Raw genomic sequence first — 56,146 nt, forward strand, 5'->3', positions numbered from 1 at the left:
ACGCGTTGCCGGGTGGACTCGTCGACGTTGGACAGACCGTTGGACACGCGGGAGACGGTCTGCGACGACACCCCGGCGTGATGGGCCACATCGGCCATCGACGGAGGACGTCGTCGTCTCTCATCGCTTTGGAGCGTTTCGCTCACAGTTCTCCCTGGAGTGGTCAATGCCGCACGGGCACTTGCATGGTTACGCCAACATGTTATGCTCACTTCGTTCATGTTGACGTAAACATGATGAACTGTTTTTCAACGAAGAGGAGTGACGATGGCGTCTATCGCAGTCACCACGGCGCGGCCCAAGCGCCGCGCGAAGCGCGACTGGCGCGGATGGGGCTTCGTCGGCCCCTTCATGATCGTCTTCCTCGGCGTCCTGGTCGCTCCCGTCGTGTACGCGATCGTCCTCACCCTCTTCCGTCAGCAGCTCGTCGGCGGTTCGGGCTTCGTCGGCCTCAGCAACTACGTCACCCTGTTCCAGGACTCGAAGTTCTGGGAGTCGCTGTTCCGCGTGACCCTCTTCCTGCTGGTGCAGGTGCCCATCATGCTGGTGCTCTCGCTGGTGGCCGCGCTCGCCCTCGACAGCCTGCGCCTGCACGGCAGCGGCTTCTTCCGCATCGCGATCTTCCTCCCCTACGCGGTTCCCGGCGTCGTCGCCGCCCTGATCTGGGGATTCATCTACGGCAACCAGTTCGGCCTCACCGGCTCGCTCAACAAGTTCATCGGCTTCGACCTCTTCCAGCCCTTCTCCTCGGAGTGGATCCTGGCGTCGATCGGCAACATCGTCACCTGGGAGTTCATGGGCTACAACATGCTCATCTTCTACGCGGCGCTCAAGGTGGTCCCCACCGAGCTCTACGAGGCGGCCGAGATCGACGGAGCCGGCCAGTTCCGCATCATCTCGGGCATCAAGATCCCGGCCCTGCGCGGCTCGATCGTGATCGCCACCATCTTCTCGATCATCGGCAGCTTCCAGCTCTTCAACGAGCCGAACCTGCTGAAGAACCTCGCGCCGAACGTGATCTCGAGCTACTTCACCCCGAACATGTACGCCTACAACCTCTCGTTCGCCGGCCAGCAGTTCAACTACTCGGCCACCGTCGCGATCGTGATGGGCATCATCACGGCGGTCATCGCCTACATCGTGCAATTGCGCGGTTCCCGACAGGAGGTGCGCTGAGTTGAGCGCCGCAACATCCGTGCCCGCCAGCCCCGCAGACGCCCCTGTGCGCCGCAAGCCGCGCCGCCTGAACTACGTGCAGAGCTCCACCAACCCGAAGAAGCGCCAGCGCAAGTCGATCGTGCTCACGATCGTCATGGCCGTGTTCGTGATCTACTCGATCGTCCCGCTGCTCTGGCTCATCATCAACGCCACCAAGTCGCAGGACGACCTGTTCTCGAGCTTCGGCCTGTGGTTCGGAAAAGACTTCAACCTCTTCCAGAACATCTACGAGACCCTGACCTACCGCGACGGCATCTTCATCCAGTGGTTCGGCAACACGCTGATGTACGTGGTGGTCGGCGCCGGTGGCGCCACCCTGCTCGCCACCCTGGCGGGCTACGGCATGGCCAAGTTCAACTTCCCGGGCCGCAAGGCCGTGTTCGCGGTGGTGCTGGGCGCCGTCGCCATCCCGGGAACCGCGCTCGCGGTGCCGACGTTCCTCATGTTCAGCCAGCTCGGCCTCACGAACACGCCGTGGGCCGTCATCCTGCCGTCGCTGATCAGCCCCTTCGGCCTCTACCTGGTGTGGACCTACGCGGTGGATGCGGTTCCCACCGAGGTGCTCGAAGCGGCCCGGATGGACGGGGCCAGCGAATTCCGCACCTTCTTCACGATCTCGCTGCGGCTGCTGATGCCCGGCATCGTGACGGTGCTGCTGTTCGCGGTTGTCGCCACCTGGAACAACTACTTCCTGCCCCTGATCATGCTGTCGGAGCCCACCTGGTACCCCCTCACCGTGGGTCTGAGCCAGTGGAGCGCCCAGGCCACCGGCGTGGCCGCCCAGCCGATCTACAACCTCGTCATCACCGGCGCACTCCTCACGATCGTGCCGATCGTGGTGGCCTTCCTCTTCCTCCAGCGCTTCTGGCAGTCCGGCCTGAGCGCAGGAAGCGTCAAGGCGTGATCGCCCCCGCGATCGCGCACTGACACCCCGCTGTACCCACCCACCCGGGCGTCCTGCCCATTTACAACGAAGTGAAATCGAAAGGAAGACCACTGATGAGTTCCATCATCAAGCGGAAGGCACTGCGTCGTGTCGCCGTCGTCGCCGCATCGGCGCTGGCCGTGGGGCTGAGCCTCACCGCGTGCGCCTCCGGCAGCACCAGCACCTCGGGCGGAGCGGCCGGCAGCGCCGCCGACCTCGACGCCGCACTCAAGACCGGCGGCACCATCACCTACTGGAGCTGGACCCCCTCGGGCGAGGCCCAGGTCGCCGCCTTCGAGAAGGCCTACCCGAACGTCACGGTCAACCTCGTGAACGCCGGCACCAACAAGGACGAGTACACGAAGCTCCAGAACGCGATCACCGCGGGCTCGGGTGCTCCGGACGTCGCCCAGGTCGAGTACTACGCCATCCCGCAGTTCGCGCTCTCCGACTCGCTCGTCGACCTCACCGGCTACGGCTTCGGCGACCTGCAGAGCCAGTACAGCGCCGGCCCCTGGAGCTCGGTCGCCTTCGGCGGCAAGATCTACGGCCTGCCGCAGGACTCGGGCCCCATGGCCATGTTCTACAACAAGAAGGTCTTCGACCAGTACGGCCTCACCGTGCCCACCACCTACGACGAGTACATCGCCGCCGCGGAGAAGCTGCACGCCGCCGACCCCACCAAGTACATCACCAGCGACACCGGCGACGCCGGCTTCGCCACCTCGATGATCTGGCAGGCGGGCGGAAACCCGTTCACCGCATCCGGCACCGACGTCAGCGTCAACCTGCAGGACACCGGCTCGAAGAAGTGGGCCGACTCCTGGAACAAGCTCGTCGAGAGCAAGCTCCTCTCCACCACCCCCGGCTGGAGCGACGAGTGGTACAAGGGCCTCGGCGACGGCAGCATCGCGACGCTGCTCACCGGCGCCTGGATGCCCGGCGTGCTCGAGTCCTCGGTGGCCGCGGCCTCCGGTGACTGGCGTGTGGCCCCGATGCCCACCTACGACGGCACCCCGGTGACCGCCGAGAACGGTGGTGGCGGCCAGGTCGTGCTCAAGCAGAGCAAGAACCCGGCTCTCGCCGCGGCCTTCCTGCGCTGGCTGAACTCCGACCCGGAGTCGATCAAGGTCTTCCTCGCCTCGGGCGGCTTCCCCTCCACCACGGCCGAGCTCTCGTCGCCCGACTTCCTCGCCCAGGCTCCTGACTACTTCGGTGGCCAGAAGATCAACGAGGTCCTCGTCGACGCGTCGAAGAACGTGCCCACCGGATGGCAGTACCTGCCCTACCAGGTCTACGCCAACAGCATCTTCGGCGACACCGTCGGCCAGGCGTACGAGAACAACTCCGATCTGAACGTCGGTCTGCAGACCTGGCAGAAGCAGCTGGTCGACTACGGCAACCAGCAGGGCTTCACCGTCAAGTAGTCCCCTCGCAGTGCGAACGCGGCGGTTCCCCGGGACCGCCGCGTTCTCTCTGCTCTCCCCTCTTTTCTGAAAGGCTCCGGATGCTCCACGCACGACTCGAGGTCGACCCCGGCACCGCGATCGGGCCCGTTCCCCGTCGCATCTTCGGCACCTTCGTCGAGCACATGGGCCGGAGCGTCTACGAAGGCATCTACGAGCCCGGGCACCCCACCGCGGATGCGGCCGGGTTCCGCGGCGACGTGCTCGCCCTCGTGCAGGAGCTCGGTGCCACCACGGCGCGCTACCCGGGCGGCAACTTCGTCTCCGGCTACCGCTGGGAGGACGGCGTCGGCCCGGTCGCGTCGCGCCCCGTGCGGCTCGACGCCGCCTGGCACTCGGTCGAGACCAACGAGGTCGGGCTGCACGAGTTCGCCCGCTGGGCATCCGATGCCGGGCTCGAGCTGATGTACGCCGTGAACCTCGGCACCCGCGGCATCGCCGAGGCGGCCGACGTGCTCGAGTACGCCAACCACCCCGGCGGAACCGCGCTCTCCGAGCGCCGGGCGGCCGACGGCACGCCCGAGCCCTTCGGCATCCGTCTGTGGTGCCTCGGCAACGAGGTCGACGGCCCGTGGCAGATCGGTCACAAGACCGCCGAGGAGTACGGCCGCCTCGCCGCCGAGTCGGCGCGGCTGATGAAGTTCATCGACCCGACGGTCGAGCTCGTGGCCGCCGGCTCCTCCAACGCCGAGATGCCGAGCTTCGGCGAGTGGGAGCGCACCGTGCTGCGCCACACCGCGGGGCTCGTCGACCACATCTCGCTGCACGCGTACTACGAGGAATGGGACGGCGACGTCGACAGCTTCCTCGCCTCCGGCGCCGGCCTCGATCGCTACATCGCCACCGTCGCCGCCATCATCGACGAGGTCGCCGCCGAGACCGGCGCGGCCCCGGTGGGCATCAGCGTCGACGAGTGGAACGTCTGGTACCAGCGCCGCTGGAACGAGATCGACAAGCCGCGCGTGATGAACGGCGACTGGCCCGCGCATCCGCGGCTCATCGAGGACGAGTACTCGGTGACGGATGCGGTGGTCGTGGGTTCGCTGCTCATCTCGCTGCTGCGCAACGCCGACCGCGTCTCGATGGCCAACCTGGCTCAGCTCGTGAACGTGATCGCCCCCATCCGGAGCGAGCCGAACGGCCCCGCCTGGCGGCAGACCACCTTCTTCCCGTTCCAGCTGACGGCGGCGCTCGCCTCGGGGCAGGTGGTGCGGCCTTCGGTCGCGTCGCCGCGCTACGAGACGGCGAAGTACGGCGCTGTCGAGGTTCTCGACACCGTCGCGACGGTCGACGACTCCGGCACCGTCACGCTCTTCGCCGTGAACCGCTCGGCAACCGAGGAGCTCGCGCTCGAGGCCCTGCTGCCCGGCGCCGGCCTGCGGCTGCAGCGCGCGTCGACCCTCGGCGTGCCCGAGGGCGGCGACCGCCACACGAGCAACACGGCGACGGAGCAGCCCGTGGCGCCGCGCGAGCTCGCCGGCGTGACGATCACACCCTCACCCGACGGGGCGTCGAGCCTCGTCGGCGCAACCCTTCCCGCGCTCTCCTGGACGGTCTTCGTCTTCGGCGCGGCATCCGACCCTTCCCACTCCGACGAAACGGTGGCATCCCGTGGCTGACTTCGAGATCGGCGAGGAGCACTTCCTTCTCGACGGCGAACCCTTCCGCATCCTGGCTGGTGCACTGCACTACTTCCGGGTGCATCCCGACCAGTGGCGCGACCGCATCCGCAAGGCCAAGGAGATGGGGCTCAACACCATCGAGACCTACGTGGCCTGGAACGCGCACGCGCGCACCGAGGGCGAGTTCGACCTCAGCGGCGGTCTCGACCTCGGCCGCTTCCTCGACGACGTGGCCGCCGAGGGCATGTACGCCATCGTGCGCCCCGGCCCCTACATCTGCGCCGAGTGGGACAACGGCGGACTGCCGGCCTGGCTCTTCGCCCAGGAGGGAGTCGGCGTGCGGCGCGACGAGCCGAAGTACCTGGCCGCCGTCGACACCTTCTTCGAGCAGATCGCCCCCGTGATCGTGCCCCGGCAGATCGACCGCGGTGGGCCCATCATCCTCGTGCAGATCGAGAACGAGTACGGCGCCTACGGCTCCGACAAGGTCTACCTGCAGAAGCTCGTCGACCTCAACCGCCGCATCGGGCTCACGGTGCCGTTCACCACGGTCGACCAGCCCACCGACCAGATGCTGCAGGACGGCAGCCTGCCGAGCCTGCACAAGACCGGGTCGTTCGGCTCGCGCGCCACCGAGCGTCTCGCCACGCTGCGGGCCAACCAGCCCACCGGTCCGCTGATGTGCTCGGAGTTCTGGGACGGCTGGTTCGACTTCTGGGGTGCGCACCACCACACCACCTCGGTCGCGCAGGCCGCCGCGGACCTCGACGACCTGCTCTCGGCGGGCGCATCCGTGAACATCTACATGTTCCACGGCGGAACGAACTTCGGCTTCACCAACGGCGCCAACGACAAGGGCGTCTACCAGGCCACCATCACGAGCTACGACTACGACGCCCCGCTCGACGAGGCCGGCAACCCGAACGAGAAGTACTGGGCGTTCCGGTCGGTGCTCGAGAAGCACGGTGCGGTGGTGGGCTCGGCGCAGCCGACGCCCGCCCCGGCTTCGCCGTCGTTCAAGACGCCGCTGACCCGCTCGCTGGGGCTGGCATCCGCCGCCCCCCTCGTGGGCGCCTGGGACTGGTACGACCACCTGCCCACCATGGATGCGATCGGCCGGTGGGACGGGTTCGCCCTCTACCGCGCGGAGATCTCCCTCTCCGGGCCGGGCGTGCTGAGCTTCGGCGAGGTGCGCGACCGCGCCATCGTGACGCTCGACGGCCGGCCGCTCGGCGTGCTCGCGCGCGACCACCACGACGTGTCGATCGCGCTGCCCGACGACGCCCGGGGCGTGCTCGAGCTGCTCGTCGAAGACCAGGGCCGGGTCAACTACGGCCCGCGCATCGGCGAGGCCAAGGGACTCATCGGCGGCGCGCTGCTGAACGGCGAGCCGCTCCTGCGCTGGGAGGTGCTGGGGCTCGACCTCGGCGACATCACTCCGGTGGCGGATGCGCTGCGCGAGGGTTCGGCGGGGGTCACCGAGATCGTCGGTGCGGCCTTCGGTGGACCGGCGTTCGCCTTCGGGGAGTTCGACCTGCCGGCGGGTGCGGCGGACGCATCCGGCGCTCTGCCCGACCTCTACCTCGACACCACCTCGTGGGGCAAGGGCGTGGTCTGGGTCAACGGCTTCAACCTCGGTCGCTACTGGTCGCGCGGTCCGCAGGCGACGCTCTACGTTCCCGGGTCGGCGCTGCGCGCCACCGGCAACGAGATCGTGGTCTTCGAGCTTCACGCGGCCACGGCCTGCGTCGGCTTCGCGCCCCACCACGAACTCGGCCACACCGACTTCTAGGTGGAAGGCCCTGCCCTGGCCCCCGGGGTCAGGGCAGGGGCAGCGGGGAGAGGATGATCTTGCCGCGGTGGGTGCCGGAGAGGCTCGCGACCTGGGCGGCTGCGGCCTCTGCCAGGGGGTAGCGGGCACCGATCTCGACCTCGAAGTCGCCGAGCTCGATCAGTTCGGCGGTCACCCCGTAGGCCTCGGCGCGCAGGGCCTGCTCCTCCTCGGTGAGCGGAACCGGGCTCCCGCCCGCCCATGCCCGGATGCCGAGCTCGGCGGCGCGCGCGCCCACCACGATCGTGCCGATGTCCGAGCGGTCGGCGACGAGCTCGAACGACGTCTCGAGCGCCTCGTCGGTGCCGGCGGCGTCGAGTACACGGTCGATGCCCTCCAGCCCGGCGTGCTCCAGTGCTTCGAGGATGCGCTCCGTCAGCCCTTGCCCGTAGACGACGGGAATCGCGCCCAGCTCGCGCAGGCGCTCCTGGTTGGCCTCGCTCCCCGTGGCGACGACGGAGGCGCCCCAGTCGCGGGCGAACTGCACCGCCGCCTGCCCGACGGCTCCCGACCCGCCGTGCACGAGCAGCGTCGAACCCTGCTCGACGCCGAGCGACCGCAGCGCCTGGTAGGCGGTGCTGGCCGGGATGCCGATCGCCGCCGCCTCGTCCCACCCCACGGCGGCGGGCTTCTGCACCAACTGCCCGGCGGAGGCGACGACGTGGGTCGAGTAGGCGCCGTGCGCGCCGCGCAGGATCACCTCGTCGCCCACCGCCCAGTCGCTCACGCCGGCACCGACCTCGACCACGATGCCCGCCGCATCCGACCCCGGTACACGCGGTGCGGCGATCGGGCTGCTCTTGCGCAGCCCCGACCGCAGCTTGGAATCGATCGGGTTCACCCCGATGGCCCGGGTCTCCACGACCACACCGCCGGCCGGCGCGGCGGGCGTCGGCACCTCCACGAACTCGAGCACCTCGGGGCCGCCGAACTCCCGGTACTGCACCTGCCATGTCATGCTGCCCATGCTAATCAGGGCGGGGCCCCCGTCGCCCGAGTGTGACGCCCCGCGCGGGCCGGGTCGTACGGCGGGGGCCGGGGAGCATCAGCACCAGGCCGAGGGCGAGGCAGCCGCCGAGGGAGACGATGTTGCCCAGGGCGTCGAGGGGCGCCAGCGACTCGAGGTGGGCCAGGTGGTAGGCGAGGTGGGGGACGCCGAAGACGGTCCAGGCCACGCCCACCGCGCGGGCGGCATCCGGTGTGCGCGAGAAGATCGCCGCCACGCTGGCGCCGGCCAGGGCGAGGTAGAGCGCGCCGACGTCGCGGATGAGGTGCTCGTTGAAGGGGCCGTCGACGGCGATCCAGATGCGCCCGAGGCCCGGGAAGGCGTCGTAGAACTCCCGGGGCCAGAAGGCCGCCCAGGCTCCCACGAAGAGCCCGATGGCGGCGGTGACGGCGAGGATGATGCGGCGTGCGGTCATGGTCATGCTGCTGTGACGACGCAGCGCGCGCCGGTGTGAGGTGACCGCACGGTGCGGCGGCGCGGGCGGTGTGACGGGAGGCGCGGGGCCGCGGGATACTGGAGAAGTGACCACCGCGATCGGGCTCGACGACTTCCAGCGCGAGCGGCCGCGGCTCACCGGCATCGCGTTCCGGATGCTCGGCACGCTCGCCGACGCCGAGGACGCCGTGCAGGAGTCCTACCTGCGCTGGCACGGGCTCGGTGAGGCCGAGCGCGCCGGTATCGTCTCGCCCGCCGCCTGGCTCACGCGGGTCGTGAGCCGCATCTGCCTCGACCTGCTGGGGAGTGCGCGGGCGCGCCGCGAGCGGTACGTGGGCGAGTGGCTGCCGGAGCCGGTGCCCGTGGGGCCCGGCGGGGGAATGTTCGCTGCGGCAGGAGCATCCGTGGCCCTGGCCGACCCGCTCGAACGCGTGGCGCTCGACGAGTCGGTGAGCACGGCGTTGCTCGTGGTGCTCGAGTCGCTCACGCCCGCCGAGCGCGTGGTGTTCGTGCTGCACGAGGTGTTCGCGGTGCCGTTCGGCGAGATCGCCGAGGTGGTGGGGCGGTCATCGGATGCGTGCCGCCAGCTGGCGACGTCGGCCCGCCGCCACGTGCGCGAGGGTCGGGCCACAGCCGCCCCGGCCGCCCAGCACGATGAGGTGGTGCGAGCCTTCGTGGCGGCGGCCGGGGGAGGAGACCTCGCGGCGCTCCTGGCGTTGCTCGACCCGAGCGTCGAGCTGCGCTCGGACGGTGGCGGGTTCGTGTCCGCGGCGCGGAAGCCAGTGGTGGGCGCCCTCAACGTGGCGCGATTCCTGCTGGGCATCGCGGAGAAGAACCCGCACGCCGAGCTCGCCGAGCGGGTCACGGCCGACGGCGTCGTGCTCACCTTCGCCTACGGTGGAGTGGTGGCGGGCGTCATCACGCTCGGGGTCGCGGCGGGTGCGCCCAGCCAGCCCACCGCATCTGGTGCCGGCATCGCGGGCGAGCCCGCCGCACCCGGTGCCGGCGTGGTCGAGGCGCCCGCCGCATCCGGCCCTCGTATCTCCGAGGTCTGGATCATGATGAACCCCGAGAAGCTCACCCTCTGGCGGTGACGGCGTGCGCTGAGCTTCGTCACCCGATGTAGTCGTGCAGAGCCTCCTCCACGGTCGGCGACACCGAATTGGGGCCACCCAGCACGACGATGTGGCTCGGCTTGAGTCGCGACAACTCAGCAGCGACGGCAGCGGGAATGCCGTCCGAGGTCACGAGCAGAACCGGCGCACCATTGGCGATCGCCGCCGCGGAACCGGAGAGTGCGTCCGGGTACACCAAGCCGCATGCGACATAGACGACCTTTGGGTTTGATGCGAACCCCGCGGCGGAGACGGCCGCGGAGACCTCGAAGCGATCAGCCCCGGTGATGCGCGTGGTGTTGCTCTGGATGGTGGTGAGGGTGTCTATCACGGTCTGGCTGATGGAGTTGGGACCACCGAGCACGACGATCCTTGTCGGGTTGAGCCGTCGCAACTCTGCCTCCACTGAGGTTGGCAGGGCGTCCCTTCCGGTCAGGAGAACCGGGCCGCCGAGCTTGCCCGCCGCCGCAGAACCGGAAAGGGCATCGGGGAACGTCGCGCCGGCCGCAATATAGGCGATCGGGCGTGAGGTGCCGAAGACAGCGTGCGAGACCGCAGCCGACACGTCGAACCGGTCGGCACCTCCGATGCGGCTCACGTTAGCCGAGTAGTTCCCTAATGCGCTCTCGACTGAGGAATCGATCGTCGCCGTGCCGCCCAAGACGACGATACGCGCCGGCTTCAACCTCGTGAGCTCCGTGGCGATGGCATCAGGGATCCGGTCTTTCTGCACCAGTAGCACGGGTCCGCCCTCAGCGCCTGCTGCCGCAGAGGCGGACAGCGCGTCGCTGAACACACCGCCCGAAGCGACGTAGACCACGGGTGCCGGTGCTGTGAACTGCCCGCGCGACACGGCCGCGGACACCTCGTATCGGTCAGCCCCTTCGATCCTTGATACCGTCGGACTCGCCGCATACATTTCGATCTGAACACCCTCGCTGAAGAGGATCTTGTGGCTCGATGTGTCCGCTGCGATGAAATTGGGCTCTATCTGCGAGGGGAACGACGCGACGAGCGCAAGTGATTCGCTGTCGAACATGGAGATCCTGGATGTCCCGTTGGATGCATAGATTGCGCCCGCATCGGCAGCGATCGTCCTGGCAATATGGAAAGCCTGAGTTTGGCCCGTCGATGCCAGAGTCTGTGCGTCATAGCGACTTATGAAGTTCTCGGCACCGACGAGAAGACTGGCGCCGGTGACGGCAAGAACCTGTGGTTCGCCAGCTGTGAGCACCGACCGCTGAGAACCGTCCCTGCCATACGCGTGCACCGTCGTGTCCGCCCACGTGCCGAGAAACGCAGTGTGGGAGGCGCTGTCGACCACGATCGTTTTGAATCCGTACGCGACCGCAGTGTTCGTCCATGAACCATTTCGAAGGTCCACTCGCGAGAGGGTTTTCTGTTTGTCCGTCACGTAGGCGAAGTCTCCATCTATGGCGACGTACAAACTCGCATCCTCAGCGCCCGATCCGAGTACCTGGAGGACGGTATTGGCGGTGGCGGACTGCGGATCGACATCGACCAAGGCGATCGAAGGACCGTTGTTGCCACCGACGATCAAGCGGTGCGAGCTGACGTCGATGTCGACGGTAGTGAGCGAGGGAAACGGGATGTCGATCGACGCAATCGGCGAAAAAGTGGCGCCTGCAATGTTCAGAACCCGAACCTTCGTACCGTCGAGGACGTAGCCGCGGTGCGTCGTGGGGTCGATGACCATCGATGGTCTGAGGCCGGAACCGATCATCGTCGTGTCAAGGTAATCGACGCGGATGTTCCGGGAGCCTAATGCGACTGCTGCGGAACCCGGGGCAATCGCGGCCGTGGCGGCCAGAGCGATGCAGCCGACCAGTGTCACCAAGGCGCGAGAAAAACGAGTATGGGTCATAAAACAGTGAGTATAGATCGAATATGATAGATCATCAACTCAGGTGCAGGCTTCGATAGCGCACCGCCCAGCTGACCCGTCGTTGTCGAAGCGGCAGCACGGCGCGTTTGGCCCCGCGCCGGGCGTGAATGCTAGTCGGTGCCGGAGTCGAAGGCGGCGCCCTCGGAGGCCGCGTCGGTGGCGCGCTCGAGCGCGTCTTCGGCGGCGGAGACGGGAGCGCCGTCGACCGCGAAGATGCTGTCGGCTTCGCCCTCTTCGAGCTGCCCCACGAGCGCCGCGGTGGCGCCGCCCACGATGCCGGCCGCCGCGTACTGCTCGAGGCGGGCGCGGGAGTCGGCGATGTCGAGGTTGCGCATGGTGAGCTGGCCGATGCGGTCGTCGGGGCCGAAGGCGGCGTCGCCGACGCGCTCCATCGAGAGCTTGTCGGGGTGGTAGCTGAGGTGCGGGCCCGTGGTGTCGAGGATCGTGTAGTCGTCTCCGCGGCGGAGCTTGAGTGTGACCTCGCCGGTGACGGCCGAGCCGACCCAGCGCTGGATGGACTCGCGCAGCATGAGCGATTGCGGGTCGAGCCAGCGTCCCTCGTACATCAGGCGGCCGAGGCGGCGCCCCTCGGCGTGGTAGTTGGCCAGGGTGTCCTCGTTGTGGATGGCGTTCAGCAGGCGCTCGTAGGCGATGTGCAGCAGGGCCATGCCCGGGGCCTCGTAGATGCCGCGGCTCTTCGCCTCGATGATGCGGTTCTCGATCTGGTCGGAGACGCCCAGGCCGTGGCGGCCGCCGATCGCGTTGGCCTCGAGCACGAGGGCGACGGCATCCGGGAACTCCTGGCCGTTGAGGGCGACCGGGCGACCGGCCTCGAAGCGCACGGTCACGACCTCGGTCTCGACGACGACGTCGTCGCGCCAGGCGGCGACGCCCATGATGGGCTCCACGATCTCCAGGCCTGAGCTGAGCTCCTCGAGGCGCTTGGCCTCGTGGGTGGCGCCCCAGATGTTGGCGTCGGTGGAGTAGGCCTTCTCGGTGGCGTCGCGGTAGGGGAAGCCGCGGGCGACGAGCCACTCGCTCATCTCGGTGCGGCCGCCCAGCTCGTTCACGAAGGAGGAGTCGAGCCACGGCTTGTAGACGCGCAAGCGGGGGTTGGCCAGCAGGCCGTAGCGGTAGAACCGCTCGATGTCGTTGCCCTTGTAGGTGCTGCCGTCGCCCCAGATGTCGACGCCGTCTTCTTTCATGGCTCGCACGAGCAGGGTGCCGGTGACGGCGCGGCCGAGCGGGGTGGTGTTGAAGTAGGTCTTGCCGCCGGAGCGGATGTGGAACGCGCCGCAGGCGAGGGCGACGAGGCCCTCTTCGACGAGGGCGGCCTTCGCGTCGACGAGCCGCGCGATCTCGGCGCCGTACTCGCGGGCGCGGCCGGGGACGGCATCGATGTCGGGCTCGTCGTACTGGCCGATGTCGGCGGTGTAGGTGCAGGGCACCGCGCCCTTCTCGCGCATCCACGCCACCGCGCAGGAGGTGTCGAGACCTCCGGAGAAGGCGATGCCGACGCGCTCGCCGACGGGGAGGCTGCTGAGAACTTTGGACATGCCTTCGATCCTACGAGATGCCCGCCGTTCCCTCCGACGCGGGCCTCCCGTCGCGCGAGGGCTCATGCCAAGGAGGCCGCCTCGACGAGTCGATCCATCGCTCTCGTGGCCTTGGTGAGCTGCGCCTTCGTGACGGCGTCGTGCCCGTAGGCTGCGCGGGACTTCAGATTCAGCAGCTCGTGGAGCAGTCGCGCCGATTCCGGATCGACTCGACGCAGATGCGTCACGGCTTCGGCATGATTTCCGCTTCTCCAGTAGTGCCCGAGGCTTCGAAGGCAGATGACGTCGGATGCTGCGATACCCGCGTGAACGCAGAGAGTGACGACCACATCGATCAGTTCGTCATCGTCGTCGACCACCGTGCGGATGACGTTGACGGCCTCATGGAACTGGTGCAGTTTGGCTCGGCGGCCGGCCACGGATCGTGGATCGCGATCGATTCTGCCCACGTCACGCCGCTTCGCGCAGCAGTCTTCGGAAATCGCCCACGGTTCCCGTGATGGCGATGCCGTCCCGCATGATGTCGGTGAAGACGCGTTGGCTTCTCATGGCGCTGATCTCTTCTTCGCCGTAGATCAGCGCGCTCGCCGTGTTTCCGGTGAGCGCGGTGATCTCCCTCATGAACTCCTGGGCCTCGCCTTCGAAGACGTCGTCCGAGCTGCCACGGCGCCGGAGGAGGAACACGTCGATGTCGCTGTCCTCGCGCATCTCTCCCCGCGCGGCCGAGCCGAAGAGCGCGGAGTAGGCGGGCTCTTCGGTGAAGATCTGAGAGGACCGCGCCCGCAGGGTCTCGACGAACAGGCGTCGGGCGTTCACCATCTCGATGATCATCGGCGCCAGAAGGTGGCTCGTATTCATCGAGTAGATTCTCGTGCGCCCGATGGATTGCGAGAGGACGATACCCTGCCGGACCAGCCGCTCCAGCGTCTCTCGTGTGCCCGTATAGGACCTGCCGATCGAGCGGGCCAGCGCGGCGGCATCCAGCGGTTCACCGTTCGCTCGCGTCACCGTGTCGAGCACCAGAGCATCGAGGGTGGGAACCAGCACGGCCAGTGGATTCTGCAGTTGCATCGGGCGCCTCAGAGACAGTTAGTGATGAAATATCAGCATACGGCACTAAATACTCAAAGCAAACACTAAAAAGCGAGTTCCATCACGACACGGCGGTCAGGGCTTGAGGGGAGCAGGCGGCGTGAGCTCGTCGACCACGAGGAGGTCGCGGCGGAAGTGGCCGGTGCGGTAGGCCGCGCGCCCGATCATGTGCGCCGAGACCGGCGCCGTGAGGCTCTGGAAGAACACGATCGCCAGGGCGAGCGTCACGGTGCCCACCGAGGGGTTCGTCACGGCCACGTCGGCCACGATGGCGATGATGCCGAGGATCTGCGGCTTCGTCGCCGCGTGCAGCCGCGACAGCACGTCGGGAAAACGGATGAGGCCCACCCCGGCCGCGAAGCACATCAGCGCCGCGAGCAGCACGAGCACCGCGGTGATCACCCCGCGGGTGTCGAGGGCGAAGCCGAGGTTCGCGACGGCGTCGGCGGGGGTCATGTGTCGTCCCTCGAGGACATGAAGCGGGCGACGCTGACCGAGCCCACGATGCCGAACAGGGCCAGCCCGAGCAGCACCGGCAGGGTGTCGGTGTGCCGGTTGATGGCCATCTCGGCGCCGATCGCGCACATCGCGGTGGCCACGAGCACGTCGGAGGCGATGATGCGGTCGAGGGCCGACGGCCCGCGGATGATGCGGTACAGCGCTCCGACCGCCCCGGCGGCGAACAGGGCGCCGGCGATGATGATGACGACGATCACGGCTCGCTCCTCTCGGTGGAATCGGCGGGGCCGGCCGGCTCGGCGGCGCCGGCCGCCGTCGGCACCTCCGGCACGACCGGCGCCGAGGCCCGCGCCCCCTCCGGGTCGTCCCGCAGCCGCGCCAGGTCGTCGGCCGAGCCCCCGGCCAGGATGAGCCGCCGCTCCACCGCCAGCACCCCGCGCTTGAGCGCCGGGACATCCGCGGCCGATCGCACGTTCAGCGCGTGCAGGTACAGGGTCGCGTTCTCGCGGTCGAGGTCGAGCACGATCGACCCGGGCACGAGCGACACCGCCTCGGCGGTGAAGGTCATCACGAGGTCGGACCGCGTGCGCAGCGCCACCGCGATGATCGCGTTCGACGGCCGGTACCAGGGGCTCACGGCGGTCCACGCGATCTGCAGCGACGCCACCACGATGTCGCCGAGCAGCCGCACCGCGAACACGAGCGCGAACCACGGGTTCAGCCGCCCCGACAGCCGCACGGCCGGCAGGTAGAACGTCACCGACACGAGCAGCCCGAGCACCACGCCGGTGACGAGCGCGAGCCAGGTGAACTGCCCCCAGAGCAGCATCCACAGCAGCACGAGCCCGAGAAACGGCACGAGCCCGCTCGCGATCAGAGCCCGGATGCGCCGCGGCGCCCGTCCGGGCCCGCCTGCTCCCGCGGCCTGGCCCGTCGCATCCGGACCGCCCATCGGCTCCTCCCCGCTCACGGCGCACCTCCCGGGAACACCGAGTCGACGTACTGCTCCGGCGTCGACACGTTCACGGCCGCCCGCTGTGCGAGCTCGAACAGCGGCCCCGCGAACACCGTGAGGCACAGCGTCAGCGCGATCAGCCCCGTGGTCGCCCCCACCATGAGCTTGGAGGTGCCCGTCGCGGTGGCGACGCCCGTCGCGGTGCCGTTCACCGCATCCGGGCTCTCCTGCAGCGACTCGATCATGGGCGAGCTGTAGCCCTCCACGTCGGCGGCGGGCCGCCAGAACGCCATGTTCCACACCCGCATGAGCGCGTAGAGCGTGAGCAGAGAGGTGACCGCTCCGGCCGCCAGCAGGGCGTACACGAGCGGCGAGGGGCTCTCGGCCCCGGCCTCGAACAGCCCGACCTTGCCGAGGAAGCCCGAGAACGGCGGGATGCCGCCGAGGTTGAGTGCCCCGATGAAGAACAGCACCGCGACGTAGGGAGCCTTCTTGAGCAGCCCCCCGAGCCGCGTGATCGACGTCGCGCGCCCCACCCGCTCGATCAGCCCCACCACCAGGAACAGCGCCGTCTGCACCATGATGTGGTGCACGATGTAGTAGATCGTGGCCCCGGTGGCGAGCTCGGTGCCGATCGCGACGCCGAAGATCATGTAGCCGATGTGGCTCACGAGCGTGAACGAGAGCAGCCTCTTCACGTCGGCCTGCGCGAGGGCGCCCAGGATGCCGATCAGCATCGTGAGCCCGCCCACGATCAGCAGCGGGACGGTCAGCGGAACGTCGAAGAACAGCAGCTTGTCGGTGCGGATGATGGCGTACACGCCGACCTTCGTCAGCAAGCCGGCGAAGACGGCGGTGACGGGCGCCGGCGCCGTCGGGTACGAATCCGGCAACCAGAACGACAGCGGGAACACGGCCGCCTTCACGGCGAAGCCGATCAGCAGCGCCGCGCACAGGATCACCTGCACGTCGAGGGGCAGGGCCCGGATGCGGTCCGACAGCAGCGCCATGGTCACGGTTCCGGTGGCCCCGTAGATGAGCGCGATCGCCCCGAGGAACAGCAGCGACGACACCAGGCTCACCACGATGTAGGTCACGCCGGCCCGGATGCGCGCGCCGGTTCCGCCGAGGGTCAGCAGCACGTAGCTGGCCGCGAGCAGCATCTCGAAGCCCACGTACATGTTGAAGAGGTCGCCTGCGATGAAGGCGTCGAACAGTCCGGCCGAGAGGATGAGGTAGGTGGGGTGGAAGATCGACACCGGGGTGTCGCGGTCGCGGTCGGCGATGCCCTGGCCGACGGCGAAGATGAGAACGCCCAGCAGCATCAGCGCCGAGACCACCACCATGATCGCCGAGAGCCGGTCGACCACGAGCACGATGCCGAACGGCGGCTCCCAGCCGCCCACCTTCACCACGAACGGGGTGTCGCTGTGGTCGACGAGTACGAGCAGCACGGCGGCCGCCGCGGTCACGAGGGTGAGCGCCGAGACGCTGATCACGATCTGCACCCGCGGGTAGCGGCCGAGGATGAGGGTGACGGCCGCTCCGACGAGCGGGATGATCACGAGCAGGGGCACGAGGGCGTTCATCGCATCACGTCCCTGTCGTGCTCGGAGGGCTCGCCGCCGGGCGGCGGGGCATCCTCGTCGGCGCCGTCCCCGGCCTCTTCGAGCACGTGCCGCACTGCCTCGTCGTCGTCTTCGAGCCCGGCGTGGAAGGCCAGCGCGGCGTCGGCTTCGGCGGCATCCTGCTCCTCTTCGTCGCTCATCACGTCGTCGCCCTCGTCGCCGAGGTTCGACAGCCACCAGGAGCGGTAGATGAGGGCGAGGATGAACGCGGTCACCCCGAAATTGATCACGATCGCCGTGAGCATGAGCACCTGCGGCACCGGGTCGACCATGCCGGACCCGCCCGGCCCGCTCGAGCCGTCGACGATGGGCGAGTCGCCCGAGCGCCCCGACATGAGGAAGATGAGCAGGTTCGTGGCGTTGCCGACGAGCAGGAAGCCGATCAGGATGCGCGTCAGGCTGCGCTCGAGCATCACGTAGACGCCGGTGCCGTAGAGCACCGCCATCAGCACGACCAGGGTGAGGGAGGCGCTCACGGGGCACCCCCGCTCGCCACGCGGGTGCTGGGCCCGCTCGTGTCGCTGCCGGCCACGCGCCCGCGGGTGGCGGCCTCGTCGGCCGTGACGGAGTGGTCGTCGGGGGCTGCGTCGACGTCGTCCTCCGCCTGCTGCCGGTCGACCTCGCCGCCGAGGGCGCGGAGGATGTCGAGCACCACGCCGATCACCACGAGGTAGACGCCGATGTCGAAGATGGTGGAGGTGCCGAACGAGACGTATCCGAGCAGCGGCACGTCGGCGGAGAAATAGGCCGACTGGAGGATCTCGCCGCCGAAGAAGAGCGAGCCGAGCGCCGTTCCCGTGGCCAGCAGCATGCCGGCCCCGAGCAGCACACCGGGGCCGATCGGCAGGGTCTCGCCGAGCTCGTAGCGGCCGCCGGCCAGGTAGCGGGCGATGAGCGCGAGACCGGCCAGGATGCCTGCGGCGAAGCCGCCTCCGGGCGCGTTGTGCCCTGCGAACAGCAGGAAGATCGACACGACGATCGCGGGGTGGAACACGAGCCGCACCAGCACCTCGAGGATGAGCGAGCGGTTCTCGGGCGAGAGCGTGCGGCCGCCGAGGAGCCAGGAGTGCTGCCGCTCGTCGGGCGTCTCCACCGAGGTGTGCGGGTCGTCGACCAGCCGGGCGCGGGCCCGGCCCTGGCGGCGTCCGCGGGACTCGCGCAGCCGCGGCACGGTGAAGTTGCGCCCGGTCACGAAGATGAGGCTCGCGACGCCGGTGGCCACGACCACGAGCACCGAGAGCTCGTTCATGGTGTCCCAGGCGCGGATGTCGACGAGCATCACGTTCACGACATTGGCGCCGTGGCCCTGCTCCACGGCGAGCCGCGCGAGCTCTTCGCCGAGGCCGCCGGCCTGCCGGGCGCCGAGCGCGATGAAGCCCACGAGCCCCATCGTCACGCCCACGAGGGTGCCGATGAGGATGCGCCAGCCCTTGCGCACGGGCTTGTTGTGCTGCGCGATCTTCACCGGCAGGCGGCGCAGCACGAGCACGAACACGACGATGGTGACGCTCTCGACGAGCGCCTGGGTGAGCGCGAGGTCGGGGGCGCCGTGGAAGGCGAAGAGCACGACGAGCCCGAAGCCGGTGGCGCCCACGAGCAGCACCGCGGCGAGGCGGTGGGCGGCGCGGGCCGCCATCACGGCGGCCACCGCCATCGCGAGGGCCACGAACACCTGCGCCGGGTAGTCCCAGGCCACGAGCTCGGTGGGCCAGGTGCGGTTGAGCGCGGTCGCGGCGCCCAGGCACAGCACGAAGACGAGCAGGATGGTGCCGATGTACTGCGGCAGGCCGCCCTTCTGCGCGAACACCGTGACTTCGGCGGCGAGGCGGTCGACCGCGCGCACGATCGACCAGTAGCCGCGCGAGGCGTCGATGAGCGGGGGCACGGCCTTCTGCAGCCGCGCGACGGTCTTGCGGAGGGCGAAGAGGCCGAGGCCGGCTGCGATCACGAGGGCCGAGATGCCGAGTGCCGGCTCGAAGCCGTGCCAGAGTGCGAGGTGGTAGTCGCCGCCGCCGGCGACGGTGTCGGCGTAGCTCTCGAGCGCGTGCCCGAGCGGCGTCGCGAGCAGGCCGCCCGCGATGGTGGCCACGGTGAGCAGCACCGGGGCCACCAGGATGCCGCGGGTGGGCGTGTGGGGCGGATGCGCGGCTGCGAACTCGCGCGCCGCATCCGTCGTCTTGGTGGCGAAAGCGCCCCAGATGAAGCGCGCCGAGTAGGCCACCGTGAGCACCGAGCCGAGCACGACGCCCGCCAGGGCCACCCAGCCCCAGGGATTCGCCGGCGCCTCCGCCGTACCGGCGCCCGCCTCGAGGAAGGCGCTGAGCACGCCCTCCTTGGCCACGAAGCCGAGCAGGGGCGGGATGCCCGCCATCGAGGCGGCCGCGATGACCGCGACCGTGGCGAGCAGCGGTCGGCGGCGGCCGAGGCCGGAGATCTCGCGCAGGTCGCGGGTTCCCTCGTCGTGGTCGACGATGCCCACCACGAGGAAGAGCGTGGACTTGAACAGGGCGTGCGCGAGCAGCAGGGCGGCCCCGGCCAGGGCGGCATCCCGCGAACCGAAGCCCACGACCACGGTGAGGAAGCCGAGCTGGCTCACGGTGCCGTAGGCGAGCAGCAGCTTGAGGTCGTTCTGGCGGAGCGAGCGCCAGGCGCCGAGCAGCATGGTCCAGACGCCGAGGCTTACGAGCAGCGGCGTCCAGCCGGGTGTGTCGGCGAAGCCGGGGGCGAGGCGGGCGATGAGGTAGATGCCGGCCTTCACCATGGCGGCGGCGTGCAGGTAGGCGCTCACCGGGGTGGGGGCGGCCATGGCGGCCGGCAGCCAGAAGTGGAACGGCACGAGCGCCGACTTCGAGAGGGCGCCCACGAGCACGAGCAGCACCGCGGTGGTCACCACCGGCCCGCCGGGCGGGGGATGCTCCACCAGGGCGGCGATCGAGGTGGTGCCCGCCTGCACGGTGAGCAGCACCACGCCCACGAGCATCGCGAGCCCGCCGAAGGTCGTCACGAGCAAGGCCTGCAGGGCGGCACCGCGGCTCTCGCGCCGGTCGGTGTAGTGGCCGATCAGCAGGTAGGAGAGCACGCTCGTGATCTCCCAGAACATGAACATGATGTAGATGTCGTCGGCGGTGACGAGGCCGTACATCGTGCCGGCGAAAGCGAGCAGCAGGGCGGCGAAGCGCCCGAGCTGCGGTTCGCGCGGCGAGAAGTAGCGGGCGCAGTAGATCAGCACGAGGGCGCCGACCCCCGTCACCACGAGGGCCAGCAGCCAGGCGAGCGCGTCGACCCGGAAGCTCAGCGCGATGCCGAGCTGCGGGATCCACGGCACCCGCTCGGTGACGGCATCCCCGTGCAGCACGGCGTCGCTCTGCGTGAGCGTGTAGAAGAACGCGCCGGCCGGCAGCGCCGCGATGAGGTAGAACACCCGGGTCGACAGGATGCGTGTGAGCAGCGGAGTGAGCGCTGAAAGTCCCGCGAACAGCAGCAGGACCAGGATCACGCGGATCTCCTCGTGTCGGGGAGAGAGGGTGGAGGTCCAGTCTACCCGGTGGCCTCCGGCGACACGTGTCGTTCTGCCGTCGTTCACGCCCCGGACGCCCGGCGCCCCTAGCCTCACGCCATGTCACGAACGCGCCGGGGAGCGCTCCTCGCCCGCTTCTCGGCCGCCGCCGTCCTCGGGGCGGCACTGCTCGCGGGGTCGCCCCTCGCGGCGGCGCCGGCGCAGGCGGAGAGCTACGTCCCCATCTCGGGAACCGGCTCGACCTGGGCGCAGAGCGCGCTCGACGAGTGGCGCAAGCAAGTGTCCTCCGACTACGGGATGACGATCAATTACTCCGGCACCGGCTCCTCGTCGGGCCGCCGCGACTTCATCGCGCAGACCGCCGACTTCGCCGTCTCCGAGCTGCCGTTCCAGGCTGCGCCCGAAGACGGCTCGGCGCCCGAGGTGCCGACCACGGCCTACACCTACCTGCCGATCGTGGCCGGCGGAACGTCGTTCCTGTACAACCTGCGCGTCGGAGGCCAGCAGGTGACGAACCTGCGGCTGAGCGGCCAGGTCATCACGAAGATCTTCACCGGTGCCATCACGAACTGGAACGACCCGGCCATCCGCGCCGACAACCCCGGTCTCGGACTCCCCGACAAGCCGATCGTGCCCGTGGTGCGCTCGGACGGCTCCGGGTCGACTGCGCAGTTCACACGCTGGATGTCGACACAGCACCCCGATCTGTGGGAGCCCTACTTCGGGCGTTCGGGGTTCACCTCGCAGTACCCGGTCAGCGGCACGATGAAGGCCCAGAACGGCTCCCTCGGTGTGGCGGGCTACGTGTCGCAGAGCTACGGCGAGGGTGCCATCACCTACGTCGAGTACTCCTACGCCCAGAACGCGGGGTTCCCCGTGGCCAAGGTGCTCAACGCGGCCGGCTACTACGTGGCTCCGACGGCGTCAGCCGTGGCGATCGGCATCTCCGGCGCTCAGCCCGAGACCGACCCGTCCTCCGTCGATCACGCTCTGCTCCAGCTCGACGGCGTCTACTCGAATCCCGATCCCCGGGCCTACCCGCTCTCCTCCGTCAGCTACATGATCCTGCCCACCGAGACGAACGCCATCGTCACGCAGCAGAAGGGCGCCACCCTCGGTGCCTTCGGTGCGTACGCCCTCTGCCTGGGGCAGCAGAAGGCCGAGGTGCTCGGGTACGCTCCCCTGCCGATGAACCTCGTGCAGCAGGGCCTCGGCCAGCTCGCCCGAGTTCCGGGCGCGACTCCCGCGTCGATCGACGGATGCGCGAACCCCACCTTCGTCGCCGGCGACACCGTCGCCGATTCGCTCCTCACCCGCACCGCGCCGATGCCGCCCGAGAGCGATCGCACCGACGCCCCCGGGGAGGGATGCGCAGCTGGCGTCGGAGCTGCGGGCGAGGTGTCGCTCTGCGTGCAGACCACGACGGCCGTCGACGCTCCGCTCTCGCTCCAGGTGCCCGCGAACGCCGCTGCCGACTTCGCGCCCCCGCAGCGCGTGAACGGCCTCTCCTTCACCGTCGGCGAGCTGCCCGAGTTCACGGTGGACGACGGGCGCGTGGTGTCGCATCCGGGCTGGGATCTCCTCGCCACCATCGCCGACTACCGCAACGCGGCCGATGCCTCGATCGTCATTCCGAGCCTGAACGCCGGGCTCGCGCCCGCCGTGACGGGCAGCCTCGACGCGGGCGTGACGGCCGGCCCCGGCGAGCGGGCCGGCAGTGCGCACTACCCGACCGTGTTCGCCACGGCCGCCGAAGGCTCGGGGGTGGGCGACACCGTGCTCGCCGGCCAGGTGAGCCTGCTCTCCCCGCCCGACCGCCCCGCGGGCACCTACCACTCCACCATGACCCTCACGCTCGTCTCGCGCTGAGCCGGCCCCGCGCATCCGCTGCCGGCCGCGAGGTCGCGCAAAGCGCTCGAACGAAGGCGCGCGAGGACCGTTCGCGCGACCTCACGCGTGCCGCGGCGCCTCGCTTTGCGCGGGTTTTGCGGGGCGGATGCTCGGGAGGCGTCACCTGCGCGATACGGCGGCGAAACTCCCGGGAAACGCGACGCGAGCAGAGTGAGGGGAGGGGCGCGGCGGTTCCGCGCGCCTCGCACCGGCAGCGAGATCAGGACACCCCATGAAAGCCCGCGAACACGTCGACCACGACCTCCGCCGCCGCGCCATCGCGGCGGCCCTCGGAAACGAGCCCTTCGACACCCTGCTCGCCGGCGGAACCGTGCTGGACGTCTCGACCGGGCAGCTGCGCGCATCCGATGTCGGCATCGTGGGCCCGCTGATCGCCTCGGTGCACCCGCGCGGCACCCGCACGGATGCGGTCGAGACCGTCGACTGCACCGGCCAGACCATCACGCCCGGCCTCATCGACGCCCACCTGCACTTCGAGACCTCGATGCTCACCCCCTCGGGATTCTCGGAGGTGCTGCTGCCGCACGGCACCACCACCGTCGCCTGCGACCCGCACGAGCTGGCGAACGTGAGCGGCCTGGCGGGCATCCGCTATGCCCTCGACGCGGTTCAGGGGCAGCCGCTGCGCTACATCGTGCAGGCCTCCTCGTGCGTGCCGGCCGTGCCGGGCGTGGAGCTGAGCGGCGCCGAGCTGACCGCAGCCGACCTCGTCGAGGTGCTGAGCTGGGAGGGCGTCAGCGGCGTGGGCGAGCTGATGGACTACCAGGGCATCCTCGAGGGTTCGGAGCGCATGACGCCGCTGATGGAGGCCGTGCTCGACTCCGGCCACACCCTCAACGGCCACGCCGCCGGCCTCTCAGGGGCGAGCCTGCAGGCCTACCTGGCCGCCGGGGTGACCTCCGACCACACCATGTTCTCGGTGGAGGAGTTCGACGACCGCCTGTTCTCGGGCATGACCGTGGAGCTCGTGGGGCTGTTCGTGGGCGGCGCGCTCGAGGCGATCGCGCAGCGGCTCGAGGAGCTGCCCGTCTTCCCCACCAACGTCGTGCTGGCCACTGACGACCTGCTCGCGGTGCAGTACCTCGAAGACGGCGGGGTCGACACGGTCGTGCGCCTGCTCATCGGGTACGGCCTGTCGCCCGCGAAGGCCTTCCGTGCCGCCACCCTCAATTCGGCCCTGCGGCTGCGCCGCGAGGACCTCGGCCTCGTCGCCCCCGGGCGCCTCGCCGATCTGCTGCTGCTCGACGACCTCGAGACCGTCGCCATCGACCGCGTGATGGCCTCGGGCCGCTTCGTGGCCGAGCAGGGCCGGATGCTCGTCACCCCGCCGCGCGAGACCGTGGAGCCCGACCGCGCCTCGGTCAAGCTCGGCGCCTTCACGCCGGCGGACTTCTCGCTCGTGCTCCCGACGGAGGCCAGGACCGCCCGCGTCGCGACCATCACGGGGCTGATGTTCTCGGCCTGGAGCGAGGCCGAGGTCGAGCTGCGTGAGGGCGTCGCCGTGGTGCCCGACGGCCACCTGCTGATGGCGATCGTGCACCGGCACGGCCGCCGCGGCGGCCACGAGGCGGCGCCCACCTTCGCCCTCATCGCCGGCCGCGGCGAGTGGAGCGGCGCCATGGCCACCACCGTGTCGCACGACTCGCACAACCTCGTGGTGTTCGGCACCGACGCGGCCGAGATGGCTCTCGCGGCCAACACCGTCGTGGGTCACGACGGCGGCTACGCGGTGGTGAAGGGCGGAGAGGTCTCGGCCGTCATCCCGTTGCCGCTCGCGGGGCTCATGACCGGCCAGGACGTGCCCACGACGATCGCGCTGCAGAAGGCCCTGCAGGCCGCGGCCGCCGAGATCGGGATGGTCGCCGACCTCTTCGATCCCGTGTTCGAGTTCACTCTGGCCTCACTGGTGGCGATCCCCGGCCCGCACCTCACCGACCTCGGCATCGTCGACGGCACGACGGGCGAGCACTTCGGGCCGCGGCCCGCGCTGCTCTGACCTTGTCCCGGCCCGACGCCCGCGGGGTAGCGCCAAGTGCTGCCCTCGGCGAGAGCCAGAGCACTTGGCGCTACCTCGCTGAGCAGCCCGATACGGTGTAGTCGACGAGAACGAGGAGGATCTGTGGAGACACCGGACGACGCCATCCGCTGGGTGCGCCGGCAGGTCGACGGGGGCGCGCTCCCGTCGGCGGTGTTCGGCGTGGCGAACTCCCAGGGCGCCCAGCTGGTCGAGGCCTTCAGCGGCACCGACGAGCGGCCGGCCCGGGTCGACGACCACTATGCGCTGTTCTCCGTCACGAAGCCGCTGACCGGCATCGCGATGGCGCGCGCGGTCGAACGCGGCGAGCTCTCGCTGCGCCAGAACCTCGCCTCGGTGGTCCAGGATGCCCCCGGCCGGCGCCCCGAGGCCTGGCGCGAGACCGTGCGGCTCGAGCACCTGCTCTCGCACACCGCCGGCCTCGCCGAACCCGCCCTCGACGACCCGCGTCCGCTCGACCAGCAGCTCGCCGAAGCCGGCCAAGCCTTCGCCGCCGGCACGATGGCGAGCTACTCCAACATCGCCTTCCACGGGGCGGCCCGGATGCTCACCGCGGCCACCGGGCGCACGGTGCACGACGACATCGCCGCCGTCGCCGCCCTCGCGGGCGCTCCCGCCGGCTCACTGACCTTCGACGCCGCGAGCGACCCGCACCGGGTCTACGGGCAGGAGCGCGTGGGGCTCGACGCCTCGGTGCTCGCCGGCCACCGGCATCCCGCCGCCGGCGTCTCCGGCACCGCCGAGGGCCTGCTCGCCGTCGGCTCCTCGCTGCTGCGGGCGCTCGGGGGAGCGCGGGGCGAGGTGCTGCATCCGGAGACCCTGCGCGGGATGCTGGTCTCGCGCACCGCGGGCCTGCCCGACCCGGCGCCGGGCGACCCGGGCCGCGAGTTCGGGCTCACCTGGAACCTGCGCGGCGGCTCCACGGCGCTGCTGCACCGCGAGGTCTTCGGCCACGAGGGGTGGACGACTACGCAGTGGTGGATCTACCCCGAGCTCGACGTGTGCTTCGTGCTGCTCACCAACCTGCTCGACGCGCGCGGGCTGGGCGTCGACCCCGACGAGCTGAACAACGCGGTGGCGTTCGGGTTCTGAGCGCCGGCTGGGGCGTCGGGGCGTGGGCGTGCGGCGCGTGGGGGCGTGGGTAGGCTCGGGGCATGAGCGCCAGCGCACGCCGCATCGTCGAGCACGTCATCGCCCGCGAGGGAGAGGGTCCCTACGCGGTGGCGGTGACGGACGACGGGGCCGTCTGGTGCACGCTCGTGCACGCCGGCGCCGTGGTGCGGTTCGACCCGGCCACGGGAGCCGTGGCGCGGCTCGACCTGGAGCCCGTGGGGGCCGGCCGGGCGCATCCGGAGCCGCATGAGCATCCGCGTCACGAGCATCCTGCCGCCGGTGCGCAACCCTCGCAGCTCGCCGTCGCCGACGAGAGCTCGGTGTGGGTCACCGACACCACGGGGAACCGCGTTCTACTTCTCGGCGTCGACGCCTCGGGCACGCCGGTCGTGAAGCTCGAGGTGGCCGTGCCCACCCCCGACGCGCAGCCCTTCGGCATCGCGGCGATGCACGACGGCACGGTGTGGTTCACCGAGCTGGGGCAGGATGCGCTGGGTCGCATCGACATCCTCGGTCAGGTCACGGAGTTTCCGGCCGGCACCCACGAGGGCTTCGTGTCGATGATCGCAGCCTCGGGCGACAGCCTCTGGTTCACGGCGAACCAGACCGGCGCGATCGGTTACATCCGGGGCGGGGATGCCGCGGTGCAGCTGTTCCCGATCCCGACGCCGCACGCCGGCCCCGTTGGCATCACGGTGGGCGATGACGGTGCGGCCTGGTTCTGCGAGATCCACGCGGGGGCCATCGGGCGGGTCGACCGAGCCGGGCGCTTCACCGAGCATCCGCTGCCCTGGAGCGAGTCGAAGCCGCACGCGATCTGCCGCGACGGGCAGGTCGAGGGCGGGCTGTGGGCGACGCTGTGGGGTTCGAACCAGCTCGCGCACATCGCGCTCGACGGCGAGATCTCGGTGCTCGACCTGCCCGGCGGGCAGTCGGAGCCGCACGGCCTCGCGGTCGCGGCCGACGGCACCGTGTGGGTGGCGATGGAGTCGGGCGCGCTGTGCTCGATCCACGCCGCCGCCCCTGCGGCGTGACGCGGGTCGCGTTCTAGGGCAGCGCGTTCGCGATCGCCGTCAGCACCTGCTGCGAGGTGGGGACGCCGGATGCCCTCATCCGCTCGGTGCCGTCCGGACCCGTGATCACGATGGTCGGCGTGGCCATGATGCCGAGCTGCTCGCTCTCCTCGGGGGCGTCGGCCACGTTCACCTCGCGCCAGTCGACGCGCTCGCCGAGCAGCGGAACCAGGCTGTCGAGGGTCTGGCGGGTGCTCGTGCAGGCCCCGCAGAAGCTGGAGGAGTAGAGCGTCACGCTCAGTTCTGCCACGGCCGTTCTCCTCATCGTCTTGTTCTCCACAACCGTGCAGGCGGCCCGGTGATTCCCTTCCGCCTGTGGACAACCGGATGCTCGGAGCCACCCACGGTAGAATCGACTGTCAACCGGCACAGTCCGCCGGGCACTGACATCGGAACCTCGATCCGAACCCGGAGGGAATCCACATGCCAGCGATCGTCCTGATCGGCGCCCAGTGGGGCGACGAAGGCAAAGGCAAGGCCACCGACCTCCTCGGCAGCCGTGTCGACTACGTCGTGAAGTTCAACGGGGGCAACAACGCCGGCCACACGGTCGTGGTCGGCGACAAGAAGTACGCCCTGCACCTGCTGCCCTCGGGCATCCTCACCCCCGGTGTCACGCCGGTGATCGCCAACGGCGTGGTGGTCGACGTCGAGGTGCTCTTCCACGAGCTGGAGGCCCTGGGCTCGCGCGGGGTCGACGTGTCGCGCCTGCTCGTGTCGGCCAACGCGCACGTCATCACGGCCTACCACCGCACCATCGACAAGGTCACCGAGCGCTTCCTCGGCAAGCGCCAGATCGGCACCACCGGGCGCGGGATCGGGCCGGCCTACGCCGACAAGATCAACCGGGTGGGCATCCGCATCCAAGACTTGTTCGACGAGGGCATCCTGCGCCAGAAGGTCGAGGCGGCCCTCGACCTCAAGAACCACATTCTCCTGAAGGTCTACAACCGCCGCTCCATCGCCGCCGACGAGGTCATCGACGACCTGCTGTCGTACACCGAGCGGCTGCGGCCCATGGTCGCCGACACCTCGCTCGTGCTCAACCGCGCGCTCGACGAGGGCAAGACGGTGCTGTTCGAGGGCGGCCAGGCCACGATGCTCGACGTCGACCACGGCACCTACCCCTTCGTCACCTCCTCGAACGCCACCTCGGGCGGGGCGGCCACCGGTTCCGGTGTGGCACCGAACCGCATCGACCGCGTGATCGCGGTCGTCAAGGCCTACACCACGCGCGTCGGCGCCGGGCCTTTCCCCACCGAGCTGTTCGACGAGTCGGGCGAGTTCCTGCGCTCGCAGGGCTTCGAGTTCGGCACCACCACGGGTCGCCCGCGCCGCACCGGCTGGTACGACGCCCCGGTGGCCCGCTACACCGCGCGCATCAACGGCGTCACCGACTTCGTGCTCACGAAGCTCGACGTGCTCACGGGGCTGCCCACCATCCCGGTGTGCGTGGCCTACGACGTCGACGGCGTGCGGGTCGACGAGGTGCCGGTGTCGCAGAGCGACTTCCACCACGCGAAGCCCATCTACGAGACCTTCGAGGGCTGGAGCGAAGACATCACCGGCGCCCGCACCTTCTCCGACCTGCCCCCGGCGGCGCAGCGCTACGTGCTCGCCGTCGAGGAGATGAGCGGCTCCCGCATCTCGGCCATCGGCGTCGGCCCGTCCCGCGACGCCATCATCTCCCGCCACGACCTCCTCGAGTAGCCCCCGCCCACCCCGCCCGGGCCACTCGCGCCAGCCAAGCCCGGGTCGCTCGCGCCCGCCCCGCGCACAAGACGACGGAGTATCCGGCCAAGTTCGGCCTGACACTCCGTCGTCTTGCGTGGGCGGCGCGCGGCTCCGTCGTTTCGCCGTCGTGGAGTCGCCCGGGGTCGCACGTGGGTCGCGCGCGTGGGTCGGCTGGGGGCGTGACGGCCGGTGCGTAAAACGACGGAGTATTCGGCCGAGTTCGGGTTGAGGGTCCGTCGTCGCGTGCAGGCGGCGCGGCGCTCCGTCGTCTGGTGCAATGCCGCGTGGCTCCGTCGTTTGGGCGTCGTGGAGTCGACTGGGGCCGCCCGCTGGGGTCGGCCGGGGGTGTGAGTGCCGTGTGTGCGGGGCTGGCGGTGCGCGTCGGCGGCGTGGGAGCGAGTGCGGCAGGGGTCGGCGCGGGCGTCAGGCGCTGGCGCGGGCGCGGGCGCGGCGGGCGCGGTGCGCGCGGCGGGCGAGGTGGATGGCGGCGATCACGCCGACGCCTACCGCGACGCCGAGCACGGTCTCGACCGTGCGGTCGAGCAGCAGGCCGGCAGTGCCCGTGGGGTGTGCGAGCTCGGTCATGAGCAGCGCCAGCGGCGTCACGAACACCATCGCCAGCCCGTAGTTGCGCCCCACGAAGAGCTCGGCGCCCACCTGCAGCACGACCACCACCCCGATCGCGAGCAGCGGCATCGACGCAAGCGGGAACGTCAGCAGCGCAGCCGCGAGCACGATGCCGAGCAGCGTGCCGAGCAAGCGGTGACCGGCGCGCACGAACTGCGCCGCGGCATCCGCTCCACCGAGCGTCGCGGTGGCCGCCACCATCGCCCAGTACGGATGCCCGAGCCCGCTCAGCGTGGGAATCGCCCCGGCCACCGCGACCGCGACCACGACGGCGACCACCGTGCCGAGCTGCCCCGGCCGGCGCGCGGCCGTCGCGAACGACACGGCGAGCGCGGTCGGTCGGCGTGCCCGCGCCGCGGGCAGCACGGCCCCCGCTCCCGAGACCGCCATGGCGAGCAGTCCGCTCGCCGCGGCGAGCGCGAAGGCCACCACGATGCGCGAGGGGTCGCTCGGCACCGCGGCGCACGCTGCGAGCGCGAACACGAAGAACAGCGCGCCGGGCGGATGCCAGCCGAAGGCGTCCGAGAGGAAGGTCGCCGCTCCCGCCACCAGCGCCGCGACCGGCACCACCACCGTGTCGGCCGCCGGGAGCGTGCTGATCGCCGTGCCGATGACCACGGCCATCACGAGCCCGGCGCCGGCGCTCGCCTGCATGCGGAGCCGCGAGCCGTGCGTGTGGGTGCGGCCGTAGAGCGAGGTGAAGGCGCCGAAGACGGCGTAGAGCGAGAGCTCCAGATGCCCGGTGGCCGCGAGCACCAGGAGCGGCACCGCGATCGCGATCCCGGCGCGCGCAGCCGCACGATGGGCGCCCCGGTGCGGCGCGAGCTCGACGAGCCGGCGTGCGGGCGCAAGAACGGACATGACAACTCTCCCGAGTCGGGGCCGGGCGGATGCGCGCCACGGCGTGTGGGCACGGTCGCCCTCGACCGAGAATAGTTTACTAGTGAACTATTGTATCGTGAATTCCATGAGCGACGACAGCGACGACATCGACGACATCCGGACCGCGTGGCAGCACCTCCGGCCCGAGCTCGACACCGCCGTGGTCGACGTCGTCGGCCGCGTCCTGCGCAGCGCCGCCCTCATCACCCGCCGCGCCGACGAGCTGTTGGCGGGCTTCGTGCTCACCCGGGGCGAGTTCGACATCCTGGCCGTGCTGCGGCGAGCGGATGCGCCCCTCTCGCCGGGCGCGCTGCGCACCATCTCGCTCGCCACCGGCCCCAGCACCACCAAACGCCTGCGCTCGCTCGAGTCGCGGGAGCTCGTGCGGCGATCGGCCAACCCCGACGACGGCAGAGGTGCCCTCATCGCGCTGACGCCCGCGGGCATCGCGCTCATCGACGACGCCTTCCCCCGCCTGCTCGCCCTCGAACGCACGCTCGTCGCGGGCATCCCGGAAGCCCGTCGTCCCGCCGTGGTGCAGGCCCTCCGAGAGGTGCTCGCGAGCCTCGACCACGCTGCGCCCTAGCCGACGCGCGCCCCAGACCACGCTGCGCCCTCGACCACGCTGCGCCCTAGACGACGGTGTAGCCCTCCGGCAGGGTGGTGCGCCCGGTGAGGCTGAGCAGCAGGAGCTCGCCCTCGCCCCGCGCGGCCGCGGCGCCGGCCGCGAGCGCGAGGGTCGCCGAGACGGCCTCGGGTGACTGGCCGTGCGGCAGCCCCGTGGCGCGGGAGATGTCCATGGAGTGCACCACGAGCTCGAAGACCCGGGTGCGCAGATATTCGCGCAGGGCGATGCCGAGGCCGCCGATCGACACGATGCGCTCGGCGTGGGCGCCGTCGACGAGCACCATCGCGCGGGTGATGGCATCCGCCACCGCACGCGCCGGGTCGTCACCGAGCCAGAGCCCGGCCTCCACCCCACGGGCGGCGACGGCGGCGGGGTCGGTGAGCTCGCGGTAGACGCGGGCGTAGTAGTTCTCGGCGTTGGGCACGTTCGGGTAGCCCGGGTCGTCGAGCAGCAGGTAGCTCTCGACCGTGAGGATGGCCCGGGTGGTGTGGCCCACCAGTGATCGCAGGGTCCACTCCCCGAGCGCGAGAGTGTCCCACTGGGCGTCGTCGATGCGTGCGACGAGGTCGTGGAAGGCGGTGGCGGAATGGAAGAACATGGCGGCGTTGCCCATGGCTACATCGTGGCACAGGTGCCGCGCGATTCCTCGCGTCGATGTCGACGCATCCGGGTGACCACGCGACCACGCGACCCGCCGCGACCCCGCGTGCCAGACTTGACGCATGCCAGCCACCCGCCCGCAGCCCGGCGTCGTCACCGGCCGCCACATCCGTCTCGAGCCGCTCACGCGTGGGCTGCTCCCCGAGCTGTACGCCGCGATCGGCCACCCGGAGGTGTTCGCCGGCGGTTACGGCGGCGGCCCGATGGGCTACCGCGACACCGAGCAGGGCTTCGTCGACTGGGCCGAGACCTACTACCAGTGGGACGTCGGCAACCCCTACGCCATCCGCCTCGTCGGCGGCCCGAACGAGGGCGCCCTCGTGGGCACCACGACCCTCGGCGACTTCGCGCCGGAGGTCGAATACGCACACATCGGCTGGACCGCCTACGACCCCCGGGTCTGGGGAACCGTGGTGAACCCGGAAGCCAAGCTGCTGATGCTCGGCCTGGCCTTCGACAACGGCTTCGGCCGGGTCAAGATCCAGGCGGATGTGCTCAACGAGCGTTCGCGCGCCGCGATCGCCAAGCTCGGCGCCACCTTCGAGGGCATCAGCCGGCGCGACGTGCCGCGCGCCGACGGCAGCTGGCGCGACTCCGCCGTCTTCTCGATCATCGTCGACGACTGGCCCCGGGTGCGGGCCGGTCTGGAAGAGCGGGTGGCGAAGCTTGGCCGAAGCGGCCCGGTAGTGATGGACTAGCCCCATGGAAGCTATCTACACCGCAATCGCCCACGCCTCCGGTGGAGGCCGCGACGGACACGTCCGCAGCGAAGACGACCGACTCGACTTCGACACCCGCCCGCCCAAGGAGATGGGCGGCTCCGGCGAGGGCACCAACCCCGAACAGCTCTTCGCCGCCGGCTACTCGGCGTGCTTCCTGGGCGCCGTGCACGCCGCCGGCCGCGAGCTGAAGCTCGACACCACCGACGCCGCGGTGTCGGGCAGCGTGAGCATCGGCGACAACGGCGCGGGCGGCTTCGGCCTCGCCGTCGAGCTCGACATCTACATCCCCAACGTCAACCCCGACGAGGCCCGTCAGCTCGCCGAGAAGGCGCACACCATCTGCCCCTACTCCAACGCCACCCGCGGCAACATCGAGGTCACGCTCAGCGTCGTCGAATAGCCAGATCCGTCGCGCGGACTGCCAAAGTCCGTGCCGAACGCCGCGCGCGGGTCCCGGATGCGGGGCCCGCGCGATAGGGTCTCGGAGTGACACCGTTCCAGCCCGCAGCCCCCCGGCGCCGGCTGGCGGTGACCGTGCAGTTCGCCGCCCTGGGCATCGTCTGGGGCTCGAGCTTTCTCTTCATGAAGGTGGCGCTCGGCGGCATCTCCTTCGGGCAGGTGGCCTGGACGCGGCTCGTGCTCGGCGGCCTCACCCTCGCGGTCATCGTGCTCGTCACGCGCACGCGCCTGCCGCGCAGGCCGAGCGTCTACCTGCACTTCCTGGTCATCGGGGTGGTGGGATGCGTCATCCCGTTCCTCCTCTTCGCCTGGGCCGAGCAGTACGTGAGCTCGGGTCTCGCCAGCATCTACAACGCGGTCACGCCGATCACCACGGCCCTGATGGCCACCCTCGTCTTCCGGGTGGAGCGCCTGAACCGCGACCGCGTCCTCGGTGTCGTCGCCGGCATCCTCGGCGTGGTCGTCATCATCGGTCCCTGGTCGTTCGTGGCGAACGACGCCGCCCATGGCTCCCTGTTCACCGAGCTCGCCGGCCAGCTCGCCTGCCTCGGCTCGGCCGTCTGCTACGGCTTCACCTTCTCCTACCTGCGCCGCTTCGTCACCAGCAAGGGCACGGTGGGGGGCATCGGCGCGGCCTTCCTGCAGATCGCCTCGGGAGCGGTCGTGATGCTCCTCATCACCCCGTTCGTCGCGCTCGGACCGATCGAGCTGAACCTGCCGATCGTGCTCTGCCTGCTCACGCTCGGCATCGTCGGAACCGGGGTCGCCTACTTCTGGAACATGAACGTCTTCCTCGCCTGGGGCCCCACCGCGACCTCGACCGTCACCTACGTGACTCCGGTCGTGGGGGTGGCGCTCGGCATCCTGCTGCTCGGCGAGCACCTCAGCTGGAACGCGCCGGTCGGCGCCCTGCTCGTGTTCCTGGGCATCCTGCTGGCGCAGGGGCGGCTGCGGCTGCCGGGGAGTTCCGCAGCCGCTAAAGTTTGACCATGGCTGAATCAAGGGCGTCCGCGGGTGGTTTCGACAGCACAGCGGATGTCTACGCTCGGCTCGAGAGCATCCGCCAGTCGATCGACAACATCGACGCGGCCCTCATCCACATGCTCGCGGAGCGGTTCAAGTTCACCCAGACCGTGGGCAAGCTGAAGGCGGAGTTCGGGCTGCCGCCCGCCGACCTCGAGCGCGAGTCCCGGCAGATCTCGCGGCTGCGCGGGCTCGCCGAGGAGGCGCACCTCGACCCGGCCTTCGCCGAGAAGTTCCTGAACTTCATCGTGGCCGAGGTCATCCACCACCACGAGCGCATCGCGGCCGGGGAGTAGCCCGGCCCGCCCCGCAGTCCGGCGCCCCCTCCTCGCGACTCGCCAAAAAACGCCCCAYAAYYSSAGWYTTGGGGCGTTTTTTGGCGACTCGCGAGGAGTTACGGCCGCCAGGCCGGGTCGCGGCCGATGAAGGCGATGAGGCGGGACTGCGGGTCGGCGGTCGGCGGGACGTCGACGCGCGGGCCGTACTGGCCGGAGGCGCGCAGCATCTCCTCGATCGGCTCCATGCCCGCGAGGAGCATCGCGCAGACCTCCGGGTCGAGGGCGGCCTCCTGCCCGGTGGCGGTCGCGAGATCCCAGCTGTGCAGGAAGACGTCGGTCGTGTAGAACTGCGAGATCGCGTCGGCGAGCCGATGGTCGCCCGTGTACGGGTTGCTGAAGGTGCGGCCGGCGGTCGCCGGGTCGTCGAGCACATCCTGCACGCTCTGCGCGTGCACACGCCAGGCCTCGACGGGGTCGTCGTCGACGCTCGGGCCCTCCTCCAGCACGATGCCGCTGCCGCCGGCCAAGAAGCCCGGGAACCAGCCCACGAGGTGCCGCACGACGTCGCGCGCCGTCCACCCCTCGACCGGAGCCGGCGCATCCCACCCCCGCGCACCCTCGTCGCTCACCCGTGTGGTGAGGGCCGCGAAGCGCCCCGCCACCTCCCGATGCCGTTCGGCTGCGTCGTCGCTCCACATGCCGACACCCTATCCCGTGACTCATCGACCGGTCGCGAACGGCCCCCATTCCCGCTCTGAAGGGGCCGTTCGCGACCGGTCGAATCGCTCAGACGGCGGGGAGGGGGCGCGGGAAGCGCTCGAAGAGCTTGTCGAACACGGCGTGGCGGTCGAACTGCAGCGCGTAGGCCCGGGCCGCCTCCGCCGCTTCGCGACGGTCGGCAGGCGTGGTGTGCAGCACGGCGCGGTCGATCGCGGCGGCGATCGCATCCGGGTCGTTCACCGGCACCACGAGCGCGTGATCGCCGATCGCCTCTCCGATGCCACCCGTGAGGGTGGTGATCACCGGTCCGCCGCCCGCGAGCATCTTCTCGGCGAGGGCGATGCCGAAGGTCTCCACGAACTCCGGCCGTGGCTTCGAGGGCAGCACGAAGGCGGCGCATCCGGCCATCAGATACGGCTTCTCGGCATCCCCCACGTCTTCCAGGAACCGGATGCGGTGGGCCAGCGGCGAGGCCGCCCCCAGCTCCTTGAGCGCCTCGGCCTGCGGCCCCCGCCCCGCGATCACGAGCGGGATGTCGGTGGTGCGCCCGATCTCGCTGCGCTCGAAGCCGGCGATCAGGTCGTCGACGCCCTTCGCATCCGTCAGCCGGGAGAGGAAGAACAGGTAGCCGTCGTCGACGAGCCCCCGCGCGGAGAGCTCGGCGGCCTTCGCCGCCGGGTCGAGGTCGAGGTACTGCGCCGCGTCGATGGCCGGGTACGACACCACGATGCGCTCCCGGCACTGCTCCGCGAAGCGGGTGCCGTGCTGCTCGTCGACCCGCTCGGCCTCGGAGATGATGAGGTCGCGGGTGTACTCCGACACGGCCACGCAGTGGTCCTGCGAGAGGTACGACGAGAGGATGTGCGCGGCCGCGCCCAGGCGCCCCTCCTCCACGGCCTTGCGCACCACGTTGGTGACGTCGGAGCCCACGGCCTCGGCGATGGTGGTGACGTTGACGGGGAGGCCGGTGCCCCAGGCCGCGCGCACCGCATCCGCCACCGCGATGGTGTGCGGGCTGAGGTAGAGCGAGAGCGCCACCGTGGGCACGCCGTCGGTGAACAGCTCCACCAGGCGCCCGGTGATGCCGGCGAGGTAGCGGCCGTCGGGCACCTTGTAGTCGCCCACGGGCTCGGGGCGCTCCACGATGATGCCGGGGCTGTAGGGCAGCACCGACTCGAGGGGCTTGAGCGGGAGGCCGGCCGCCTGGAGGCGCTCGATCGGCCAGGTCACGATGCGCACCTCGTCGAAACCGCGGGTCAGGGCCGTCTCGGCGAGGTTGCGCCCCTCGACCGAGTGGCCGCAGATCACCGGATCGGCGCGCACCACGATCACCAGGCGGTTGCGGATCTCGTTCATGGGGTGTCTCCTGTCGTGCTGGGCTCGCCGCCCGTCGTGGGCAGAGTCCTCGTGGGGCTTCCGCTGTCGGTGATGATCGTGGGGTTCGCCGCGTGCGGCACCTCGTCGTCGTCGGGCTCGGAGTCGAGCTCGACGAGCGGGATGCTCTCGGTCACCGCCGCGGGCTCGGCGAGCGCGGGCACGGTGGTGGAGGCGTGCGCGGCCGGGCGGCTCGAGGGCGGCAGCGCGGACGCCTCCGTTCCCCAGCTGCTGGGCTCGGCCCCGAGGGTGACGACGAGCTCTCCCCCGCCGTGGAACTCGTGGCCGTGCAGCCAGGTGCGCTCGAGCGGTTCGCCGTTGAGGGTGACCGACTGCACGTACTGCACGGGCCCGCCGGGCACGGGCTCGACGAAGCCGCGGGTGCGCACGGTGAAGTCGCCCGCCTCCAGAGCCATCGTCGACTCGCGGAACGAGGGCGCGTTGACCAGCAGGATGTTCTGGCCGGCCACCGGGAACAGCCCGAGCGAGGCCCAGACGAACCACGAGCTGAGTCCGCCCGAGTCGTCGTTGCCGGGGAGTCCCCCGCGACCGGTGCCGAACTGCTGGTGCACCACGTTGTGCACGATCTCGGCCGTGCGGTCGGGCCGGCCGGCGTAGTGGTAGGCCCAGGGCGCATCCATGTCGGGCTCGTTGTTGAGGCCCTCGAAGCGGCCGAGCGTGTAGCCCGCGAGCAGCTCTTCGGCGCCGGGTTTGTTGCCGGGCTGGGTGACGGGCTCGGCGCCGTAGCCGAAGAACTCGTCGAGCTGGGCGAGGAAGCGCTCCGCACCGCCCGACACGGCGATGCGCCCCGCCATGTCGTGCTGCAGGCGGAAGGAGTAGTTGTACCGGCTGCCCTCGTAGTAGGTGGAGTCCTTGAGCAGCCCGGAGGCCGGGTCGTAGGCGTTGATCCAGCGCTCGGCGAGCGCCTCGAACTGCTGCGCGAGCGCCTTGTCCCCCACGTGCCGGGCCACCTTCGCGGTGCACCAGTAGCCGAAGGCGATGTCGAGGGTGTGGCTGATCGGATGCGCCTCGCCGCGCAGCAGGAACTCCTCGCCGTAGGTGCGGCGCAGGTCGTCGGACATGTGCACGAGCGCCCAGTCCCAGTCGATGCCGGGCAGCCCGAGTTCGCAGAGGTCGGCGAGGAAGGTGTGCGCGAGGGCGCTGCCCTGCCGCGAGAAGCGGTCGCCGCCACGGGCGAGGCGGTAGCCGATCGGGAAGTTGCCCTCCTCCTCGCAGATGGTGAGCAGGGCGTTGGCGAGCTCGACGGCCTTCTCGGGGTGGAGCGCCGTGAGCAGCGGGAGCTGGGTGCGGTAGATGTCCCACATCGTGGAGATGTCGTAGGCGAAAGGGCCGTCCGCCGGCCAGAACGGGCTCTCGTCGGCGGCGAAGTTCGGCTTGATCAGCGAGTGGTAGAGCGCGGTCGAGAAGACCGTCTTGCGGTCGTGGCTCGGGGTGTCGACGACGATGGCCTTGAGGTGTTTGCGCCAGGTCTTCTGGGTGCGGTCGCGGCGGGCCTCGAACCGCGCGGGGCCGGGTCCGCAGTCGTGGCGCAGGTTTCGCTCGGCCTGCTCGACGCCGCGGAACGAGAAGCCGATGCGCAGCTCGATGGTCTGACCGGGCTCGCTCGGGCCTGCCCACATGAGACCGAAGGGCCGGAGGGTGGTGGGCCGGATGTGGTCGAAATCGAGCCGCGTGCCGCCCGGCATCAGCCGACGGTCGTACCAGAGCATCTGCCGCCACTGCGGGGTGTCGCACTCAATGTGCACCGCGATGGGAGCGCCCTCCGCCACCACCACGCCGCTCGCGACACCCGGCTCGATGGTCTCGAGGTGGGCGCGCAGCGGGATGGTGCGGCCGTAGGGGATGGCGAGGCCGCCGAGCGAGAAGTCGATCACGATGCGCGCGTTGGAGTGCCGCGGGAAGGTGTAGCGGTGCACGGCGCTCTTCGGCCCCACCGTGATCTCGGCGGTGACGCCGGAGTCGAGGGTGGCCGAGTAGTAGCCGGGCGTCGCCTCCTCCTCGGTGATGTCCCAGCTGCGGCCGAGCACGTCGAGCGGCTCCACCATCGGCGTGACCCGGAAGTAGTTGTAGTACTTGCGGATGGCTCCGGTGCCCGACTGCTGGAAGTGCGTGAAGCCCGAGGCGAGGTTGGTGTCGTGGATGGTGGAGGGCACGCCCTCGAGGCTGAGGTCGTAGCGCCCGTAGCCGGTCGGGTAGGCGCCCGAGTAGGCGCACGCCGACACCATCCCGAGCGGGTAGGTCGCTCCCGGGTGGGTGTTGCCGATCTGGGGTTTGGGCCACCACCAGGTCGCCGCGAGGCCCGTGGGCTCCGGCAGTCGGGTGACATCGGTGCCGATGAAGGGATCCACGCGATCGATCATGCGAGACAGTCAATCATGCGTCACGTTTCCGGCAGATGACGTTTGCATCGTCGAACCGTAGGTTCCGGATGCGGACGGAAGGTGAACCGCGGGTGTCCGGTGGGCGAACGGCCCGGCGGGGCTCCGGATGCCGCGGCCGGCCGTCAGGGAGGAGGCGCGACGAGCAGGGCGGCGCGGTCGGCGAGGTAGGGCTCGAGCGGTGTCAGCCCGGCTCCGGGAAGCGTGCTCCACCGCACCAGCACGGTGTCGCCACGGAGGGCGAGCATCCCCTCGCCGGCGCGGAGCGCAGGGATGTCGAGAGCGATCTCGCTCGTGCCGAAGTTCACCGTGTCGCCGCGCTCGAACGTTCCCTGGAACGCTGCGCGCCGGTCGTCGCGCCGCAGTTCGGCTCGTTCGGACTGGTTGGTGACGCGACCCGGGTCGACCGCGCGGGTGACCGAGCCGGTGGTGTGCAGCCGGCCCTGCGCATCCAGCAGCAGCACGCCGAGCCTCCAGACGCGCCCGCGATTGGCGAGCACCGGGTCGCGCCGAAGGCCCAGGATGCGCCGCCGGGCCTCGAAGGCCCCGAGCGCCTCGGTGCGGGCGCCCGTCTCCTGCAGGGTCTGCACCGTGCGCTGCAGGAGCGCCTTCAGCTCCCCCGCGATGCGCGCGTCGTCGGCTCGGGCTGCCGCGGCTCCGGCGGGTTCGGCCTGCGCCGCATCGGCCCGGGCCGCGTCGACACCGTCCGGGTCACCGCCCGCGCTGCCGCCTGCGCTGCCGCCTTCGCGGCCCGACCCGTGCTGCTCCTCCACCCTTCCGACGCTACCCGCTCCGCCCCGTCGCGGCGACGCGAATCCAGCCGGCGCCGGCTAGCCGATGCGGACTGCCCACCCGGGCGGAGCCGGCCGCACCTCGCCCAGTGCGACGACCGTCACGACCCCGGCGGCGGCGAGCACCGACCCGAGCACGACACCGGCGATCGTCTGGGCGTCGAAGACGGGCGGTCGCGGCTCGATCCCGATCGCGAGCAGAGCCGCGGAGCCCACGGTCAGGCCGATCATGGCCACGGTGGAGGCGATCATCCCGGCGACCGCGATCAGCGCCTTGGGCCAGCGCGCCCACCACGTGAGCGCGAGCACCGCCGAGGTGACGCCTCCGACCACCGCCCCGGCGCCTCCGCCGATGGCGAGGCCGAAGACGGCGCCGATCTGCATCGAGCCGAGCGACGCCACGCCGTCGCCGGACAACGGGCCCGTGGCGAACGCGGCGTACACCGCGCCGCCCCAGGCACCGGCGACGACGCCCGCGGGGCCCACGAACGAAGCGAGGAGTCCGATCGAGGGCCGCCGCGATGCCACTGTCACACTCCTCCGCCACCGCTGCCCGTCGGTCGCGTGTCGGCGACAGTCTGCCAGTAACGCAGCCAGCTGATGCCGGCGACGCGGAAGTTCAGGATGTTGAGCGCCGAGCCGTAGTCGTGCAGCACTTTCGCGTGCACGTAGAGATGGAGGTAGCCGCTCGGATCGTTGTACCAGGAGAAGGTGATCATCGATCCCTCGCCGTCGAAGTGCCCCGGCTGCGCGACGAACTGCATCGCACCGCCGTTCGCCGTCTGCACCCGCACCGGCGCGGCCGTCAGGGTGAGGAGCGTGAACGGGCTCGCGTTGAGCGAGAGGATCTGCCCGTCGATCGGATAGTCCTTCGGCGCACCCGTGATCGGGAAGTAGCAGTTGAAGCAGGCGTGGAGCATGTGGTCCACCGCGCCGGCCGACGTCGTCGGGTAGGCGGCGTGATAGCCGGGAATCGTGACGTCGAAGTCGTAGCTGTAGAACCACGTCGGGTCCATCAGCACCGGGTAGGCGGTGCCCGCGGGCAGTTCCACGTGCTGGGTGAGGGTCGAGCCGCTCCAGCGGTAGGAGGTCTCGAGGGCCCGGCCGTCGGCATCCGTGGCCCAGGCCTGCTCGAGACTGCCCACGTAGTGGTGGGCGGCGTCGGAGACGATCGTGTCGCCACCCGGCAGCTCGGTCGTGTAGCTGCCGGCCGGCAGGTCGAAGGCGTAGGAGAAGTCGCTCCCGGCCTCGGGCCCGGCGAGCGCCGTCATCAGGCGCACCCCGTTCGCGATCGGCTGCACGTACGACGCCGAGGCCCCGGATGCGCCGCTCGTGAAGGCGGTGACGCCCTGCGTCTGCCGGGGCTGGCCCGCGGCTCCGCCGATGGTGATGCCCACGGGCCGACCGGCCCCTTCGGCATCGGCCGGGGACATCCGGATGGCCTCGGCCGGGTTCGCGGGCACGGCCAGCTGGAAGCCGGTCGAGCCGGCGGCCTGCTCCTCGGCCGGAGTGGCCGGGGCGCGGGTCTCGGCGAGCAGGCCCGGGGCGACGCGGGCGATCACCGTCGCCGCGTCACCGAGGTCGACCGAGGTGCCAGGCGCACCGGAACCCCAGCCCGGGCCGTCGAGCGTGCTCGCCGACGCGGGCAGGCCGGCCGAGCCGATCGCGGCGGCCACGGCCGTCGCGAGAGTGAGAGTGAGAAGCCGCAGCTGTGGTCGATGGGAGTGAGTCACCGAATGGGCCTTCCGTCGAGTACAACCGTTCCCCGGTCCTACCAGCGCACACAGCTTATACACATATGGCGTTCGATGCTCATGCTTTCCGAGCTTTTCTCATGGCGGGCCGGCCTCGGCGATGCCGGGTGACGGACACCGGGCTGGGCTAGGGTGTGCACCGGACAACACTGTCCGAATGGCACCCGACACCGCCCAGGAGATACCCGTGACCCTCGCTGCGATCGACCCCCGTACCGCTCTCGTGCTCATCGACCTGCAGGCCGGCACGCTCGGCGCCGAGCTCGCCCACCCTGTCGCGGAACTCCTGGAGCACGTCGCCGAGCTCGTCGCCGCCTTCCGCGCGAAGGAGCTCCCGATCGTGTTCGCGACCGTCGACGGCACCCCGCCCGGCCGCACCGAATACGCCGACGGCCCGCGCGACTTCCCGGCCGAGTGGTCGGCGTTCGCACCCGCCGCCGAGGCCCTACGCCGGCCGGCAGACCTCGCCGTGGTGCGGCGCTCGTGGAGCATCTTCACCGGCACGGGCCTCGACGAGCAGCTGAAGGCGCTCGGTGTCACCGAGGTGGTGATCGCCGGCGTGGCCACGAGCTTCGGCGTGGAGTCGACCGCGCGCGACGCCTACGGCCTCGGCTACACCGTGGTGGTGGCGACGGACGCGGTCTCCGACCGCAGCGCCGGGGCCCACACCACCACCCTGACCCGGGTCGTCCCGGCACTGGGCCAACTCGGCACCTCGGGCGAGATCGCTGCGCTGCTCGGCGCCTGACCGTCGCCGCCGGCACCTCGAGCCCGAGGAGGGCCGGTGGGGCGGGCAAGGCGCCGGTCCCGCCCGGGCAGCCGGCCGGGCCCGCGTACAGGCTCAGCGAGGCTGGAAGGCCGCGTGGAAGAGCGCCCAGGCCCGCCGGGCGACCTCACGGCGGTCGTCGATCGGGTTCCACCCCAGCACCCCAGCCAGCATGGCCACCGCCAGCATCACGTCGGTGGTGTCGATCTCGGCACGGATGCGGCCGGCGGCCTTCTCGCGCCCGAGGATCGTCTCCACGACGGCCTGCACCCGGGTGCCGAGGTGCTCCACGCGCTCGTCGCCGATGTCGGCCGTGATCAGGTCGATGAGCGCCTTCGACACGAGGGCCTGCTCGATCACGAGGTCGAGCAGGTCGTCGAGGGTGCCGTCGGGCGCGTCGGACACCCCCTCGAGCTCGTTGATGTTCTCGTCGAACACGGCCACGGCCAGCGACACCCGGTCGGGGAAATGCCGGTAGAGACTCCCCTGGCCGACTCCGGCCCGGCGCGCCACCGCGCTCAGCGGAGCCGAGTAGCCGGCATCGGCGAACACATCACGGGCCGCTGCGATGAGCGCGGCACGGTTGGCCGGCCCGGCACTCGGGCCCCGATTGGCTTTCGCTGTCTCCGGCATCCGTGTAGCCTACTAGCGGACAGTGTTGTCCGGTTGGAGAGGGACTCATGACCGACTCGAACGAAGAGATGAACGACACCGCCACCGCGACACGACCCACCAGCGCCGCCCAGGAATGGGACCGCGAGGTCGACCTGCTCGTCGCCGGCACGGGCGCCGCCGGGCTGAGTGCGGCCATCACCGCCGCCGACGCCGGCCTCGACGTGCTCGTGGTGGAGAGCACCGAGCGCTGGGGCGGCACCACCATGCTGAGCGGCGGCGGACTCTGGATGCCCGCCAATCCGCTGATGAAGCGCCACCGGATCCTCGATTCCCGCGCGGAGGCCCTGGAGTACATGCAGGAGGCCATCGGCGACGCCGGCCCGGCCAGCTCCACCGCCCGGCGCGAGGCCTTCGTCGACGCCGTGACCGAGGTCTACGGCCTGCTCGAGCGCTGGGGCGTGCGCTGGTCGATCGCGAAGTACTACCCCGACTACTATCCCGACCGCCCCGGCGGCAAGGTGGGCCGCAGCATCGAGCCGCAGCCCTTCGACGCCAAGAAGCTCGGCGACTGGGTGGCGCAGTCGCGCTTCGCGGAAGGCCTGCCGGTGCCCCTGCGCAACGACGACGTGTGGCTGCTCTCGCGGGCCTGGTCGTCGTCGAGCGGGTTCCTGCGCGGCGCCCAGTTCGCGTTCCGCACCCTCGGCGGCCTCGTCTCCGGCAAGCGCCTGTTCGGCATGGGCACCTCGCTCGCCATGAACCTGATGGCGATCGTGCGGCGCCAGGGCACGGAGGTGCTGCTCAGCAGCCCGGTGACCTCGGTGGTGCAGGAGAACGGGGCGGTCGTGGGCGCCGTCGTGACGGTGGCCGGCCGGCCCACGCGCATCCGTGCCCGCCGTGGCGTGGTGCTGGCCGCCGGCGGGTTCGCACAGAACCGCGAGTGGCGCGAGCGCTACCACGGCCTGCCCGGCTACAGCTCGGCCGCCGCAGGCGACCAGGGCTCGGGAATCGAGGTGGGACGCGCGGCCGGGGGCGCGCTCGCCATGATGGACGACGCCTGGTGGGGCTCGGCCGTGCCGATGCCCGACGGCAGCAACCAGTTCATGCTGCAGGAGCGCTCGATGCCCTTCGGCATCGTGGTCGACCAGTCGGGCTCGCGCTACCTCGACGAGTCGGAGAGCTACATCGACTTCGGGCACGAGATGATCGAGCGGAACAAGACCGTTCCGGCGATCCACTCCTGGCTGGTACTCGACCACCGCCACCGTCAGCGCTACCTCTTCGCCTCGCTGCTCATCGGCGGCAAGCGGATGCGCGCGGCCGGCACGGTCGTGACCGCCGCCACCCTCGACGAGCTGGCCCGGGCGATCGCGATCGAGCCCGCCGCGCTGCGCGCCACCGTGAACCGGTTCAACGGCTTCGCGCTCAAAGGCGTCGACGAGGACTTCGGGCGCGGCCGCACCGTCTACGACAACTACTACGGCGACCCGGCGGTCAAGCCCAACCCCAACCTCGGCACCATCGAGAAGGGCCCGTTCACCGCGGTGAAGATCGTGCCCGGCGACCTCGGCACGAAGGGCGGTCTGCTCACCGACGAGCACGCGCGGGTGCTCGACGAGACCGGCGCCGTCATCCCGGGCCTCTACGCGGCGGGCAACACCACCGCCTCGGTGATGGGGCACACCTACCCCGGGCCCGGATCCACCATCGCGCCCGCCGTGATCTTCGGGCACCTCGCCGCCCGGCACGCGGCCTCCCCCGCTCCGACTTCCTGACCGAACGACCGAACACCCCACACCCAACCCGAAGAAGAAAGCGAAACCCAGCCCATGGCATCCACCCCGCTCAGCGGTGACTCCTCCATCAAGACCTGGCTCGACGACCCGATCGGCGGCCCCATCATGCGCGACTTCCTCGCGGCGGGCGGCGGCTCCGCCGATCAGCTGAAGCCCGTGCACCGCCTCGCCCTCAAGCGCCTGGTGAAGCTGAGCAAGGGCCAGTTCACCCAGGAGATGATCGACGGCCTCGTGGCCCGCGCCGCCGCCGGCGAGGTGCCGGCCGGCGTCGTCACGGGCGACGGGGCGACGGATGCTCCGACCGAGACCGCCGAGCAGGGCCCGGCTCCCGTGGAGATCGCCGAGTGGGTCGAGCGCATCGACCAGGGCCGCTTCGCCGGAAAGACCGTGATCGTCACGGGTGCCGGCTCCGGCATCGGCCGCGCCACCGCCTCGCGCGTGGCCCGCGAGGGCGGTCGCGTGATCGCCGTCGACATGTCGCAGGCCGGGCTCGACGAGTTCGTGTCGGAGCACCCGGGCGCCGACATCGTGCCGGTGGTCGCGAACATCACCGACGACGAGGCCATCGCCTCGATCGTGGCCGCCGCGGGCGAGCGCATCGACGCCCTCGCGAACGTGGCCGGCATCATGGACGACATGACGCCGGTCGGCGAGATGAGCGACGCCGTGTGGAAGCGCGTCTTCGCCGTGAACGTCGACGGCACGATGAAGCTCATGCGCGCCGTCATCCCGACGATGCTCGCGCAGGGCGCCGGATCGATCGTGAACACGGCCTCGGAGGCCGCTCTCCGTGGCTCCGCCGCCGGAGCGGCCTACACCGCGTCGAAGCACGCCGTCGCCGGCCTCACCAAGTCGAGCGCCTTCATGTACGGCAACTCGGGCATCCGGGTGAACGCCGTGGCTCCCGGCCCCACCATCACGAACATCGAGGCCTCGTTCGCCTCACCCTTGGGCGCCGAGCGCGTGCAGATGGCGCTGTCGATCATCCCGGCCGCGGCCGAGGCGGATGCGCTGGCCGCGTCGATCACCTTCCTGCTGAGCGACGACGGCGTGAACGTTAACGGCGTCATCCTGCCCTCCGACGGCGGCTGGTCGGTGGCGTAACCGCTCCCGCGCCCAGCCGGACGCCGTGAAGGGCCCCGGGATCACCGATCCCGGGGCCCTTCGCGCGCCCGGAGCTCAGACCACGTGGTGCTTGCGCTCGAGGGCGGCACCCTCGACGTCGACGTTCGGCAGGATGCGGTCGAGCCACTTCGGCAGCCACCAGGCGCCCCGGCCGATGAGGTGCATGAGCGCCGGCATCAGCAGCATCCGCACCACGAAAGCGTCGAGGAGCACGCCGAACGCGAGTCCGAAGCCGATCGAGCGGATGATGGTGGCCTGCGAGAAGATGAACCCGCCGAACACCGACACCATGATGAGCCCGGCCGCGATGACGACCGTGCGCCCCGCCTTCAGGCCCTCCATCACCGCCGCCCGCGCGCTCGCCCCGTGGGCGTAGGCCTCCCGCATGCCGGAGGCCAGGAACAGCTGGTAGTCCATCGCGAGACCGAACAGGATGCCCACGAGGATCACCGGCAGGAAGCTCAGGATGGGCCCCGGGTTCGAGATGCCGATGACGCTGCCGAACCATCCCCACTGGAACACCGCGACGATGGCGCCATAGGTGGCGAAGAGCGACAGGATGAACCCTCCCGTGGCGATCACGGGCACGAGCAGCGAGCGGAACACCAGGATCATGATCAGCAGCGAGAGCCCGACCACCACCACGAGGTAGACCGGCAGCACGGCCGCGAGGCTCTCGGAGATGTCGATGTTGATGGCGGCCTGCCCGGCGACGCCGAGCGTGATGTCCCCGTCGATCGCGGGCAGCCCGCGCAGCTCGCGCACGAGCTGCTCGGTCGTGACGCTGTTCGGCCCCTCGGCCGGCACCACCTGGAAGGCCGTGAGCTGCTTGTCGTCGGAGACGGCGATCGGCGCCACCGCCGTCACGTTGTGCTGCGCGGCGACGATGCGCGCCACGTCGAGCTGCTTCGCGGTCACCTCCTCGGCCGTGAGGCCGGCGGGCAGGTGCGCCGTGACGAGGAGGGTGCTGTTGGCGCCCGCACCGAACTGGTTCTGCGTGATCTCGAAGGCGTTGTACGAGACCGAGCCCACGGGCTCCGAGGAGCCGTCGGGCAGGCCGACCCGCATCGAGAGCGAGGGGATGGCCACCACGAGCAGGGCGGCCACGCTCACCAGCACCGTCACCACGGCCCGCACCATCGACATCGGCTTGGCCGGGGCGGCGCGGTGCTGCTCATGGCCCACGTTCGCGCGACCGCGCTTGGTGAGCACGCGCATCCCGAGCAGCCCGAGCAGGGCCGGGGTGAGGCTGATGGCGATCAGCACGGCCACGGCCACGCACACGGCGCCCACGGTTCCCATCAGGCCGAGGAACGGCACGCCGGTCACGTTGAGCGCGAGCAGCGCGACGATGACGGTCGATCCGGCGAACACCACGGCGTTGCCCGAGGTGCCGTTGGCGAGCCCGATCGACTCGCGCACCTCCGCGCCCTGCAGCAGTTGCTTGCGGTGCCGGTTCACGATGAAGAGCGAGTAGTCGATGCCGACCGCGAGCCCCAGCATGACGCCGAGCACGGGGGTGACCGACGACATCTGCACGATGCCCGAGAAGGCGAGCGAGGCGGTGACCCCGATGCCCACTCCCACGATCGCGGTCACGAGCGGCAGGGCGGCGGCGAGGATCGAGCCGAGCACCACGAGCAGCACGACGGCCGCGATCACCACGCCCACCACCTCGCCGACGCCGAGGATCTCGGGCACACCCTGGGCGATGTCGGTCGAGAACGCCACATCGACGCCGGCGATCGGGGTGGCCTCGAAGTGGTCGACCACGGCCTGCTTCGACTCCTCGGGCAGCTCAAGGCGCGGCACGGTGAAGGCCACGTTCACGAGCGCCGCTGAGCCGTCTTCGGAGACCAGGCGGATGCCCTGGGCCAGCTGCATGAGTTCGGCGCCCTGGTCGAGCTGGGCCTTCTGCGCATCCAGCTTCGCCTGCTGGTCGGCCAGCGTCTGCTTCTGCGCGTCGAGCTGCGCCTGCTGCGCGTCGAGGGCGGCGATCGCCTCGGCGGGGGCGCCGGCCGCGACGGCCTGTGCCCGGGCCGCGTCGAGCTGGCCCTGCCCGGCGGTCAGCTGGGCGGAGCCGGCGTCGAGCTGCGCCTGGCCGTCGGCGATCTTCGTTCGGCCGTCGGCGATCTGCGCGGCCTGGTCGGCGCGCTGCTGCTCGGTGGTGAAGGGGTCGTTCACGGCCGAGACGTCGGGCAGGCCCGTGGCGTCGGCCACCTCCGCACTGATCTGGGCCTTCTGCGAGTCGCTGAGCGCCGAGCCGTCGATGGTCGAGAACACCACGGTTCCCGAGGCGCCGCTGAAGTCGGGCAGCTTCTGGGCGAGCTCGTCGAGCACGGCGCCCGAGGCGGTGCCCGGAATGTCGAAACTCGAGGTGAGGGCCTTGCCGCCGAGCAGGAACGCGCCCACGGCGAGCACCAACAGCACCACCCAGGTGATGATCACGGGAACGGCGCGGCGGGCGGCGAAGTGCCCGAGGCGGTAGAGGAGCTCTGCCATGACATGGCCTCTCGAGGGAGAACGGGAGTGGGGATCGTCGCGGAGCGCCGTTGGCCGCGCATTCATAATACGCAACGCACCGTCTCGCGGTTTGCCAGGGCCGGGCTCTAGCATGAACGGATGACCGAGAACCGGCGGGGCCCCGCGCGCAGCGAGCGCGCCCGCGTCGCCATCCTCGAGGCCACGGCCCGCATCTTCGCGGCCCGCGGCTACGACCACCTCACCATGGAGGGCATCGCCGCCGAGGCCAAGGTGAGCAAGCAGACCATCTATCGCTGGTGGCCCGACCGCGGCGCCCTCGTGGCCGACTGCCTGATCGAGAACATGCTGCTGCCGGGTGACTTCGTGCCGCCCGACACCGGCGATCTGCGGGCCGACCTCACCAGCTGGCTCGACGGCCTCTTCGACTTCACGGCGCAGCCCGGCGGCGAGTCGATCATGCGCTCGCTCATCGCCGCCGGAGCGGAGAACGCCGAGGTCGGCCGGCGCCTCAACGAGGCGATGGGGGTCACCACCGTGCTCGTCGGGCGCCTGCGCCGAGCGGTCGGCACCGGCGAGCTCCGCGCCGACGCGCCCTTCGAGGAGATCAGCGAGGCCCTCATGGGCGCCTTCATCGTGCGGGCCCTCACCCGGGCGCCCTCCAGCCCCGGGGTCACGGGCCGCCTCGTGACCGCCGTGCTCGGCCCGGCTGCCTGAGGCGCACCGACCGAGGCGATCAGTCGAAGGTCACGACCACCTTGTCGGCCGCGCCCGGAGTCGACGCCGTGGTGAGCGCATCCTGAACCCGTTCGAAGGGGAAGCGGTCGCTGATGATGAGCTGGTACTTCTCCCAGTTCGCCACGATGTCGTGGGTGACCTCGAAGATCTCGGTGGGATAGCCCATCGCCATGACGATGGTGAGCTCGGCGCTCAGGATGTCGCCCAGGTCGATCTCGACCGGCTTCTTGTGCACGGCGACGACACCGAGGGTGGCGCCGGACTTGGCGATCTCGAGCGCGGTCTTCACCACGGCGGGCGCGCCGGCGGCGTCGAGGAAGATGTCGGTGTCGGGCTTCTGCTTGCCGCGGCGCGACGGGCCGGCACCCTGCAGGGCGATCAGGCGTTCGAGCACGTCCTCCTCGGCCGAGTTGACGACCCCGTCGGCGCCCACCTGCAGGGCCTTCTCGAGGCGTGAGGGGATGACGTCGACCACGACGACGCTCTCGACCCCGAGTGACTTGTAGCCGATGGCCGCACCGAGGCCGATGGGACCCGCGCCGAACACCACGACCTTGCTGCCCGGGCCGGGCTTCGTGCGGTTCACGGCGTGGCGCGCCACCGCCATCGGCTCGTTGAGCGCGGCAACCTCGAACGGGATGTGGTCGGGCACGATCGCGAGGCTCGTGCCGAGCACCGCGTTCTCGATCAGCAGGTGGTCGGCGAGCGCGCCCGTGGCGCCCCCGTTGCCGATCACCCCGCTCGGGGCGGCCATCGGGTTGATCACCACGCGCGCGCCCACCGGGATGCCGTCGACCTCGGCGCCGACCCGCACGACCTCGCCGGCGGGCTCGTGCCCGAGCGGCGTGGCCCCTTGGCGGGGCGGGATGCCGCCGATCGAGACGTAGAACCCGTCCGAACCGCAGATGCCGCAGGCCTTCATCTTCACCAGCACGTCGTTCGGCCCGACCTCGGGCTCCGGAGCCTCCACGACCGCGGTCTCGCCGACACCGGTCACCATCGTCACGCGCATGAGCGCATCCTCTCTCTCGTCGCGTTAAAACTAGCCGATCGGCTAGTTTAGGACAAGACCGGCGTACACTTCACAGCATCGAAGGAGGCGAGATGGGCCGACCACCGGCCGCCCAGCAGGGCGAGAGCCGCAAGCGCCTGCTCGACGCCGCCCTGGCGCTGTTCGCCGCCCACGGGATGGGCGGCACCTCGCTGCAGATGATCGCCGACCACCTCGGCGTGACGAAGGCGGCGGTCTACCACCAGTTCAATTCGAAGGCCGAGATCGTGGTCGCGGCCGCGGCGCCCGCGCTCGGGCAGATCGAGCAGGCGGTGTCGGCCGCCGAGGCCGCACCGGACGCGCGCGACGGGTTCGAGGCCATGCTGGACGGCCTCGTCGAACTCGTGCTCGACCACCGCGCCTTCGCCGCCTCGCTGCAACGCGACGGTGAGATCGGCCGCCTGCTCGAAGAGCACGCCCGCTTCCTCTCGCTGAAGTCCCGGATGGACCGCCTGCTCATCGGCGAGAACCCGGCACCGGATGCGCGGGTCGCGCTCGCGACGGCCGGCGGCGGCCTCATGGTGGCCGGCATCGACCGCGCGCTCGCCGACATCGACCGCGAGACCCTCCGGCGCGTGCTGCGCGCCTCGGCGCGGGCGACGCTCGAGCCGTACGCACCGGCTGCGACCACCGGCGCGACCGGCCCCGGAGACGGCCGCCCGGCCGCCCTACCGCGTTCGCAGTAGGACCGGATCATCCCGCGGAGGGATTCGCGCGGTGTCCGATGCGACGAGGCTGGAGGCACACGACGGCACCCGAGCAGAAGGAACGACGATGACGGCCACGGCCACCACGACCAGCTCCACCCCCGGCGAGAGCGCGGGTGCCGCGCCGCTGCAGTGGAACTCGCCCGAGGCGAAGCTCTGGGTGGCGACGCGGGCCGGCGAGTTCGCGGGCTTCGTGGAGTTCGGCGAGGGGCACTACCGCGTCACCGACGGTCTCGGCGCCGAGATCGGCACCGCCGCGACCCTCCGGGACGCCAAGAGCGTGCTCACGCCCGGCAGCGCGCCGCACCCGGCAGCGGTGGCGGTGGCGGGTGCGGCGCATCCTGGACAGGCGCACAGCGACGACTCCCCCACCGGCCGCGCGACCGGCATGGAGTCGATGCGCCCGCCTCGGCGCGAGGCCCTTCTCGCCGCCGTCGCCACCGGCTTCGGCATCGCCGCGCTGAGCGGCGCGCTCCTCGCCCTGGGCGTGCTGCACCTCTGAGCTCGGGGCCACCAGCCCGCCCACCCCGCCCCCGACGGCGGTTCGCCCTGGGGCGCCCTGGCCCCGGCGCGCCCCGCGTGGCCCCTGTGACGGGATGCCCCGCGTGGCTATTGTGGAGTCATGGACGACGCGAAGCGCACGGTGGACGACCCCGACGACCGGGCCGATTCCGGCGCGGGCGAGGAGGTCGACTCCTTCGACCGCGACCTCGAGGCGAAGATCCACACCTACATCGCCGCCGCCACGCCCACCGACGGGCCCGCGCCCGGCGCCTGATCGCACGCCTGCCCCGCCGTCCCGCGGGTCAGGCCGCTCGCAGGAACGGCTCCTGGTGGTAGCCGGAGGCGTCGAGCACCGCCACGGTGGACTCCGGCACCTCGATGAAGGCGCCCGGCAGGTCGGTGAGCGGCTCCGAGACGATGACCCGGGCATTCGCCCCGAACACCCTCAGCCGGTCCAGGTCGGGGTAGGTGGCCCGCAGCGTGTCCATCTCCTCTGAGTAGAACAGCGTGCGTGAGCGGTGCTCGGTCGAGTAGCGGAACGCCCAGATCCTCGAGCCGTCGGTCACCGCGAAGGTCCCCTGCACGGGGTTGGGGATGCTGAGCGCCCGGCCGATGCGCTCGACCTCGCGGATCGCCTCCGCCATCGCCCCCACGGGGTCGGTGCGGAGCCCGAGGGTCAGCGCGAGGTAGAACATCGCCTCGGAATCAGTGGTGCCGTGCACGGCAGGGAACAACGCCGGGTCGATGCCGAGCATGATGTCGCGCTTCATCAGCCCGAACTCCCGCAGCGCGCCGTTGTGCATGAACAGCCAGTTCTCGTGCCGGAACGGGTGGCAGTTGGTCTGCTGGATGGGCGGCCCCGCGGCCGCGCGCACGTGGGCGAAGAAGAGCGGGCTGTGGATGGCATGGGCCAACTCGCGCAAGTTCTCGTCGTGCCACGCCGGTTCCACGCTGCGGAAGAACGCCGGTGCCGCCCCGGGGACTCCCCCGGCCGGATACCAGCCGATCCCGAAGCCGTCGCCATTCACCGTCTCCTTGCCCATCGGCGAGTGAAGCGACTGGGCCACGAGCGAGTGCTGCGTCTCGAGGATCAGGGTTCCGGGGGTCAGGGGTTCTCCCGCGTAAGCCAGCCAACGGCACATCCGGCCACCTCCTCGCAGGCATCCGGATGCCCGCATCGGCTTCACGCCGACCTTACGCCCGCCGGGGCCCCTCGGCCAGAGCCGGTGCGGGAGCAGCGCGGGCACGGAGTAGCCTCGGGATCATGGCGGTGCACCGGATCGTGATCGAGCTCGAGATCGACGTCGAGGACGAGGACGCGTTCAAGGACGCGCAGATCGTCGACATGGATCCGCGCTCGATGTCGCTCTCCGACGCCGACGACGCGTCGGTCACCCGCATGGTGACCGCGGCCGTGCTCTTCGACGTGCACTGGCGCCGGCGCGGCACGAACCCCACGCTCGCCTCGAGCGGCTGGCGGGTGCGCGGTGCCGACGGGCGATACCTCGAGCACGTGCTCCCCGCCGCGCCCGCCGGCCCGGACGAGGCCTCGCCGTCGGCCGGCCCCGGCGAGTAGGCGGAGTATCCCATGGCCGGGGACGACGCCTCGCTCACCATCGCCGGCGAGCGCTACGAGCTCGCCGTGGCCGACGACTTCGCGGGCCCGCGGGTCGACGAGGGGCTCTGGCTCGACCACTACCTGCCGCACTGGACGACGGCCGAACGCTCCGCGGCCCGCTACGACCTCGGCAGCGAGGGTCTGCAGTTGCGCATCGACGCCGACCAGCCCGCCTGGCGGGCCGAAGACGGCCGGATGCGCGTGTCGAACATCCAGAACGGCGCCTTCTCGGGCGACGCCGGCTCGGAACGCGGAACGCATAGGCACACCGCCGGCCTGCTCGTGCGCACCCCTGTTCCCATTCGGCGGCCGTGGACGCCGCTCGCCGGGTACGTGGAGGCCACCCTCCGCGCACCGGCCGACCCGGGCTGCATGCTCGCGATCTGGCTCGTGGGCTTCGAGGAGTCGGGCCCGGCCGACTCCGGCGAGATCACGATCGCCGAGCTCTTCGGTGAGCGCATCGCCCCGGAGCGCTCGACGGTGCGCTGCGGGGTGAAGGCGGTCAACGACCTGCGGCTGGTCACCGACGTGGCCGACATCGAGCTGCCGATCGACGCCACCGCCGCTCACCGCTACGGCGCCGCCTGGAACGCCGAGCGTGTGCACCTGCTCGTCGACGGCGAGGTGGTGCGCACTCTCGACCAGGGTGTCGGCTACCCCCTGCAGCTCATGATCGACCTCTTCGAGTTCCCTGCGACCGAGGAGCGCCCACCCGCCGCCTACCCGAAGACCGCGCTCATCCAGAGCGTGCGCGCCTACCGCCGCTCCGACCCCCAGCAGGATTCCCCTCTCTGAAGCCCCCTCCCGTGCCCGGGTTACTGCTTCTGCTCGCGCCAGGCGCGTTCGAAGGGCAGGCGCCAGGCGTGCGGCGCGATCATCTGGTGGATGGCGTTCGGGCCCCAGGTTCCGGGTGCGTAGATCTTCACGGGTGGCGGGTCGTCGAGCAGCGGCTGCGAGATCTCCCAGAGGCGCTCGATGCCCTCCGCGGTGGTGAACAGCGTGTGGTCTCCGCGCATGGCATCCAGGATGAGGCGCTCGTAGGCCTCGAGCACGTCGCCGGCCCGCTCGTGGTCGTGCAGGGCGAACTGCATCGAGAGCTTGTCGAGCTTCATGCCGGGCCCGGGGCGCTTGCCGTAGAACGACAGCGACACCTTCGAGCGGTCGGCGAGATCGAAGGTCAGGTGGTCGGGCCCGGACCGCCCCACGCCCGAACCCGCCGGGAACATCGACTTCGGCGGCTCGTTGAAGGCGATCGAGATGATGCGCTGCCCCTCCGCGAGCTTCTTGCCGGTGCGCAGGTAGAACGGCACTCCGGCCCAGCGCCAGTTGTCGATCTCGGCCTTCAGCGCCACGAAGGTCTCGGTGTCCGACTCGGGCGAGACGCCGGGCTCGTCGCGGTAGCCGCCGTACTGGCCTCGGATGACGTTGGCCGGGTCGAGCATCCGCATCGAGCGGAACACCTTGTTCTTCTCCTCCGAGATGGCCCGCGGCTCGAGCGCCGTCGGCGGCTCCATGGCCATGAAGGCGAGGATCTGGAACAGGTGCGTCACCACCATGTCCTTGAACGCCCCCGTCGACTCGTAGAAGCCGGCCCGGCGGTCCAGCCCCAGCGTCTCGGGCACGTCGATCTGCACGTGGTCGATGAAGTTGCGGTTCCAGATCGGCTCGAACAGGCCGTTCGCGAAGCGGAACGCGAGGATGTTCTGGGCCGGCTCCTTGCCGAGGAAGTGGTCGATGCGGAAGATCTGGCGCTCGCTGAAGGTCTCGTGCAGCTTCGCGTTCACCTCGATGGCGGTCGTCAGGTCGGTGCCGAACGGCTTCTCCATGATGATGCGGCTGCGCTCCACGAGCTTCGCGTCGCCGAGCGTCTTCACCGCGGCGAGCGCCGCCCGGGGCGGCACGCTCAGGTAGTGCAGCAGCCGCGCCTGCTCGCCCAGCTCCTTCTGCGCGGCCCGCACCGCCTTCGCGAGCGCCGCGGGCCCCTCCTCGGACTTCACATAGGTGATGCACGAGGCGAACTCGGTGAGCTGCTCCGGTGTCAGCGGCCGGCTGCTGAACTCCGCACAGGCGGCGACGGCATGATCGCGGAACGACTCCACGGTGTAGTCCTCGAGACTCGTGCCGACGACCCGGATGCTCGGGGCCAGCGAGGAGAGGATGAGATGGGCGAGACCGGGCAGAAGCTTGCGCTTGGCCAGGTCGCCGGCGGCCCCGAACAGCACGATCACGTGCGGGGCGATGGTGGCGCTGAGGTCGAACTCGTCGACGTCGTCGATGGCGGGGCTCACGTGCCGATCCTGGCAGCGGCGGCGCACGCCGTGGGCATCGGCGGCCACTCTTCACGAGCCCGTAACACCCCCGAAAAGCGCCCCCGCAGCACCGCCCGGCTCCGCTGGTGTTCCCCCCCATGTCGCGGAACCCCTTCGTCGTGCTCGGTGCGGTGTTCCTCGGTGTGCTCGTGCTGGCCGGCGGCCTCTTCCTCCTGGTCGGGCAGGACTCGACGCCGTCACCCTCGGGCGGATCCGCGGCAGCGCAGGGGCCGGCGCCGTCGGGCCCTGCGCGCACCAGCGACGAGGCCGTGTCGTTCGCGATCTCCGACGGCGCCTTGGTGCCCGATCCCAGCGGGCCGCAACAGGATGCGGCCACGCAGGCCGCCGCCGACGCGTACTGGGCGCGGTTCTCCCTGATCGCCGGTGACGCGGCCGCGAGCGTCACCGCCTTCTCGCTCTACGACGACCCCGACGACACCTCCGAGGCCTCCGTCGCCCGCGACGACGGCACGGCGTCCGCCTGGGACCTCCAGGTGAACGCGGCCTGGGCCGCCGACTCCGGCGAGCTCGATCACACCCTCGTGCACGAGTTCGGCCACCTGCTCTCCCTCTCCCCCGCCGACGTCGCGGAGGTGACGGGCGCCTGCCCGACGCTGCAGCTCAGCGAGGGATGCGCGCGGCCCGGCTCGGCGATCGCCGCGTTCCAGGAGCGGTTCTGGTCGGGACTCGACGTCGGCACCCCGGGCGGTACGCCCTCCGACTCGGAGGTCACCGCGTTCTACCAGGCCAACGGCGGTTCCGACTCCTTCGTGAGCGAATACGCCGCCACCAACCTCACCGAGGACGTCGCCGAGAGCTGGGCCGCGTATGTGCTGTCGGCGACCCCGGGCTTCAGCTACCGCGACGCCTCCGGCTCGGCGGTGTGGTCGCAGAAGGTCCGTTTCTTCGACGGGTTCCCGGCGCTGGTGTCCGAACGCGAGCGCATCCGCGGTGCCCTCGGTCTCTGATGCGGCGGCTCGGGTCGGCTCGGCCGCCGGCCGCCTCAGCCGAGGTAGGCCTTGCGCAGCGTCTCCGGTTCGTCGAGGAGGCGCGCGGCGGCGCCGCTGTAGGTGACGTGGCCGCTCGTGATGACCAGCGCATCCGACGAGATCTCGAGGGCGAGCTGCGCGAACTGCTCGACCAGCAGCACACCGACCCCGGTGGCCGCGAACTCCTGCACCACGGGCAGCAGCCGCAGGAAGACCACAGGCGCGAGCCCGAGCGACATCTCGTCGATCAGCAGCACCTTCGGCCGGGCGGCGAAGGCGCGGGCGAGCACCACCATCTGCTGCTCGCCGCCGGAGAGCAGCGCGGTGGGCGCATCGAGCCGCTTCTCCAGCTCGGGGAAGTACTCGAGCGTGCGGTCGATCGTCACGCGATCGCGCGACGCGACCTGGAGGTTCTCGCGCACGGTGAGCGACGGGAAGATCGCCCGACCCTGCTCCACGTGCACGATGCCGAGCTTCGCCCGCCTGCGCCGCGAGAGCCTGGTGATGTCCACCCCGTCGAAGGTGGCCGTGCCCGC

General features: G+C 70.8%; 54 protein-coding genes (2 of these 54 running past the window's edge). 26 read left to right on the forward strand and 28 right to left on the reverse strand.

Annotation, left to right across the window (positions count from 1 at the left end; translation table 11 throughout):
• A protein-coding gene (locus tag VD659_RS08205) for a LacI family DNA-binding transcriptional regulator (protein WP_423260626.1) crosses the window boundary here: on the reverse strand, positions 1-98 show its beginning. 889 nt of this gene lie to the left of the window's left edge; 98 of the gene's 987 nt are visible here — the first part of the coding sequence; its start codon is at positions 96-98; its stop codon lies off the left edge, out of view.
• 169 nt (positions 99-267) lie between these two features.
• Between VD659_RS08205 and VD659_RS08210 the strand changes: the two genes are divergently transcribed.
• The 5 genes from VD659_RS08210 to VD659_RS08230 all read left to right on the forward strand — a co-directional run bounded on the left by VD659_RS08210 (position 268) and on the right by VD659_RS08230 (position 7,023).
• Positions 268-1,176, forward strand: a complete 909-nt coding sequence (locus tag VD659_RS08210) for a carbohydrate ABC transporter permease (RefSeq protein ID WP_137837964.1) — start codon at positions 268-270, stop codon at positions 1,174-1,176.
• Between the two features lie 136 nt (positions 1,177-1,312).
• Entirely contained in the window at positions 1,313-2,122 is an 810-nt protein-coding gene (locus VD659_RS08215) for a carbohydrate ABC transporter permease (RefSeq protein ID WP_423260698.1), read from the forward strand.
• Between the two features lie 95 nt (positions 2,123-2,217).
• Positions 2,218-3,570 (forward strand): ABC transporter substrate-binding protein, encoded by a 1,353-nt coding sequence (locus tag VD659_RS08220; RefSeq protein ID WP_423260627.1) that lies wholly within the window; start codon positions 2,218-2,220, stop codon positions 3,568-3,570.
• Positions 3,571-3,650: 80 nt separating this feature from the next.
• The gene (locus tag VD659_RS08225) at positions 3,651-5,228 is read left to right on the forward strand and encodes an alpha-N-arabinofuranosidase (protein ID WP_423260628.1); all 1,578 of its coding nucleotides are present in this window, start codon (positions 3,651-3,653) and stop codon (positions 5,226-5,228) included.
• A complete protein-coding gene (locus VD659_RS08230) occupies positions 5,221-7,023 on the forward strand; it encodes a glycoside hydrolase family 35 protein (RefSeq protein WP_423260629.1) in 1,803 nt (600 codons plus the stop codon). The genes VD659_RS08225 and VD659_RS08230 overlap by 8 nt, the downstream gene beginning before the upstream one ends.
• A 28-nt stretch (positions 7,024-7,051) precedes the next feature.
• Here the strand turns inward: VD659_RS08230 and VD659_RS08235 are convergent, their stop codons facing one another.
• Both VD659_RS08235 and VD659_RS08240 read right to left on the reverse strand, forming a co-directional pair.
• On the reverse strand, positions 7,052-8,020 hold the full coding sequence (locus VD659_RS08235) for a quinone oxidoreductase family protein (protein ID WP_423260630.1): 969 nt from the start codon (positions 8,018-8,020) through the stop codon (positions 7,052-7,054).
• 10 nt (positions 8,021-8,030) lie between these two features.
• Positions 8,031-8,483 carry a hypothetical protein gene (locus VD659_RS08240; protein WP_423260631.1) on the reverse strand — a complete coding sequence of 151 codons (453 nt, stop codon included), beginning with the start codon at positions 8,481-8,483 and terminating at the stop codon, positions 8,031-8,033.
• A 106-nt stretch (positions 8,484-8,589) separates the two neighbouring features.
• Between VD659_RS08240 and sigJ the strand changes: the two genes are divergently transcribed.
• On the forward strand, positions 8,590-9,597 hold the full coding sequence (gene sigJ, locus VD659_RS08245; RefSeq protein WP_423260632.1) for an RNA polymerase sigma factor SigJ: 1,008 nt from the start codon (positions 8,590-8,592) through the stop codon (positions 9,595-9,597).
• A gap of 19 nt (positions 9,598-9,616) precedes the next feature.
• Here the strand turns inward: sigJ and VD659_RS08250 are convergent, their stop codons facing one another.
• From VD659_RS08250 to VD659_RS08295, 10 genes are all read right to left on the reverse strand, one after another.
• Positions 9,617-11,503: a cell wall-binding repeat-containing protein gene (locus tag VD659_RS08250; protein ID WP_423260633.1), complete on the reverse strand. Its 1,887-nt coding sequence runs from the start codon at positions 11,501-11,503 to the stop codon at positions 9,617-9,619.
• 131 nt (positions 11,504-11,634) lie between these two features.
• Positions 11,635-13,080, reverse strand: coding sequence for an argininosuccinate synthase (gene argG / locus VD659_RS08255; protein ID WP_423260634.1), 1,446 nt, complete (start codon positions 13,078-13,080; stop codon positions 11,635-11,637).
• A 62-nt stretch (positions 13,081-13,142) separates the two neighbouring features.
• Positions 13,143-13,499, reverse strand: a complete 357-nt coding sequence (locus tag VD659_RS08260) for a hypothetical protein (RefSeq protein WP_423260635.1) — start codon at positions 13,497-13,499, stop codon at positions 13,143-13,145.
• Positions 13,500-13,530: 31 nt separating this feature from the next.
• Entirely contained in the window at positions 13,531-14,151 is a 621-nt protein-coding gene (locus VD659_RS08265; protein ID WP_423260636.1) for a nucleotidyltransferase domain-containing protein, read from the reverse strand.
• A 96-nt stretch (positions 14,152-14,247) separates the two neighbouring features.
• Positions 14,248-14,628, reverse strand: coding sequence for a monovalent cation/H(+) antiporter subunit G (mnhG, locus tag VD659_RS08270; protein WP_423260637.1), 381 nt, complete (start codon positions 14,626-14,628; stop codon positions 14,248-14,250).
• Positions 14,625-14,888 (reverse strand): monovalent cation/H+ antiporter complex subunit F, encoded by a 264-nt coding sequence (locus tag VD659_RS08275; RefSeq protein WP_137837978.1) that lies wholly within the window; start codon positions 14,886-14,888, stop codon positions 14,625-14,627. The genes mnhG and VD659_RS08275 overlap by 4 nt, the downstream gene beginning before the upstream one ends.
• Positions 14,885-15,601: a Na+/H+ antiporter subunit E gene (locus VD659_RS08280; protein ID WP_423260638.1), complete on the reverse strand. Its 717-nt coding sequence runs from the start codon at positions 15,599-15,601 to the stop codon at positions 14,885-14,887. The genes VD659_RS08275 and VD659_RS08280 overlap by 4 nt, the downstream gene beginning before the upstream one ends.
• Positions 15,598-17,175, reverse strand: a complete 1,578-nt coding sequence (locus tag VD659_RS08285; protein ID WP_423260639.1) for a Na+/H+ antiporter subunit D — start codon at positions 17,173-17,175, stop codon at positions 15,598-15,600. Before VD659_RS08285 ends, VD659_RS08280 begins: the two co-directional genes overlap by 4 nt.
• Complete coding sequence (locus tag VD659_RS08290; protein ID WP_137837981.1) at positions 17,172-17,690, reverse strand: NADH-quinone oxidoreductase subunit K; 519 nt, start codon at positions 17,688-17,690, stop codon at positions 17,172-17,174. The genes VD659_RS08285 and VD659_RS08290 overlap by 4 nt, the downstream gene beginning before the upstream one ends.
• Positions 17,687-20,710 carry a Na+/H+ antiporter subunit A gene (locus tag VD659_RS08295; RefSeq protein ID WP_423260640.1) on the reverse strand — a complete coding sequence of 1,008 codons (3,024 nt, stop codon included), beginning with the start codon at positions 20,708-20,710 and terminating at the stop codon, positions 17,687-17,689. Before VD659_RS08295 ends, VD659_RS08290 begins: the two co-directional genes overlap by 4 nt.
• Before the next feature lie 120 nt (positions 20,711-20,830).
• Here VD659_RS08295 and pstS point away from each other — a divergent pair, with 120 nt between their 5' ends.
• The 4 genes from pstS to VD659_RS08315 all read left to right on the forward strand — a co-directional run bounded on the left by pstS (position 20,831) and on the right by VD659_RS08315 (position 26,824).
• Positions 20,831-22,600, forward strand: coding sequence for a phosphate ABC transporter substrate-binding protein PstS (pstS, locus tag VD659_RS08300; protein WP_423260641.1), 1,770 nt, complete (start codon positions 20,831-20,833; stop codon positions 22,598-22,600).
• A gap of 253 nt (positions 22,601-22,853) precedes the next feature.
• The gene (locus VD659_RS08305; RefSeq protein ID WP_423260642.1) at positions 22,854-24,638 is read left to right on the forward strand and encodes an adenine deaminase C-terminal domain-containing protein; all 1,785 of its coding nucleotides are present in this window, start codon (positions 22,854-22,856) and stop codon (positions 24,636-24,638) included.
• A gap of 123 nt (positions 24,639-24,761) precedes the next feature.
• Positions 24,762-25,769, forward strand: coding sequence for a serine hydrolase domain-containing protein (locus VD659_RS08310; RefSeq protein WP_423260643.1), 1,008 nt, complete (start codon positions 24,762-24,764; stop codon positions 25,767-25,769).
• Between the two features lie 62 nt (positions 25,770-25,831).
• Positions 25,832-26,824 carry a virginiamycin B lyase family protein gene (locus VD659_RS08315; RefSeq protein ID WP_423260645.1) on the forward strand — a complete coding sequence of 331 codons (993 nt, stop codon included), beginning with the start codon at positions 25,832-25,834 and terminating at the stop codon, positions 26,822-26,824.
• A 13-nt stretch (positions 26,825-26,837) separates the two neighbouring features.
• Here VD659_RS08315 and VD659_RS08320 read toward each other — a convergent pair whose 3' ends face one another.
• Positions 26,838-27,113 carry a glutaredoxin domain-containing protein gene (locus tag VD659_RS08320; protein WP_423260646.1) on the reverse strand — a complete coding sequence of 92 codons (276 nt, stop codon included), beginning with the start codon at positions 27,111-27,113 and terminating at the stop codon, positions 26,838-26,840.
• Between the two features lie 173 nt (positions 27,114-27,286).
• Here VD659_RS08320 and VD659_RS08325 point away from each other — a divergent pair, with 173 nt between their 5' ends.
• Positions 27,287-28,573: an adenylosuccinate synthase gene (locus tag VD659_RS08325; protein ID WP_137837997.1), complete on the forward strand. Its 1,287-nt coding sequence runs from the start codon at positions 27,287-27,289 to the stop codon at positions 28,571-28,573.
• Between the two features lie 447 nt (positions 28,574-29,020).
• Here the strand turns inward: VD659_RS08325 and VD659_RS08330 are convergent, their stop codons facing one another.
• Positions 29,021-30,085 carry an FUSC family protein gene (locus tag VD659_RS08330; RefSeq protein WP_423260647.1) on the reverse strand — a complete coding sequence of 355 codons (1,065 nt, stop codon included), beginning with the start codon at positions 30,083-30,085 and terminating at the stop codon, positions 29,021-29,023.
• 106 nt (positions 30,086-30,191) lie between these two features.
• Here VD659_RS08330 and VD659_RS08335 point away from each other — a divergent pair, with 106 nt between their 5' ends.
• Positions 30,192-30,692: a MarR family winged helix-turn-helix transcriptional regulator gene (locus VD659_RS08335; RefSeq protein WP_423260648.1), complete on the forward strand. Its 501-nt coding sequence runs from the start codon at positions 30,192-30,194 to the stop codon at positions 30,690-30,692.
• Positions 30,693-30,738: 46 nt separating this feature from the next.
• Here VD659_RS08335 and VD659_RS08340 read toward each other — a convergent pair whose 3' ends face one another.
• Complete coding sequence (locus VD659_RS08340) at positions 30,739-31,347, reverse strand: maleylpyruvate isomerase family mycothiol-dependent enzyme (protein ID WP_423260649.1); 609 nt, start codon at positions 31,345-31,347, stop codon at positions 30,739-30,741.
• A 109-nt stretch (positions 31,348-31,456) separates the two neighbouring features.
• Between VD659_RS08340 and VD659_RS08345 the strand changes: the two genes are divergently transcribed.
• The 4 genes from VD659_RS08345 (at position 31,457) to VD659_RS08360 (ending at position 33,894) form a co-directional block, all read left to right on the forward strand.
• Positions 31,457-32,092 carry a GNAT family N-acetyltransferase gene (locus VD659_RS08345; RefSeq protein ID WP_423260650.1) on the forward strand — a complete coding sequence of 212 codons (636 nt, stop codon included), beginning with the start codon at positions 31,457-31,459 and terminating at the stop codon, positions 32,090-32,092.
• A gap of 4 nt (positions 32,093-32,096) precedes the next feature.
• Complete coding sequence (locus VD659_RS08350) at positions 32,097-32,516, forward strand: organic hydroperoxide resistance protein (protein WP_423260651.1); 420 nt, start codon at positions 32,097-32,099, stop codon at positions 32,514-32,516.
• 86 nt (positions 32,517-32,602) lie between these two features.
• Positions 32,603-33,562 (forward strand): DMT family transporter, encoded by a 960-nt coding sequence (locus tag VD659_RS08355; protein WP_423260652.1) that lies wholly within the window; start codon positions 32,603-32,605, stop codon positions 33,560-33,562.
• Positions 33,563-33,564: 2 nt separating this feature from the next.
• Positions 33,565-33,894: a chorismate mutase gene (locus tag VD659_RS08360; RefSeq protein ID WP_423260653.1), complete on the forward strand. Its 330-nt coding sequence runs from the start codon at positions 33,565-33,567 to the stop codon at positions 33,892-33,894.
• A 98-nt stretch (positions 33,895-33,992) separates the two neighbouring features.
• Here the strand turns inward: VD659_RS08360 and VD659_RS08365 are convergent, their stop codons facing one another.
• From VD659_RS08365 to VD659_RS08390, 6 genes are all read right to left on the reverse strand, one after another.
• Complete coding sequence (locus tag VD659_RS08365) at positions 33,993-34,574, reverse strand: TIGR03086 family metal-binding protein (RefSeq protein ID WP_423260654.1); 582 nt, start codon at positions 34,572-34,574, stop codon at positions 33,993-33,995.
• An 88-nt stretch (positions 34,575-34,662) separates the two neighbouring features.
• On the reverse strand, positions 34,663-35,952 hold the full coding sequence (locus VD659_RS08370; RefSeq protein WP_423260655.1) for a glycosyltransferase: 1,290 nt from the start codon (positions 35,950-35,952) through the stop codon (positions 34,663-34,665).
• Positions 35,949-38,351 carry a glycoside hydrolase domain-containing protein gene (locus VD659_RS08375; RefSeq protein ID WP_423260656.1) on the reverse strand — a complete coding sequence of 801 codons (2,403 nt, stop codon included), beginning with the start codon at positions 38,349-38,351 and terminating at the stop codon, positions 35,949-35,951. Before VD659_RS08375 ends, VD659_RS08370 begins: the two co-directional genes overlap by 4 nt.
• Before the next feature lie 143 nt (positions 38,352-38,494).
• Positions 38,495-39,142, reverse strand: a complete 648-nt coding sequence (locus tag VD659_RS08380; protein WP_423260657.1) for a hypothetical protein — start codon at positions 39,140-39,142, stop codon at positions 38,495-38,497.
• 57 nt (positions 39,143-39,199) lie between these two features.
• Complete coding sequence (locus VD659_RS08385; RefSeq protein WP_423260659.1) at positions 39,200-39,688, reverse strand: hypothetical protein; 489 nt, start codon at positions 39,686-39,688, stop codon at positions 39,200-39,202.
• Positions 39,689-39,690: 2 nt separating this feature from the next.
• Positions 39,691-40,893 carry a hypothetical protein gene (locus tag VD659_RS08390; RefSeq protein WP_423260660.1) on the reverse strand — a complete coding sequence of 401 codons (1,203 nt, stop codon included), beginning with the start codon at positions 40,891-40,893 and terminating at the stop codon, positions 39,691-39,693.
• A 178-nt stretch (positions 40,894-41,071) separates the two neighbouring features.
• Between VD659_RS08390 and VD659_RS08395 the strand changes: the two genes are divergently transcribed.
• Entirely contained in the window at positions 41,072-41,662 is a 591-nt protein-coding gene (locus VD659_RS08395; protein WP_423260661.1) for a cysteine hydrolase family protein, read from the forward strand.
• Positions 41,663-41,755: 93 nt separating this feature from the next.
• Here VD659_RS08395 and VD659_RS08400 read toward each other — a convergent pair whose 3' ends face one another.
• Positions 41,756-42,313, reverse strand: coding sequence for a TetR family transcriptional regulator (locus VD659_RS08400; RefSeq protein ID WP_423260662.1), 558 nt, complete (start codon positions 42,311-42,313; stop codon positions 41,756-41,758).
• Positions 42,314-42,360: 47 nt separating this feature from the next.
• On the opposite strand from VD659_RS08400, the gene VD659_RS08405 reads away from it, so the two are divergent.
• Together VD659_RS08405 and VD659_RS08410 are read left to right on the forward strand one after the other, a co-directional pair.
• Complete coding sequence (locus tag VD659_RS08405; RefSeq protein ID WP_423260663.1) at positions 42,361-44,067, forward strand: FAD-dependent oxidoreductase; 1,707 nt, start codon at positions 42,361-42,363, stop codon at positions 44,065-44,067.
• Between the two features lie 54 nt (positions 44,068-44,121).
• Positions 44,122-45,192, forward strand: coding sequence for an SDR family NAD(P)-dependent oxidoreductase (locus VD659_RS08410; RefSeq protein WP_423260664.1), 1,071 nt, complete (start codon positions 44,122-44,124; stop codon positions 45,190-45,192).
• 75 nt (positions 45,193-45,267) lie between these two features.
• On the opposite strand, the gene VD659_RS08415 is transcribed toward VD659_RS08410, so the two are convergent.
• Entirely contained in the window at positions 45,268-47,715 is a 2,448-nt protein-coding gene (locus tag VD659_RS08415) for an MMPL family transporter (protein ID WP_423260665.1), read from the reverse strand.
• A gap of 120 nt (positions 47,716-47,835) precedes the next feature.
• Between VD659_RS08415 and VD659_RS08420 the strand changes: the two genes are divergently transcribed.
• Positions 47,836-48,411 (forward strand): TetR/AcrR family transcriptional regulator, encoded by a 576-nt coding sequence (locus tag VD659_RS08420; RefSeq protein WP_423260666.1) that lies wholly within the window; start codon positions 47,836-47,838, stop codon positions 48,409-48,411.
• Between the two features lie 19 nt (positions 48,412-48,430).
• Here the strand turns inward: VD659_RS08420 and VD659_RS08425 are convergent, their stop codons facing one another.
• Positions 48,431-49,444 (reverse strand): zinc-dependent alcohol dehydrogenase, encoded by a 1,014-nt coding sequence (locus VD659_RS08425; protein WP_423260667.1) that lies wholly within the window; start codon positions 49,442-49,444, stop codon positions 48,431-48,433.
• A gap of 92 nt (positions 49,445-49,536) precedes the next feature.
• Between VD659_RS08425 and VD659_RS08430 the strand changes: the two genes are divergently transcribed.
• The 3 genes from VD659_RS08430 (at position 49,537) to VD659_RS08440 (ending at position 50,968) form a co-directional block, all read left to right on the forward strand.
• Positions 49,537-50,169 carry a TetR/AcrR family transcriptional regulator gene (locus VD659_RS08430; protein ID WP_423260668.1) on the forward strand — a complete coding sequence of 211 codons (633 nt, stop codon included), beginning with the start codon at positions 49,537-49,539 and terminating at the stop codon, positions 50,167-50,169.
• Between the two features lie 88 nt (positions 50,170-50,257).
• On the forward strand, positions 50,258-50,692 hold the full coding sequence (locus tag VD659_RS08435; protein WP_423260669.1) for a hypothetical protein: 435 nt from the start codon (positions 50,258-50,260) through the stop codon (positions 50,690-50,692).
• 120 nt (positions 50,693-50,812) lie between these two features.
• Positions 50,813-50,968: a hypothetical protein gene (locus VD659_RS08440; protein ID WP_171010778.1), complete on the forward strand. Its 156-nt coding sequence runs from the start codon at positions 50,813-50,815 to the stop codon at positions 50,966-50,968.
• Positions 50,969-50,996: 28 nt separating this feature from the next.
• Here VD659_RS08440 and VD659_RS08445 read toward each other — a convergent pair whose 3' ends face one another.
• Positions 50,997-51,836 (reverse strand): class II glutamine amidotransferase, encoded by an 840-nt coding sequence (locus VD659_RS08445; RefSeq protein ID WP_423260670.1) that lies wholly within the window; start codon positions 51,834-51,836, stop codon positions 50,997-50,999.
• Positions 51,837-51,958: 122 nt separating this feature from the next.
• Between VD659_RS08445 and VD659_RS08450 the strand changes: the two genes are divergently transcribed.
• Together VD659_RS08450 and VD659_RS08455 are read left to right on the forward strand one after the other, a co-directional pair.
• Positions 51,959-52,270 carry a hypothetical protein gene (locus tag VD659_RS08450; protein WP_423260671.1) on the forward strand — a complete coding sequence of 104 codons (312 nt, stop codon included), beginning with the start codon at positions 51,959-51,961 and terminating at the stop codon, positions 52,268-52,270.
• Between the two features lie 12 nt (positions 52,271-52,282).
• Positions 52,283-53,107 (forward strand): glycoside hydrolase family 16 protein, encoded by an 825-nt coding sequence (locus VD659_RS08455; RefSeq protein WP_423260672.1) that lies wholly within the window; start codon positions 52,283-52,285, stop codon positions 53,105-53,107.
• A gap of 20 nt (positions 53,108-53,127) precedes the next feature.
• On the opposite strand, the gene zwf is transcribed toward VD659_RS08455, so the two are convergent.
• A complete protein-coding gene (zwf, locus tag VD659_RS08460; RefSeq protein WP_423260673.1) occupies positions 53,128-54,600 on the reverse strand; it encodes a glucose-6-phosphate dehydrogenase in 1,473 nt (490 codons plus the stop codon).
• A gap of 107 nt (positions 54,601-54,707) precedes the next feature.
• On the opposite strand from zwf, the gene VD659_RS08465 reads away from it, so the two are divergent.
• On the forward strand, positions 54,708-55,589 hold the full coding sequence (locus tag VD659_RS08465) for a hypothetical protein (protein ID WP_423260674.1): 882 nt from the start codon (positions 54,708-54,710) through the stop codon (positions 55,587-55,589).
• 35 nt (positions 55,590-55,624) lie between these two features.
• On the opposite strand, the gene VD659_RS08470 is transcribed toward VD659_RS08465, so the two are convergent.
• Positions 55,625-56,146: the 3' portion of an ABC transporter ATP-binding protein gene (locus VD659_RS08470; protein WP_423260675.1), read on the reverse strand. Its footprint extends 183 nt past the window's final position; only the last 522 of its 705 coding nucleotides appear in the window; the start codon falls outside the window, past its right edge — the gene reads right to left on this strand; the stop codon is at positions 55,625-55,627.

Source organism: Herbiconiux sp. 11R-BC, assembly GCF_049472555.1.
Lineage (GTDB): Bacteria > Actinomycetota > Actinomycetes > Actinomycetales > Microbacteriaceae > Herbiconiux.

Excerpts from the sequence above, each read along its gene's own strand:
- VD659_RS08210 (WP_137837964.1), top strand. The coding sequence starts at position 268 with ATGGCGTCTATCGCAGTCACCACGGCGCGGCCCAAGCGCCGCGCGAAG.
- VD659_RS08215 (WP_423260698.1), top strand. The coding sequence starts at position 1,313 with ATGGCCGTGTTCGTGATCTACTCGATCGTCCCGCTGCTCTGGCTCATC.
- VD659_RS08220 (WP_423260627.1), top strand. The coding sequence starts at position 2,218 with ATGAGTTCCATCATCAAGCGGAAGGCACTGCGTCGTGTCGCCGTCGTC.
- VD659_RS08225 (WP_423260628.1), top strand. The coding sequence starts at position 3,651 with ATGCTCCACGCACGACTCGAGGTCGACCCCGGCACCGCGATCGGGCCC.
- VD659_RS08235 (WP_423260630.1), bottom strand. The coding sequence starts at position 8,020 with ATGACATGGCAGGTGCAGTACCGGGAGTTCGGCGGCCCCGAGGTGCTC.
- VD659_RS08240 (WP_423260631.1), bottom strand. The coding sequence starts at position 8,483 with ATGACCGCACGCCGCATCATCCTCGCCGTCACCGCCGCCATCGGGCTC.
- VD659_RS08250 (WP_423260633.1), bottom strand. The coding sequence starts at position 11,503 with ATGACCCATACTCGTTTTTCTCGCGCCTTGGTGACACTGGTCGGCTGC.
- argG (WP_423260634.1), bottom strand. The coding sequence starts at position 13,080 with ATGTCCAAAGTTCTCAGCAGCCTCCCCGTCGGCGAGCGCGTCGGCATC.
- VD659_RS08265 (WP_423260636.1), bottom strand. The coding sequence starts at position 14,151 with ATGCAACTGCAGAATCCACTGGCCGTGCTGGTTCCCACCCTCGATGCT.
- mnhG (WP_423260637.1), bottom strand. The coding sequence starts at position 14,628 with ATGACCCCCGCCGACGCCGTCGCGAACCTCGGCTTCGCCCTCGACACC.
- VD659_RS08285 (WP_423260639.1), bottom strand. The coding sequence starts at position 17,175 with ATGAACGCCCTCGTGCCCCTGCTCGTGATCATCCCGCTCGTCGGAGCG.
- pstS (WP_423260641.1), top strand. The coding sequence starts at position 20,831 with ATGTCACGAACGCGCCGGGGAGCGCTCCTCGCCCGCTTCTCGGCCGCC.
- VD659_RS08305 (WP_423260642.1), top strand. The coding sequence starts at position 22,854 with ATGAAAGCCCGCGAACACGTCGACCACGACCTCCGCCGCCGCGCCATC.
- VD659_RS08315 (WP_423260645.1), top strand. The coding sequence starts at position 25,832 with ATGAGCGCCAGCGCACGCCGCATCGTCGAGCACGTCATCGCCCGCGAG.
- VD659_RS08325 (WP_137837997.1), top strand. The coding sequence starts at position 27,287 with ATGCCAGCGATCGTCCTGATCGGCGCCCAGTGGGGCGACGAAGGCAAA.
- VD659_RS08330 (WP_423260647.1), bottom strand. The coding sequence starts at position 30,085 with ATGTCCGTTCTTGCGCCCGCACGCCGGCTCGTCGAGCTCGCGCCGCAC.
- VD659_RS08335 (WP_423260648.1), top strand. The coding sequence starts at position 30,192 with ATGAGCGACGACAGCGACGACATCGACGACATCCGGACCGCGTGGCAG.
- VD659_RS08340 (WP_423260649.1), bottom strand. The coding sequence starts at position 31,347 with ATGGGCAACGCCGCCATGTTCTTCCATTCCGCCACCGCCTTCCACGAC.
- VD659_RS08345 (WP_423260650.1), top strand. The coding sequence starts at position 31,457 with ATGCCAGCCACCCGCCCGCAGCCCGGCGTCGTCACCGGCCGCCACATC.
- VD659_RS08350 (WP_423260651.1), top strand. The coding sequence starts at position 32,097 with ATGGAAGCTATCTACACCGCAATCGCCCACGCCTCCGGTGGAGGCCGC.
- VD659_RS08360 (WP_423260653.1), top strand. The coding sequence starts at position 33,565 with ATGGCTGAATCAAGGGCGTCCGCGGGTGGTTTCGACAGCACAGCGGAT.
- VD659_RS08365 (WP_423260654.1), bottom strand. The coding sequence starts at position 34,574 with ATGTGGAGCGACGACGCAGCCGAACGGCATCGGGAGGTGGCGGGGCGC.
- VD659_RS08370 (WP_423260655.1), bottom strand. The coding sequence starts at position 35,952 with ATGAACGAGATCCGCAACCGCCTGGTGATCGTGGTGCGCGCCGATCCG.
- VD659_RS08375 (WP_423260656.1), bottom strand. The coding sequence starts at position 38,351 with ATGATCGATCGCGTGGATCCCTTCATCGGCACCGATGTCACCCGACTG.
- VD659_RS08395 (WP_423260661.1), top strand. The coding sequence starts at position 41,072 with ATGGCACCCGACACCGCCCAGGAGATACCCGTGACCCTCGCTGCGATC.
- VD659_RS08400 (WP_423260662.1), bottom strand. The coding sequence starts at position 42,313 with ATGCCGGAGACAGCGAAAGCCAATCGGGGCCCGAGTGCCGGGCCGGCC.
- VD659_RS08405 (WP_423260663.1), top strand. The coding sequence starts at position 42,361 with ATGACCGACTCGAACGAAGAGATGAACGACACCGCCACCGCGACACGA.
- VD659_RS08410 (WP_423260664.1), top strand. The coding sequence starts at position 44,122 with ATGGCATCCACCCCGCTCAGCGGTGACTCCTCCATCAAGACCTGGCTC.
- VD659_RS08415 (WP_423260665.1), bottom strand. The coding sequence starts at position 47,715 with ATGGCAGAGCTCCTCTACCGCCTCGGGCACTTCGCCGCCCGCCGCGCC.
- VD659_RS08420 (WP_423260666.1), top strand. The coding sequence starts at position 47,836 with ATGACCGAGAACCGGCGGGGCCCCGCGCGCAGCGAGCGCGCCCGCGTC.
- VD659_RS08425 (WP_423260667.1), bottom strand. The coding sequence starts at position 49,444 with ATGCGCGTGACGATGGTGACCGGTGTCGGCGAGACCGCGGTCGTGGAG.
- VD659_RS08430 (WP_423260668.1), top strand. The coding sequence starts at position 49,537 with ATGGGCCGACCACCGGCCGCCCAGCAGGGCGAGAGCCGCAAGCGCCTG.
- VD659_RS08435 (WP_423260669.1), top strand. The coding sequence starts at position 50,258 with ATGACGGCCACGGCCACCACGACCAGCTCCACCCCCGGCGAGAGCGCG.
- VD659_RS08440 (WP_171010778.1), top strand. The coding sequence starts at position 50,813 with ATGGACGACGCGAAGCGCACGGTGGACGACCCCGACGACCGGGCCGAT.
- VD659_RS08445 (WP_423260670.1), bottom strand. The coding sequence starts at position 51,836 with ATGTGCCGTTGGCTGGCTTACGCGGGAGAACCCCTGACCCCCGGAACC.
- VD659_RS08450 (WP_423260671.1), top strand. The coding sequence starts at position 51,959 with ATGGCGGTGCACCGGATCGTGATCGAGCTCGAGATCGACGTCGAGGAC.
- VD659_RS08455 (WP_423260672.1), top strand. The coding sequence starts at position 52,283 with ATGGCCGGGGACGACGCCTCGCTCACCATCGCCGGCGAGCGCTACGAG.